General features: G+C 70.6%; 53 protein-coding genes (2 of these 53 running past the window's edge). 26 read left to right on the top strand and 27 right to left on the bottom strand.

Annotation, left to right across the window (positions count from 1 at the left end; all coding sequences use genetic code 11):
• Both BLR91_RS11325 and BLR91_RS11320 read left to right on the top strand, forming a co-directional pair.
• On the top strand, positions 1-64 hold the final stretch of the coding sequence (locus BLR91_RS11325) for an SDR family NAD(P)-dependent oxidoreductase (RefSeq protein ID WP_018190407.1). 1,439 nt of this gene lie to the left of the window's left edge; 64 of the gene's 1,503 nt are visible here — the last part of the coding sequence; its start codon lies beyond the left edge, outside the window; its stop codon occupies positions 62-64.
• Between the two features lie 40 nt (positions 65-104).
• Positions 105-2,096, top strand: coding sequence for an amino acid transporter (locus BLR91_RS11320; protein WP_089875273.1), 1,992 nt, complete (start codon positions 105-107; stop codon positions 2,094-2,096).
• A gap of 54 nt (positions 2,097-2,150) precedes the next feature.
• On the opposite strand, the gene BLR91_RS11315 is transcribed toward BLR91_RS11320, so the two are convergent.
• The 3 genes from BLR91_RS11315 to BLR91_RS11305 are packed head-to-tail and all read right to left on the bottom strand — an operon-like array spanning position 2,151 to position 3,771.
• A complete protein-coding gene (locus tag BLR91_RS11315) occupies positions 2,151-2,417 on the bottom strand; it encodes a DUF6510 family protein (RefSeq protein ID WP_018190409.1) in 267 nt (88 codons plus the stop codon).
• A complete protein-coding gene (locus BLR91_RS11310; RefSeq protein WP_089875274.1) occupies positions 2,414-3,163 on the bottom strand; it encodes an FAD-binding oxidoreductase in 750 nt (249 codons plus the stop codon). Before BLR91_RS11310 ends, BLR91_RS11315 begins: the two co-directional genes overlap by 4 nt.
• Before the next feature lie 14 nt (positions 3,164-3,177).
• A complete protein-coding gene (locus tag BLR91_RS11305) occupies positions 3,178-3,771 on the bottom strand; it encodes a sulfite oxidase-like oxidoreductase (protein ID WP_172823206.1) in 594 nt (197 codons plus the stop codon).
• A 79-nt stretch (positions 3,772-3,850) separates the two neighbouring features.
• Here BLR91_RS11305 and moaA point away from each other — a divergent pair, with 79 nt between their 5' ends.
• Positions 3,851-4,942 carry a GTP 3',8-cyclase MoaA gene (gene moaA / locus BLR91_RS11300; protein ID WP_089875275.1) on the top strand — a complete coding sequence of 364 codons (1,092 nt, stop codon included), beginning with the start codon at positions 3,851-3,853 and terminating at the stop codon, positions 4,940-4,942.
• Positions 4,935-5,180, top strand: coding sequence for a MoaD/ThiS family protein (locus BLR91_RS11295; RefSeq protein ID WP_089875276.1), 246 nt, complete (start codon positions 4,935-4,937; stop codon positions 5,178-5,180). Before moaA ends, BLR91_RS11295 begins: the two co-directional genes overlap by 8 nt.
• A 133-nt stretch (positions 5,181-5,313) precedes the next feature.
• On the opposite strand, the gene BLR91_RS11290 is transcribed toward BLR91_RS11295, so the two are convergent.
• From BLR91_RS11290 to BLR91_RS11250, 9 genes are all read right to left on the bottom strand, one after another.
• Entirely contained in the window at positions 5,314-6,354 is a 1,041-nt protein-coding gene (locus BLR91_RS11290) for a sulfate/molybdate ABC transporter ATP-binding protein (protein ID WP_089875277.1), read from the bottom strand.
• Positions 6,351-7,166 carry an ABC transporter permease gene (locus tag BLR91_RS11285; protein WP_089875278.1) on the bottom strand — a complete coding sequence of 272 codons (816 nt, stop codon included), beginning with the start codon at positions 7,164-7,166 and terminating at the stop codon, positions 6,351-6,353. The genes BLR91_RS11290 and BLR91_RS11285 overlap by 4 nt, the downstream gene beginning before the upstream one ends.
• A gap of 16 nt (positions 7,167-7,182) precedes the next feature.
• The gene (gene modA / locus BLR91_RS11280; RefSeq protein WP_089875279.1) at positions 7,183-7,995 is read right to left on the bottom strand and encodes a molybdate ABC transporter substrate-binding protein; all 813 of its coding nucleotides are present in this window, start codon (positions 7,993-7,995) and stop codon (positions 7,183-7,185) included.
• The gene (locus BLR91_RS11275) at positions 7,992-8,396 is read right to left on the bottom strand and encodes a TOBE domain-containing protein (RefSeq protein WP_089875280.1); all 405 of its coding nucleotides are present in this window, start codon (positions 8,394-8,396) and stop codon (positions 7,992-7,994) included. The genes modA and BLR91_RS11275 overlap by 4 nt, the downstream gene beginning before the upstream one ends.
• Positions 8,397-8,432: 36 nt before the next feature.
• Entirely contained in the window at positions 8,433-8,846 is a 414-nt protein-coding gene (locus BLR91_RS11270) for a molybdenum cofactor biosynthesis protein MoaE (RefSeq protein WP_018190418.1), read from the bottom strand.
• A complete protein-coding gene (moaCB, locus tag BLR91_RS11265) occupies positions 8,843-9,835 on the bottom strand; it encodes a bifunctional molybdenum cofactor biosynthesis protein MoaC/MoaB (protein WP_089875281.1) in 993 nt (330 codons plus the stop codon). Before moaCB ends, BLR91_RS11270 begins: the two co-directional genes overlap by 4 nt.
• Positions 9,832-11,061, bottom strand: a complete 1,230-nt coding sequence (locus BLR91_RS11260; protein WP_089875282.1) for a molybdopterin molybdotransferase MoeA — start codon at positions 11,059-11,061, stop codon at positions 9,832-9,834. Before BLR91_RS11260 ends, moaCB begins: the two co-directional genes overlap by 4 nt.
• 113 nt (positions 11,062-11,174) lie before the next feature.
• Positions 11,175-12,305: a ThiF family adenylyltransferase gene (locus tag BLR91_RS11255; protein ID WP_089875283.1), complete on the bottom strand. Its 1,131-nt coding sequence runs from the start codon at positions 12,303-12,305 to the stop codon at positions 11,175-11,177.
• Positions 12,306-12,317: 12 nt separating this feature from the next.
• Complete coding sequence (locus BLR91_RS11250) at positions 12,318-13,844, bottom strand: molybdopterin-dependent oxidoreductase (protein WP_089875284.1); 1,527 nt, start codon at positions 13,842-13,844, stop codon at positions 12,318-12,320.
• 94 nt (positions 13,845-13,938) lie between these two features.
• Here BLR91_RS11250 and BLR91_RS11245 point away from each other — a divergent pair, with 94 nt between their 5' ends.
• The 3 genes from BLR91_RS11245 (at position 13,939) to BLR91_RS11235 (ending at position 18,230) form a co-directional block, all read left to right on the top strand.
• Positions 13,939-16,542 carry a DEAD/DEAH box helicase gene (locus tag BLR91_RS11245; protein WP_089881421.1) on the top strand — a complete coding sequence of 868 codons (2,604 nt, stop codon included), beginning with the start codon at positions 13,939-13,941 and terminating at the stop codon, positions 16,540-16,542.
• Positions 16,543-16,686: 144 nt separating this feature from the next.
• Complete coding sequence (locus BLR91_RS11240) at positions 16,687-17,901, top strand: inorganic phosphate transporter (RefSeq protein ID WP_089875285.1); 1,215 nt, start codon at positions 16,687-16,689, stop codon at positions 17,899-17,901.
• Entirely contained in the window at positions 17,898-18,230 is a 333-nt protein-coding gene (locus BLR91_RS11235; RefSeq protein WP_020075169.1) for a hypothetical protein, read from the top strand. Before BLR91_RS11240 ends, BLR91_RS11235 begins: the two co-directional genes overlap by 4 nt.
• A gap of 26 nt (positions 18,231-18,256) precedes the next feature.
• On the opposite strand, the gene BLR91_RS11230 is transcribed toward BLR91_RS11235, so the two are convergent.
• From BLR91_RS11230 to BLR91_RS11220, 3 genes are all read right to left on the bottom strand, one after another.
• Positions 18,257-20,731, bottom strand: a complete 2,475-nt coding sequence (locus BLR91_RS11230; RefSeq protein ID WP_089875286.1) for a MucBP domain-containing protein — start codon at positions 20,729-20,731, stop codon at positions 18,257-18,259.
• Positions 20,732-20,889: 158 nt separating this feature from the next.
• Positions 20,890-23,373, bottom strand: a complete 2,484-nt coding sequence (locus BLR91_RS11225; protein ID WP_089875287.1) for a MucBP domain-containing protein — start codon at positions 23,371-23,373, stop codon at positions 20,890-20,892.
• Positions 23,374-23,497: 124 nt separating this feature from the next.
• A complete protein-coding gene (locus BLR91_RS11220) occupies positions 23,498-24,775 on the bottom strand; it encodes a uracil-xanthine permease family protein (protein ID WP_089875288.1) in 1,278 nt (425 codons plus the stop codon).
• Between the two features lie 204 nt (positions 24,776-24,979).
• Between BLR91_RS11220 and BLR91_RS11215 the strand changes: the two genes are divergently transcribed.
• The 6 genes from BLR91_RS11215 (at position 24,980) to BLR91_RS11190 (ending at position 31,435) form a co-directional block, all read left to right on the top strand.
• Positions 24,980-26,335, top strand: coding sequence for an NCS2 family permease (locus BLR91_RS11215; RefSeq protein WP_018190428.1), 1,356 nt, complete (start codon positions 24,980-24,982; stop codon positions 26,333-26,335).
• A gap of 75 nt (positions 26,336-26,410) precedes the next feature.
• Positions 26,411-26,701 carry a hypothetical protein gene (locus BLR91_RS11210; RefSeq protein ID WP_018190429.1) on the top strand — a complete coding sequence of 97 codons (291 nt, stop codon included), beginning with the start codon at positions 26,411-26,413 and terminating at the stop codon, positions 26,699-26,701.
• Between the two features lie 138 nt (positions 26,702-26,839).
• Positions 26,840-27,523: a tRNA (guanosine(46)-N7)-methyltransferase TrmB gene (gene trmB, locus BLR91_RS11205; protein ID WP_089875289.1), complete on the top strand. Its 684-nt coding sequence runs from the start codon at positions 26,840-26,842 to the stop codon at positions 27,521-27,523.
• Between the two features lie 289 nt (positions 27,524-27,812).
• On the top strand, positions 27,813-29,195 hold the full coding sequence (locus BLR91_RS11200) for an aldehyde dehydrogenase family protein (protein ID WP_089875290.1): 1,383 nt from the start codon (positions 27,813-27,815) through the stop codon (positions 29,193-29,195).
• 189 nt (positions 29,196-29,384) lie between these two features.
• Complete coding sequence (locus BLR91_RS11195; protein ID WP_089875291.1) at positions 29,385-30,950, top strand: aspartate ammonia-lyase; 1,566 nt, start codon at positions 29,385-29,387, stop codon at positions 30,948-30,950.
• 119 nt (positions 30,951-31,069) lie between these two features.
• Positions 31,070-31,435 (top strand): ABC transporter substrate-binding protein, encoded by a 366-nt coding sequence (locus tag BLR91_RS11190; protein ID WP_089875292.1) that lies wholly within the window; start codon positions 31,070-31,072, stop codon positions 31,433-31,435.
• 153 nt (positions 31,436-31,588) lie between these two features.
• Here BLR91_RS11190 and BLR91_RS11185 read toward each other — a convergent pair whose 3' ends face one another.
• From BLR91_RS11185 to BLR91_RS11160, 6 genes are all read right to left on the bottom strand, one after another.
• Positions 31,589-31,873, bottom strand: coding sequence for a hypothetical protein (locus BLR91_RS11185; protein ID WP_018190434.1), 285 nt, complete (start codon positions 31,871-31,873; stop codon positions 31,589-31,591).
• Positions 31,874-31,987: 114 nt separating this feature from the next.
• Positions 31,988-32,200, bottom strand: coding sequence for a hypothetical protein (locus BLR91_RS11180; protein WP_018190435.1), 213 nt, complete (start codon positions 32,198-32,200; stop codon positions 31,988-31,990).
• Between the two features lie 112 nt (positions 32,201-32,312).
• Complete coding sequence (locus tag BLR91_RS11175) at positions 32,313-33,230, bottom strand: alpha/beta fold hydrolase (RefSeq protein ID WP_089875293.1); 918 nt, start codon at positions 33,228-33,230, stop codon at positions 32,313-32,315.
• 31 nt (positions 33,231-33,261) lie between these two features.
• Positions 33,262-34,137 carry a fumarylacetoacetate hydrolase family protein gene (locus BLR91_RS11170; RefSeq protein ID WP_089875294.1) on the bottom strand — a complete coding sequence of 292 codons (876 nt, stop codon included), beginning with the start codon at positions 34,135-34,137 and terminating at the stop codon, positions 33,262-33,264.
• A 17-nt stretch (positions 34,138-34,154) separates the two neighbouring features.
• Positions 34,155-34,919 carry a glycosyltransferase gene (locus BLR91_RS11165; protein ID WP_018190438.1) on the bottom strand — a complete coding sequence of 255 codons (765 nt, stop codon included), beginning with the start codon at positions 34,917-34,919 and terminating at the stop codon, positions 34,155-34,157.
• 56 nt (positions 34,920-34,975) lie between these two features.
• Positions 34,976-36,580, bottom strand: a complete 1,605-nt coding sequence (locus BLR91_RS11160; RefSeq protein WP_089881424.1) for an AlkA N-terminal domain-containing protein — start codon at positions 36,578-36,580, stop codon at positions 34,976-34,978.
• Positions 36,581-36,645: 65 nt separating this feature from the next.
• Here BLR91_RS11160 and BLR91_RS11155 point away from each other — a divergent pair, with 65 nt between their 5' ends.
• Positions 36,646-38,043: an FAD-binding oxidoreductase gene (locus BLR91_RS11155; RefSeq protein WP_089875295.1), complete on the top strand. Its 1,398-nt coding sequence runs from the start codon at positions 36,646-36,648 to the stop codon at positions 38,041-38,043.
• A 191-nt stretch (positions 38,044-38,234) separates the two neighbouring features.
• Positions 38,235-38,609: an FKBP-type peptidyl-prolyl cis-trans isomerase gene (locus BLR91_RS11150; RefSeq protein WP_018190441.1), complete on the top strand. Its 375-nt coding sequence runs from the start codon at positions 38,235-38,237 to the stop codon at positions 38,607-38,609.
• Positions 38,610-38,961: 352 nt separating this feature from the next.
• Here the strand turns inward: BLR91_RS11150 and BLR91_RS11145 are convergent, their stop codons facing one another.
• Positions 38,962-39,402, bottom strand: a complete 441-nt coding sequence (locus BLR91_RS11145) for a carboxymuconolactone decarboxylase family protein (RefSeq protein WP_089881427.1) — start codon at positions 39,400-39,402, stop codon at positions 38,962-38,964.
• A gap of 41 nt (positions 39,403-39,443) precedes the next feature.
• Between BLR91_RS11145 and pdxR the strand changes: the two genes are divergently transcribed.
• From pdxR to BLR91_RS11120, 5 genes are all read left to right on the top strand, one after another.
• Complete coding sequence (pdxR, locus tag BLR91_RS11140) at positions 39,444-40,970, top strand: MocR-like pyridoxine biosynthesis transcription factor PdxR (RefSeq protein WP_442911336.1); 1,527 nt, start codon at positions 39,444-39,446, stop codon at positions 40,968-40,970.
• Between the two features lie 7 nt (positions 40,971-40,977).
• Positions 40,978-41,574 carry an acyl-CoA-like ligand-binding transcription factor gene (locus BLR91_RS11135; RefSeq protein WP_089875297.1) on the top strand — a complete coding sequence of 199 codons (597 nt, stop codon included), beginning with the start codon at positions 40,978-40,980 and terminating at the stop codon, positions 41,572-41,574.
• Between the two features lie 71 nt (positions 41,575-41,645).
• Positions 41,646-42,413: a VOC family protein gene (locus BLR91_RS11130; RefSeq protein ID WP_089875298.1), complete on the top strand. Its 768-nt coding sequence runs from the start codon at positions 41,646-41,648 to the stop codon at positions 42,411-42,413.
• Between the two features lie 133 nt (positions 42,414-42,546).
• Positions 42,547-42,816 carry a 30S ribosomal protein S15 gene (gene rpsO / locus BLR91_RS11125; protein ID WP_089875299.1) on the top strand — a complete coding sequence of 90 codons (270 nt, stop codon included), beginning with the start codon at positions 42,547-42,549 and terminating at the stop codon, positions 42,814-42,816.
• A 356-nt stretch (positions 42,817-43,172) separates the two neighbouring features.
• Positions 43,173-45,176 (top strand): family 43 glycosylhydrolase, encoded by a 2,004-nt coding sequence (locus tag BLR91_RS11120; RefSeq protein ID WP_089875300.1) that lies wholly within the window; start codon positions 43,173-43,175, stop codon positions 45,174-45,176.
• A 283-nt stretch (positions 45,177-45,459) separates the two neighbouring features.
• Here BLR91_RS11120 and BLR91_RS11115 read toward each other — a convergent pair whose 3' ends face one another.
• Entirely contained in the window at positions 45,460-46,680 is a 1,221-nt protein-coding gene (locus BLR91_RS11115) for a low temperature requirement protein A (protein WP_231918891.1), read from the bottom strand.
• An 18-nt stretch (positions 46,681-46,698) separates the two neighbouring features.
• On the opposite strand from BLR91_RS11115, the gene BLR91_RS11110 reads away from it, so the two are divergent.
• On the top strand, positions 46,699-47,133 hold the full coding sequence (locus tag BLR91_RS11110; protein WP_089875302.1) for a VanZ family protein: 435 nt from the start codon (positions 46,699-46,701) through the stop codon (positions 47,131-47,133).
• A complete protein-coding gene (locus tag BLR91_RS11105) occupies positions 47,130-47,888 on the top strand; it encodes a fructosamine kinase family protein (RefSeq protein WP_089875303.1) in 759 nt (252 codons plus the stop codon). The genes BLR91_RS11110 and BLR91_RS11105 overlap by 4 nt, the downstream gene beginning before the upstream one ends.
• Before the next feature lie 12 nt (positions 47,889-47,900).
• Here the strand turns inward: BLR91_RS11105 and BLR91_RS11100 are convergent, their stop codons facing one another.
• The gene (locus BLR91_RS11100) at positions 47,901-48,380 is read right to left on the bottom strand and encodes a hypothetical protein (RefSeq protein WP_089875304.1); all 480 of its coding nucleotides are present in this window, start codon (positions 48,378-48,380) and stop codon (positions 47,901-47,903) included.
• Positions 48,381-48,724: 344 nt separating this feature from the next.
• Between BLR91_RS11100 and BLR91_RS11095 the strand changes: the two genes are divergently transcribed.
• A complete protein-coding gene (locus BLR91_RS11095) occupies positions 48,725-51,013 on the top strand; it encodes a polyribonucleotide nucleotidyltransferase (RefSeq protein WP_089875305.1) in 2,289 nt (762 codons plus the stop codon).
• A gap of 144 nt (positions 51,014-51,157) precedes the next feature.
• On the opposite strand, the gene BLR91_RS11090 is transcribed toward BLR91_RS11095, so the two are convergent.
• Positions 51,158-51,622, bottom strand: a complete 465-nt coding sequence (locus BLR91_RS11090; protein ID WP_089875306.1) for an Lrp/AsnC family transcriptional regulator — start codon at positions 51,620-51,622, stop codon at positions 51,158-51,160.
• A 244-nt stretch (positions 51,623-51,866) separates the two neighbouring features.
• Here BLR91_RS11090 and pdhA point away from each other — a divergent pair, with 244 nt between their 5' ends.
• Genes pdhA through BLR91_RS11075 form a run of 3 tightly spaced genes read left to right on the top strand, consistent with a single transcriptional unit; the run spans position 51,867 to position 55,416 of the window.
• Positions 51,867-52,997, top strand: coding sequence for a pyruvate dehydrogenase (acetyl-transferring) E1 component subunit alpha (gene pdhA / locus BLR91_RS11085; RefSeq protein ID WP_442911256.1), 1,131 nt, complete (start codon positions 51,867-51,869; stop codon positions 52,995-52,997).
• A complete protein-coding gene (locus tag BLR91_RS11080; protein ID WP_026307126.1) occupies positions 52,994-54,004 on the top strand; it encodes an alpha-ketoacid dehydrogenase subunit beta in 1,011 nt (336 codons plus the stop codon). The genes pdhA and BLR91_RS11080 overlap by 4 nt, the downstream gene beginning before the upstream one ends.
• Complete coding sequence (locus BLR91_RS11075) at positions 54,004-55,416, top strand: dihydrolipoamide acetyltransferase family protein (protein ID WP_089875308.1); 1,413 nt, start codon at positions 54,004-54,006, stop codon at positions 55,414-55,416. The genes BLR91_RS11080 and BLR91_RS11075 overlap by 1 nt, the downstream gene beginning before the upstream one ends.
• Before the next feature lie 98 nt (positions 55,417-55,514).
• On the opposite strand, the gene BLR91_RS11070 is transcribed toward BLR91_RS11075, so the two are convergent.
• A complete protein-coding gene (locus BLR91_RS11070; protein WP_089875309.1) occupies positions 55,515-55,844 on the bottom strand; it encodes a hypothetical protein in 330 nt (109 codons plus the stop codon).
• On the bottom strand, positions 55,838-56,150 hold the 3' portion of the coding sequence (locus tag BLR91_RS11065) for a hypothetical protein (protein ID WP_089875310.1). Its footprint extends 47 nt past the window's final position; the window shows 313 of its 360 coding nt (coding positions 48-360); the start codon falls outside the window, past its right edge — the gene reads right to left on this strand; it ends in the stop codon at positions 55,838-55,840. The genes BLR91_RS11070 and BLR91_RS11065 overlap by 7 nt, the downstream gene beginning before the upstream one ends.

Raw genomic sequence — 56,150 nt, 5'->3', positions numbered from 1 at the left:
CGGAGAGGCCGGAGAGGACCTGCACGGCGTCTTCCTCAAGGACTACCGTGCCTCGGCCTGGTGAGCGCTACGCTGACGACGAAGGCATGAGCGGAAGGATGCCGATGTCGAGCACTCCCGACCAGCAGCTTTCCCCCGTGCCCGGTCAGGCGCGGCCCACCCCGAAACGGGCGAAGGGCGGCGCGCTCCGGCACTGGCTGCTCACCGGACTGGTGGATGAGCGCGGCACCCAGCAGGGACCGCACGGCCGCAACCCGGAACGCACCCACCCGTGGTGGCAGGTCATGTGCCTCACCGGTGTCGACTACTTCTCCACCCTCGGCTACCAGCCCGCCATCGCGGCGCTCGCCGCCGGGCTCATCTCGCCGTTCGCGACGCTGGTGCTCGTCGCCCTCACCCTGCTCGGCGCGCTGCCGGTCTACCGTCGGGTGGCGCGGGAGAGCTTCAAGGGCTCCGGCTCCATCGCCATGCTGGAGCGTCTGCTGCCGTGGTGGGCGGGCAAGCTGCTGGTGCTGGTGCTGCTGGGCTTCGCGGCGACTGACTTCATGATCACGATCACGCTGTCGGCGGCGGACGCCTCGGCACACGCGATCGAGAACCCGTACGCGCCGGACTGGTTCCACGGCAACAACGTGCTGATCACGCTGTTCCTGCTCGCGCTGCTGGGCGCCGTGTTCCTCAGGGGATTCAAGGAGGCGATCGGCATCGCGGTGGTGCTGGTCGCCGTGTACCTCGCGCTCAACGTCGTCGTGGTCGGTGTCTCCATCGTCCAGGTGTTCGCTCATCCGACCGCCGTCACCGACTGGTCGGAGGCGCTGTTCCAACAGAACGGCAACCCGCTCGTCATCGTCGGGGTCGCGCTGCTCGTGTTCCCGAAGCTCGCGCTCGGCCTCTCCGGCTTCGAGACCGGCGTCGCCGTGATGCCGCAGATCAAGGGACGGCCGGACGACGATCCCGCCTACCCGAAGGGCCGCATCCGTGGCGCGGGGCGGCTGCTCACCACGGCGGCGATCATCATGAGCGTCTTCCTGATCACGTCGAGCTTCACCACGACGCTGCTCATCCCGCAGCGCGAGTTCCAGCCCGGCGGGCAGGCCAACGGCCGTGCGCTGGCGTACCTCGCGCACGAGTACCTGGGCAACGGCTTCGGCACGGTCTACGACATCTCGACCATCCTCATCCTCTGGTTCGCGGGTGCCTCCGCGATGGCCGGCCTGCTCAACCTGGTGCCGCGCTACCTGCCCCGATACGGGATGGCGCCGCAGTGGGCGCGCGCGGTGCGCCCGCTGGTGCTCGTGTTCACCGCCATCGCGTTCCTCATCACGCTGATCTTCGAGGCGAGCGTGGATGCGCAGGGCGGCGCCTACGCGACCGGCGTGCTGGTGCTCATCACGTCCGCCTCCCTCGCGGTGACCCTGTCGGCGCGGCGCAAGCGGCAGCGGAAGCGCATGGCCGCGTTCGGCATCATCACGGCGATCTTCGTCTACACGACGGTGGACAACATCATCGAGCGACCGGACGGCCTCCGGATCGCGACCCTGTTCATCCTCGCCATCCTGATCGTGTCGATCGTGTCGCGCATCGGCCGGTCGTTCCAGCTGCGCGCCACCTCCGTCACGTTCGATGTGACGGCCCTCGACTTCATCCTCGAAGACGCGGAGGAGGGCGAGATCCGGATCATCTCGCACGAGCCCGACGTCGACACGGACAAGGAGTACGCGCAGAAGAACAAGGACGAGCGGAAGTTCAGCCACATCCCGCAGCGGTCGCGCACGATCTTCCTCGAGGTGCTGCCGTCGGACTCCTCCGACTTCGAGGAGGACCTGGAGGTGCAGGGCGTCGTCAAGCACGGCTACCGGGTGCTGCAGGTGCGGAGCGGCAACGTGCCGAACACCATCGCGGCCGTGCTGCTGGAGATGCGCGACATCACGGGGGTGGTTCCGGCGATCTACTTCGAGTGGACGGAGGGCAACCCGATCTCCAACATGTTCCGCTACCTGATCACCGGCGTCGGAGAGGTCGCCCCCGTCACGCGCGAGGTGCTGCGGGAGGCCGAGAAAGACGTCAAGCGGCGCCCGGCCGTGCACGTGTCCTGAGCGCCATGTGTCCTGGGCGCCACGTGTCCTGAGCGCAACGTGTCCTGAGCGCGGCTACTCGACCGCGAACTCCAGCCAGGCGAGGCCGCGCAGGTCGAGACAGAGGCGGCCGGCCCGCTCCGATGCGACCGCCAGCACATCGCCGCAGACCGAGCAGCGCACGACGAGGCCGTGCTCGTCCAGGTAGACGCGACCGCGCGCGACGACCGATTCGTCGCCGCAGTTGCCGCAACAGCCGACCGCGGTGGTGACGTCGGCCGCGAAGACCTCAGACAGCATCCCGGCCGCGGCGTTCCCGTCGAGGAAGTCCTGATCCGTCATGGCGTGCCTCCGATGCCGCCGTAGCGTTCGGTGCGGATGCGCGCCGCCTCGTGACCCGCGTCGACGAGCCAGCCGGAGACCGCCTCGACGAACGGCGTGGAGCCGCAGATGAAGAAGGTGGGGGAGTCGGAGGCCGGGATGGTGCGACGCATGAGGCCTTCGGCGGTGAGGCGGGCGGGCGCCGGTGCGCCCTCCGGAGCCTGCCGCGTGTAGACGTAGTCGAGCTGGAGCGGCGATGCCGTGTCGGCGGCCAGCGCCGAGAGTTCGTCCGAGTAGTACCCGGAGGCGGGGGAGCGCAGCGAGTACAGCATCCGGAACGGTGCAGGACTCGCGGCGGCGGCGTGCGCCCGCGCCATCGACATGAGCGGGACGACGCCCGAACCGCCGGCGATCAGCTGCACCGGCGTCGTGTCGCCGTCGCGCCAGACGAACCAGCCGCCAACCGGCCCGCGCACCTCCAGCTGGTCGCCGTCGGCGAGGTCGCGGACGAGGTAGGGGGAGACTTCGCCGTCGGCGAGCTCCTCCACCGTCAGTTCCAGCTCGTCGACGGGGAGGTCATGCGGTTCGATGGCTCCCCGTCCGCCGCCGGAGGCGATCGAGTACGACCGGACCGCCTGGTAGCCGTCGGGCGCCGTCAATCGGATGTCGACGTGCTGCCCCGCGAGGTGGCCGTGCAATCCGGGGATGCGCAGCCGGATGGTGCGGGCCGTCGGGGTCTCCATCCGCGTGGCGACGACGTCGGCCACCCGCCATACGCTGCTCACCAGTAGCGCTGTTCCTTCCAGGGGTCGCCATACATGTTGTAGCCGTTCTGCTCCCAGAAGCCCGGCTGGTCCTGCGGGAGCATCTGCAGCCCGTTGACCCACTTGGCGCTCTTCCAGAAGTACAGGTGAGGCACGAGGAGCCGGGCGGGACCGCCGTGCTCGGGCTCGAGGTCCTTGCCGTCGAAGCTGTGCGCGACCCACGCCTTGCCGCCGAGCAGGTCGGCGAGCGGGACGTTGGTCGTGTAGCCGCCGTAGCTGTGCGCCATCGTGTACTCGAAGCTGGTGTCGACATCCTGGAACAGAGTGTCCAGCGCCACACCGCGCCACGACGTCCCGAGCTTCGACCAGCTGGTGACGCAGTGGATGTCGGCGCTCACGTCCTCCTGCGGGAGCGCGAGGAACTCATCCCAGCTCCAGCGGTGGACGTCGCCCTTCTCGGTGGTGATGGTGAACGCCCAGTCGTCTTTGGCGATGCGGGGCGTCGGCCCGGCCGACAGCACCGGGAAGCCCTCGGTCAGATACTGACCCGGCGGCAGGCGGGGGTCGTCGGCCCTGCGACGGCCCGAAAAGCCGGAGGAGATGATTCCCATGGGGGAAGCTTATTGCCGCGCATGCCACCGGGTCTACGACGGACTCGGTGTTGTCGGGAGAGCGGTCTAGGGTGATGACATGACCGCCGTCAACCTGGGGCTCCCGCTGAGTGCGCAGCGCCAGGCCGCGCCGCCGTCGGCCCCCAGCACAGTGGGTCGGCCCGAGCATCCCGGTCTCGTCGACCGGTTCGGGCGCGTCGCCCGTGACCTGCGCGTGTCGGTGACCGAGAAGTGCTCGTTGCGCTGCACGTACTGCATGCCCGCGGAGGGTCTGCCGGCGATCCCGCGCGACGACCTCCTGAGTGCGACGGAGATCGCGCGGCTCGTCGGCATCGGCGTCCGCGACCTGGGCGTGCGCGAGGTGCGGTTCACCGGCGGCGAGCCCTTGATGCGCGCCGATCTCGCCGAGATCATCGGCCGTTCGGCGGCGGTGGCTCCCGGGGTGGACCTGTCGATCACGACCAACGGCATCGGACTCGACCACCGCATCCGCTCGCTCGTAGACGCCGGCCTCACCCGCGTCAACGTCTCGCTCGACACGGTCGACCGGGAGCACTTCGCCCGGCTCACCCGGCGCGACCGCCTGCCCGCCGTGCTCGCCGGAATCCACGCGGCGCACGCCGCCGGCCTCACCCCGCTGAAGCTCAACGCGGTCATGATGCGCGACACCCTCGACGACGCCCCCGACCTCCTCGCGTGGGCGCTGGAGAACGGCTGCCGGCTGCGGTTCATCGAGCAGATGCCGCTCGACGCCGACCGGTCGTGGCTGCGCGAGAACATGGTGTCGGCCGAGGAGTTGCTCTCGGTGCTGGGCGAGCGCTTCACCCTCATCGAGGCGGGTCGCGACGACCCGCACGCCCCGGCGGAGGAGTGGCTGGTCGACGGCTGGACGGTGGATGGGCTCCCCGCCACGGTCGGGATCATCGCGTCGGTCACCCGCTCGTTCTGCTCGGCCTGCGACCGCACCCGCATCACCGCCGAGGGCACTGTGCGCTCGTGCCTCTTCGGAGACGACGAGACCGACCTCCGCGGGCTGCTCCGCGGCGGCGCGGACGACGCCGAGATCGCCCGGTGGTGGCGCGCGGCCATGTGGGGAAAGCAGGCCGGTCACGGGATGGACGCGGCCGGGTTCGCCCCGCCGGTGCGGAGCATGGGGGCGATCGGTGGCTGAGGTGCTGGTGCGGTACTTCGCCGCGGCGGAGGAGGCTGCGGGGTTGCCCGAGGAGCGCGTGGAGGTCGCGGACGCGACCGTCGGAGGTCTGCAGGCCGAGCTCGTCGCGCGTTACGGTGAGCCGATGGAGCGCGTGGTGCGCTCCGGTTCGTTCCTCGTCGGCGGCGTCGTCTCGCGCGACCCCTCCCGCGAGCTGACGGCCACTGTCGACGTGCTGCCGCCCTTCGCCGGCGGCTGACCCCGTCCCGTCCCTTCCCGTCCGTGTCGCGTGAGCCTGTCCGCGCACCGTCGAGTCCGCAAACTCTGCACAGAATCCGCCCTCTCAGCGTGCAAAGTTTGCGGACTCGACGGTGGGCGGAGGCCCGAGGGGGTCAGGCGGGGTAGACGGTTGCGGCGGCGGGCGGAACGTCGAGGGTGACGCGGTCGCCGACACGGAGGCGGAGGTCGGCCACGTCGGCGGGCGGCACCAGTGCGTCGAGGCGGTCGGTGCGCACGCGGACGAGGTCGGCCTGCGGCTCCAGACCGGTCACCGTCGCGTGGATGCGCTCGGGCCGGTCGCTCCCATCACCGTCGGGCAGCACGCGCACCGCGGACGGACGTACCGCCGCCAGCGCCCGAGCGCCCACCTCCACGCGCTCGACCGCGGTGCCGCGCAGCCTCATCCCGTCGCCGGTGACGAGCCCGTCGGCCGTCCGCGCCCCGGCGACCAGCGTCAGCCCCGACAGCTCCGCGGTGAAGGGATTCCGTGGCCGTTCGAGTACCTGCCGCATCGGCCCCTGCTCGACCACGCGACCCTCGTGCATGACCGCTACTCGGTCGGCGAGGAGGTACGCGTCCAGCGCGTCGTGCGTGACGAGGACCGTCGTGCGCCCCGCCAGCACCCCGGCGAGCGTGCCTCGCAGCTCTGCAGCGACAGCGACATCCAGCGCAGACAGCGGCTCGTCGAGGAGCAGCAGTCGCGGCTCGGCGGCCAGCGCCCGCGCGACCGCGACCCGCTGCGCCTGCCCACCGGACAGCTCGGCGGGGCGCCGGTCGGCGAACTCCGCCGTCGCGGTCCGGCGCATCCATTCGTCGGCCCGCTCGCGGGCGTCGGCACGGCCGGCACCCGACGACCGGGGCCCGAAGGCCACGTTGTCGCGGACGCTGAGATGCGGGAACAGCAGCGCGTCCTGCGCCAGCAGCGCGACGCCCCGCTGATGCGGCGGCCGCCACGCGCCGGGGAGGTCGAACAGGGTATGGTCGCCGAGCGTCGCGCGGCCCTCGTCGGGTCGGACGAGCCCGGCCAGCATCCCGAGCACCGTCGACTTGCCCGCGCCGTTCGGCCCGAGCAGAGCGAGCGTCTCGCCGTCGGCGACGGTGAGCTCGACCGCGACGTCCCGCGCGGCGAGCGACGCCGCCAGGTGGAGGCTCACGCCGCCCTCGCGCGAACGTCGGCATCGGCGCTCGCCCGGCGCGGACGGAGACCCTCGCCCGCGCCGTGGGCCACCGCGACCACGGCGATGGCGACGGCCACCAGCACCAGCGACAGCGCGACAGCGGCATCGGGATCGGTCTCCCGCTGCAGGTAGATCTCCAGCGGCAGCGTCCGGGTGACGCCCTGCAGACTGCCCGCGAACGTCAGGGTCGCGCCGAATTCGCCGAGCGCCCGGGCGAACGACAGGATCGACCCGGAGACGATCGCCGGAAGCACCAGCGGCAGCGTCACGCGGAACAGCACGGTGGATGGCCGGGCGCCGAGCGTCGCCGCCACCGCCTCGTAGCGCTCCCCGGCAGAGCGCAGTGCGCCCTCCAGGCTGAGCACCAGGAAGGGGAGGGCGACGAACGTCTGCGCGATCACCACGGCGGGCGTCGAGAAGGCCACTTCGAGCGCACCGCCGAGCAGCCCACGGCGGCCGTAGAGGGCGAGCAGCGCGAGGCCGCCCACGACCGGCGGCAGCACGAGCGGCAGCAGCACGACCGCCCGCACGACCCGGCTCCCTGTGAAGGGCACGCGGGCGAGCACGATCGCCATCGGCACGCCGAGCACCAAGCAGGCGGCGGTGGCCAGCAGCGACGTGCGCAGGCTGAGGAGGAGCGCATCCACCGACGACGGCGAGGTGATGAGGGGGATGAAGTCCGGCCAGTCGACGCGGGCCGCCATCGCGATCAGCGGGAGCACGATGAACAGGCCGCCGACGGCGGCGACCACCACGATCCAGCGCGGAACCCCCAGCCGGATGCTCATCGCCGACCCGTGCCGGTCACGGTGCCCCGAACCCGGCGGCGGCGAGCACAGCGCGCCCCGCGGCCCCGGTCACGTACGCGACGAACGCCCTCGCGCCCGCGGCGTTCGGCGCCTGGGCCACGACGGAGATCGGGTAGACGTTGACGGTCTTCGCCGCCTCCGGGAACGGAACGGATTCGACCGCCGAGCCGGCACCCTTCACGTCGGTGGCGTAGACGATCCCCGCGTCCGCCTCGCCAGACGTCACTTTGCCGAGGACGTCGGTCACCGACGACTCCTGGCTCACCGGCGTCAGGGTGACGCCGGCCGACTTCTCCACTTTCGCGGTGGCGGCACCGCACGGCACCTGCGGCGCACACACGACCGTCTTGACGGAGGGGGAGGCCAGGTCGGCGAAGCCCGTCACGTGCGCCGGGTTGCCGGGCGGCACCGCGATGGCGAGCACGTTCGTCGCGAAGTCCACGGGCGAGCCGCTGGTGACCTTCGCATCCACCGCCTTCGTCATGTTCGCCTCATCGGCCGACGCGAACACGTCCGCCGGGGCGCCGGCGGTCAGCTGCAAGACCAGATCGGAGGAGCCGGCGAACGAGAACGTGACCTTCGCGCCGGGGTGCGCGGCTTCGAACCGCGTGCCGAGCTCGGTGAACGTCTTCGTGAGCGACGCAGCGGCGAACACCGTGATCGTGCCGGTCACGCCGTCCGAGGAGCGCGGAGCCGACGGCGTGGATGCGGCCGGGCTGCTGCATCCGGACAGAGCCAGAGCGACGACTGCGATGGCTGAGACGCCTGCGCTCGCCAGCCGGGCGAACCGACGAGGGCGCGCCTTCATCGGGCCACCGCCGGAGCCTCGACGATGACGTTGGTCGCCTTGATGACGGCGACCGCGACCGATCCGAGTTCGAGGCCGAGCTCGCGCACGGCCTCGCTGCTGATGAGCGACACCACGCGATGCGGGCCGCACTGCAGTTCGACCTGGGCCATCACCCGATCCATGACGATGTCGGTCACGAGCCCGACGAATCGGTTGCGCGCCGAGCCCGCGACGCCGGACGGGTCGCCGGGCAGCACCGCGTTCTGCTTGGCCAGCTGAGCGAGCTCCAGTCCGTCGACGACGGTGCGGCCGGCCTCGTCGCGAGCGCTCCCGAGCACACCGCCGTCGATCCAGCGGCGCACGGTGTCGTCGCTCACACCGAGGTAGAGGGCGGCGTCCTTGATCCGAATCTGCGGCATGGATGCCATCCTACGGCCGCAGATGCGGAAATCGAGCTACAACCCGACCCACTCCGAGTCGCCGTCGGTGAAGTGCTGCCGCTTCCAGATCGGCACCCGCGCCTTGATGATCTCGACCAGCTCGGCGCAGGCGGCGAAGGCCTCGGCACGGTGCGGCGCGGCGACCGCGGCGATCAGGGCGAGATCGCCGATGGTGAGCGAGCCGACGCGGTGCTGCGCGGCCACCCGCAGCCCGGTCGTCCGTGCGACCTCCTCGCAGCACTCCCGGAGGAACGTCTCCGCCTCGGGATGCGCGCGGTAGTCGAGCGACACGACGCCCTTGCCGCCGTCGTGGTCGCGCACGATCCCCTGGAAGGACACGACGGCCCCGGCATCGGTGCGCCACACGAACTCGTCGACGGTAGACGGCTCCAGCGGGTCGTCCGTGACGGTGGCCAGGATGTCGCTCATGCGTGGCCTCCTCCCCGCAGCTGGTCGAGCAGGTGCGGGAGCAGGTCGTCCAGCACCGCGAGTCCGTCGGCGACGGCGCCGCGCGAGCCGGGCAGGTTGACCACGAGCGTCGACCCCGCCACACCGACCACCCCGCGGCTGAGGGCGGCGAGCGGGGTCGCCGCTGCGCCGCGCGTACGCAGGGCCTCGGCGACGCCTGGAAGCTGCCGGTCGAGCAGAGCCGCAGTGGCTTCCGGTGTCCGGTCGGTGGGCGAGACGCCAGTTCCGCCCGTCGTGATGAGCACGCGGGGACGCTCGGCGACCGCCTGGCGCAGGGCCGCATCCACCTCGGCGTCGGCGACGACTCGCACGTCGGCCGGGAGCCGTCGCTCTGCCAGCCAGTCGGCGATCACCGGACCGGTGGTGTCCTCGTAGACGCCGGCCGCGGCCCGGGTGGAGGCCACGAGGACGATCGCGGGCACGGCGACGGCCGGCTCCGTGGATGCGGACTCAGCCGGCGCCTCCACCTCCTCGCCATCGCGGTGCCACTCGCCGCGCTTTCCGCCGCTCTTGGCGACCAGGCGGATGTCGGTGAGGCTGGCGGCCGGATCCACCGCCTTGACCATGTCGTGCAGGGTGAGGCCGGCCACCGCGACAGCTGTGAGCGCCTCCATCTCGACACCCGTGCGACCGTGCGTCCGCGCGACCACCTCGATGTCGATCGCGCCCGCCTCGGGGTCGAGCTCGAAGTCGACGCGCACGCTGTTCAGCGGCAGCGGATGGCACAGCGGGATGAGCTCGCTCGTGCGCTTCGCCCCGCCGATGCCCGCGATGCGCGCGGTGGCCAGCACATCCGCTTTGGGCAGGTCGTCGGCGGCGACGAGGCGGATCACCTCGGGGGTGGTCACGAACCGGCCGCGCGCGACAGCCTCGCGGTCCGTCTCGGGCTTGCCGCCGACGTCGACCATGCGGGCGCGGCCGTCGGAATCGAGGTGGGTGAGCTGCGTCATAGTGTCCAGACTGTCACGGCCGCGCCGGCGTCGAGCGCCTCCGCCTCGGCGGGCACGTCGATCAGGACGTCGGCGCGGGCCATCCCGGCGACGAGGTGCGACGACGGGCCGGAGACGGGAGACACGGCACCCGAGTCGTCGAGGCTGCCGCGGAGGAACTGGCGCTTCCCGGGGACGGACCGCAGGCCTTCGCTCAGCGCGGCCTCGACCGGGGGCACGGCCGGAAGACCGGCCGCCGCGCGCAACGGGTCGCGGAGGAACACGACGAACGACACCTGCGTGCTGACCGGGTTGCCCGGGAAGGCGAACACCGGGACGCCTCCCACCACGGCGGTCGCCTGCGGGCCGCCGGGCTGCATCGCCACGGTCGTCACGTCGGCGCCGTGGGGGAGCAGCACCTCGCGGACGACCTCGTAGGCCCCGCGGGAGATACCGCCGGAGGTGATGACGAGGTCGCTGCGGTGCAACGCGTCGTCCAGGATGCGTTCGAACGCCGCCGGGTCGTCGTCGCTGCTCGCGCGCACCGACACGGTCGCGCCCGCCTCCTCGACGAGCGCCGCGAGGGCGATGCCGTTGGCGTCGTAGACCTGTCCGAAGACCGGAGTGCCGGAGCCGACGAGCTCCGTCCCGGTCGTGAGCACGGCCACGCGGAGGCGCGCCCGCACACGGACGCTCGCGATGCCCGCGGCCGCGAGGGCGGCGAGGTGCCGGGGGCCGAGCCGGGTGCCTGCCGGGAGGAGCGCATCCCCCCGGTGCACGTCGCTCCCGCGCTCGCGCACGTACTCGCCGGCGCGGCGCGACCGGCGGATCTCGACGATCGCGCCGGCCAGGTCGTCGTCGCGGCCGAGCACGAGTTCGGTGTCCTCCACGGGCACGATCGTGTCCGCGCCGGACGGCACGGGTGCGCCGGTCATGATGCGCAGCGCGGTGCCGGCGATCAACGTCATGGGGCTGGTGTGCCCGGCCGGGATGTCGCCCGACACCTCGAGCGCGACGGGCACCGACCGGATGTCGGCCGCGCGCACCGCGTAGCCGTCCATCTGCGAGTTGCGGAACAGCGGGAGGTCGACCTCCGACCGCACCTCGTCGGCGGTCACCCGGCCGAGCGCCGCCTCGAGCGGGACCGTCTCGGCATCGGGCTCCTCGGAGAGCGGTGCGAGCATCCGCGCGATGATGCCGGCGTGGTCTTCGACGCTGCGCGGGTTCGCGGAGGGATCGCGTGTCATGCGTTCAGTATCCCGCGTCCGTCCGTCCCGCGGCGTGCTGCTTCGCGCCGCACATTCGTGCCGAATGTGCGTTTACGAGCGCTCATTCCGCACATTCGGCACGAATCGCGGCGTCAGTAGCGCGGCATTCCGGGGTCGATGTCTCGGGCCCAGGCGTCGAGGCCGCCGGCGAGCACCAGGCCGGGCCTGCCCGCGTCGGCGAGCAAGCGGCGCGCGGTCTCTGCTCGGATGCCGTGGTGGCAGACGATCACGAGCGGCGCGTCGGACAGCCGCTCGGCCACTCCCGCCGCGTCCCGCTCCACGACGCCGAGCGGCACCAGCAGCGAGTCGGGCAGCTCGACGATGTCGGCCTCCCACGGCTCCCGCACATCCAGCAGCGTGTGCGGCTCACCCGCCACGAGCCGGGCGTGCAGCTCGGCGGGCGACATCGTGTCGGTCACACCGCAGAACAGGTCGTAGTCGATCAGCTCCGTGACAGGCGCCGCCTCCGGATCGCGCTCGTAGGCCAGCTCGCGGAACGTCCCGCGCAGGCCGTCGTGGATGACGACCCGGCCGAGCAGCGGATCGCCCGTCCCGGCCACCAGCTTGATCGCCTCGCTGACCATCAGCCCGCCGATCACGCCGCACACCGACGGCAGCGCGCCCGCCTCGGCGCAGCTCGCCACTGTGCCGGGCGCGGGCGGCACCGGGAACAGGTCGCGGTAGGTCGGCCCGTGCGCGGCCCAGCTGAGCCCCGCCTGGCCGCCCGTCTGGTGCACGGCTCCCCACACGACGGGGATGCCCGCGAGCGTCGCCGCGTCATCCACCAGATACCGGGTCGGGAAGTTGTCGCTGCCGTCGAGCACGAGGTCGAATCCGGCGAGGATGCCCGGCGCGTTCTGCGACGTCAGCCGCTCGGCGTACAGGCGCAGCTCCACCTCGTCGTCCAGCGCCCGCACGGCGTCCGCGGCGGACTCCACTTTGGCACGCCCGACAGCGGCGGGCGTGTGGATGGCCTGCCGCGGCAGGTTGCTCGGCTCCACCCGGTCGTCGTCGACGATCCCGATCGTTCCGACCCCGGCCGACGCGAGCAGCGGGAGCACCGCCGAGCCGAGGCCGCCGGCCCCGACGACGAGCACCCGGGCCGCCCGCAGCCGGCGCTGCGAGACGGGCCCGAAGCCGGGCAGCTGCGTGGTGCGGGCGTAGCGGGCCGTCCGCTCGACGGACAGTTCGGGACCGGGTTCGACCAGAGGCGGGAGGGCCATACGCTCAGCCAATCACACCACCGTGACCCGCACCGAGTGCAGGCCGGTCGCGCCGTCGGGCACGACGTCCTGCACCGCGGCCGTCTGCACCTTCCCCTTCGCGTCCGTCGCGCGGACCCGGAGGGTGTGGGCGCCCGGCGTCGCCTCCCAGGCGAACCGCCACTGCCGCCAGGTGTCGGCCGAGATGGCGTCCGCGAGGGTCGCCTGCTGCCAGGGCCCGTCATCCACCTTCACCTGCACCGCGCTGACGCCGACGTGCTGCGACCAGGCCACCCCGGCCACCGCGACGGTCCCGGCCTTCACCTGCCGGCCGGCGGCGGGGACGTCGATCCGGGACGACAGCTTCACCGGCCCGCGCTCCGACCAGCCGCGGTCGGTCCAATACGAGGTGTGCTGGTCGAAGCGCGTGACCTCCATCGACACCACCCACTTGGTGGCCGACACGTAGCCGTAGAGGCCCGGCACGACCATCCGCACGGGATAGCCGTGCTCGAGCGGCAGCGGCTGGCCGTTCATCCCGACGGCGAGGATGGCGTTGCGCTCATCGGTCAGCGTCTCGATCGGGGTGCTCGCCGTCCACCCGTCCTGGCTGGTCGACAGCACCATGTCGGCGTCGGCGGACGGCTTGGCGCGCGCGAGCAGGTGACGGATCGGGTAGCCGAGCCAGGTCGCGTTGCCGATCAGGTCTCCGCCGACCTCGTTGGAGACGCAGGTGAGCGTCGTGGTGGACTCCTCCAGCGGCAGCGCCAGCAGCTGGGCGAAGGTCAGCTCGACCTCGTTCTCGACCATGCCGGTGATGCGGAGTCTCCAGTCGTTCGGGTCGATCCCCGGGATCTGCAGCGCTGTGTCGATGCGGTAGAAGTCGGCGTTCGGCGTGACGATCGGCGACAGCCCCGGGATGTCGAACGAGGCTCCGGCCGGGATGGGCGGGGCCGTCTCCGCCGGTTTGGGCAGCCGGATCGCCGCGCGGGTGGCGGAGGCCGCCCGGAAGCCGCCGGCCACCACCTGGCCGACGATCAGGGCGAGCGCCCCTCCGGCTGCGGTCGCGGCGGTCGAGCCGACGAACCGGCGGCGGGAGACCCGGCCGCTCGGCGCGACCCGGGTCGGCTCGGTGTCGCGCAGCATCCGCATGAGCCAGCCGAGAAGCAGGATGGCGACCCCGGCCGCGAGCACCGACGGCAGCGCGTCCACGATGCTGTTCCCCGAGCGGGTGACCGCGGCCAGCACGCCGACCGCTCCGCCGAGTCCGATGAGGATGCGTCCGAGCGGCGGCCGGACCCGCTCCAGCCAGCCCGCGATCCCTGCGCCGACCACGACGACGACGGCCAGTGACACGATGAGGAACGCCTTGTCGCCGGTGCCGAACAGGCCGATGACGGCCTCCTTCAGCCACGGCGGCGCGAGGTCGATGAGCAGCGCGCCGACGGTGAGGATCGGGCTGCCGTTCTGCACGACGAACGCACTCACCAGCTCGGCGACGCCGACGCCCGCGACAACGCTCGCGACGCCGGCCCCGGCCGGCCGCCAGAAGTCGGACATGGGGCAAACCTATGACCACCGCCTGAGCGCGCGCCACGAGCACGTCGAGCGCGCGCCACGAGTGGCCGCCGCGACGTGGGAGGCTGGGGGCATCATGTCCGATGCCTCGCCGTCCTCCGCCGCACCCCAGAGCCCCCGGCGACTCCGCCTCGAGGACATCCCCGGCTGGGCCAGCCCCGGCTCCGTCACCGAGGACGCCGTGTACGACACCTTCGTCGCCTGGGTGGAGGAGGGCGGCATCCGGCTGTACCCGGCCCAGGACGAGTCGGTGATCGAGGTCGTCGGCGGCGCCAATCTCATCCTGAGCACACCCACAGGCACGGGCAAGTCGCTGGTGGCGGTCGGCGCCCACTTCGCGGCGCTCGCCCGCGGGGAGCGCACGTATTACACCGCGCCGATCAAGGCGCTGGTCTCGGAGAAGTTCTTCGCGCTCGCCGACATCTTCGGTGCCGAGAACGTCGGCATGACGACCGGCGACTCGGCGGTGAACCCGGATGCGCCGATCATGTGCGCGACGGCGGAGATCCTGGCGAACCTGGCCCTCCGCCACGGCGACGAGACGCCCGTGGGCCAAGTCGTCATGGACGAGTTCCACTTCTACTCCGACCCCGACCGCGGCTGGGCGTGGCAGGTTCCGCTGCTGACCCTCCCGCACACCCAGTTCGTGCTGATGTCGGCGACCCTCGGTGATGTGACCGCGCTCGCGGAGGACCTGGAGCGCCGCACCGGGCGGACCACCGCGACCGTGACGGGTGTCGAGCGGCCCGTTCCTCTGCACTACTACTACGAGGTCACGCCCGTCCACGAGACGATCGAAGACCTGCTGAGCACCGGTCAGGCTCCGGTCTACGTCGTGCACTTCTCGCAGCTGGCCGCGCTCGAGCGGGCGCAGTCGCTCTCCAGCGCGAAGATCGCCACCCGGGAGCAGCGGGATGCGATCGCCGAGCTGATCGGGGGGTTCCGCTTCACGACGAGTTTCGGCAAGACGCTGTCCCGTCTGCTGCGGCAGGGCATCGGCGTGCACCACGCGGGGATGCTGCCCAAGTACCGTCGGCTCGTCGAGCAGCTCGCCCAGCGCGGGATGCTGCGCGTGATCTGCGGCACGGACACCCTCGGTGTCGGCATCAACGTGCCCATCCGCACCGTGCTCCTCACGGCGCTCACGAAGTTCGACGGCACGCGGATGCGGCAGCTGAACGCCCGAGAGTTCCACCAGATCGCCGGGCGCGCGGGCCGCGCGGGATACGACACCGCCGGCACCGTCGTCGCCCAGGCGCCCGAGCACGAGTCCGAGAACCTGAAGGCGCTGGAGAAGGCCGGGGACGACCCGAAGAAGCGCCGCAAGATCGTCCGCAAGAAGGCACCGGAGGGCTTCGTCTCCTGGGGCGAGCCGTCGTTCCGGCGTCTGATCGAGGCGGAGCCGGAGACGCTCACCTCCTCCATGCAGATCACCAGCGCCATGCTCATCAACGTGATCGGCCGCGGCGGCGACGTGTACGGGCACGTGCACGCGCTCGTGTTCGACAACCACGAGCCGTGGAAGCGCCAGCTCGCCCTCGCCCGGCGTGCGATCGAGCTGTACCGCTCGCTGCTCACCGCCGGCGTCGTCGAGGCGGTCAGGACCGGCGACGGCGTCGAGATCCGGCTGACCGTGGACCTGCAGCCCAACTTCGCCCTCAACCAGCCGCTGTCGCCGTTCGCGCTCGCCGCCTTCGAACTGTTCGACCGGGAGTCGCCGTCGTACGCGCTCGACATCGTCTCGGTCGTGGAGGCGACGCTCGACGATCCGCGTCCGGTGCTCTCCGCCCAGCAGTTCCAGGCGCGCGGCGAGGCCGTCGCGGCGATGAAGGCCGACGGCGTGGAGTACGAGGAGCGCATGGAGGCGCTCGAGGAGGTGACGCATCCCAAGCCCCACGACGTGCTGCTTCACGAGGCGTTCGCCACCTACGCGTCCAGCCAGCCGTGGGTCGCCGACTTCGCGCTCAGCCCGAAGTCGGTCGTCCGCGACCTCTACGAGCGGGCGATGACGTTCGGCGAGTTCATCGCGTTCTACAAGCTGGCGAGGTCGGAGGGCGTGGTGCTCCGCTACCTCTCCGACGCCTACCGCGCGCTCAACCAGACGGTCCCGCTGGAGGCGCGCACGGAGGACCTGCGCGACATCATCGAGTGGCTGGGCGAGCTCGTGCGCCAGGTCGACTCCAGCCTCCTCGACGAGTGGGAGGAACTGGTGCACCCGGATGCGGCCAAGCACGCCGCCGAGTCCACCGAGCTCGCCCCTCCCGCGCCACGGAATGTCACCACCAACCGGCGCGCCTTCTTCGTGCTGGTACGCAACGAGCTGTTCCGCCGCATCCAGCTCGCCGCCCTCGACCGCGTCCAGGACCTCGGCGCGCTGGAGGCCGAAGCGGCCGCGCTCGCCGGGGGTGCCGCGCCCTTCACGGAGGCGCAATGGGATGCGGCTCTGGAGGGCTACTACGCCGAGCACGACGAGATCCTCACCGACGCCTCCGCGCGCTCGGCGCAGATGATCCTGGTGGACGAGAAGCCCGACGGAGCCGAGGGGATCTGGCGGGTGCGCCAGATCATCGCCGACCCCGAGGGCGACCACGACTGGGGCATCACCGCGGACGTCCTCCTCGAGGACTCCGCACGCGAGGGCGTCGCGGTCATCCGGGTCACGGGGGTCGGCCGGTTCTAGCCCCGCGAACGGGGTCGCAGCGGGTTTGACCTGACTGAGGCGTCGTGTGAGTATCGTCACGGTGTCGTAACGCGCCAGGTCCCTTGCATGAACCTCCGATGAACGTTTGCGTCGGGGGAGGCATCCCACACGAGAAAGAGAACGGTGGACCTCACCCTCATCGTCGTGCTGGTCATCGCGCTGGCGCTCTTCTTCGACTTCACGAACGGCTTCCACGACACGGCCAACGCGATGGCGACCCCCATCGCGACGGGCGCCATGCGGCCGAAGGTCGCCGTGGCCCTCGCCGCCGTGCTCAACCTCATCGGAGCGTTCCTCTCCACGGAAGTCGCCAAGACCATCTCCGGCGGCATCATCAAGGAGGGTGAGGGCGGCGTGCAGATCACGCCGGTGCTCATCTTCGCCGGACTCGTCGGGGCGATCGTCTGGAACATGATCACCTGGCTGTACGGCCTGCCGTCGTCGTCCAGTCATGCGCTGTTCGGTGGCCTCATCGGGGCCGCGATCGTCGGCGCCGGACTCCAATCGGTCGACTTCGTCGTCGTGCTGGACAAGGTCATCCTTCCGGCGATCATCGCGCCGTTCACCGCCGGTGTCGTCGCGTGGAGTGCGACCAAGCTCGCGTACTGGATCACGCGGCGCTACGACGGGCGCCCGGACGGCCGCGGCGGCTTCCGATACGGGCAGATCTTCTCGTCCTCGCTCGTCGCGCTGTCCCACGGCACCAACGACGCCCAGAAGACCATGGGCGTCATCACCCTGACGCTCATCTCCGCGGGCTTCCAGGAGGCCGGTTCCGGGCCGGAGGTCTGGGTCGTCATCGCGTGTGCGCTCGCCATCGCGATCGGCACGTACTCGGGCGGCTGGCGCATCATCCGCACCCTCGGCCGCGGCCTCACCGAGGTGAAGCCGGCGCAGGGATTCGCTGCGGAGACGAGCACGGCGGCCACCATCCTCGCGTCCAGCCACCTCGGCTTCGCCCTCTCGACCACGCAGGTCGCCTCGGGATCGGTGATCGGCTCCGGTCTCGGCCGGCGCGGGTCGTCCGTGCGGTGGGGCACGGCGGGCCGGATCGCCATCGGCTGGCTGCTGACGCTTCCATCCGCCGCCATCGTCGGTGCCGTCGCCGGCCTGCTCGCCAACCTCGGACCGATCGGCGTCGTCATCGACACCGTGGTCGGCACCGCCGTCGTCGTCTACATCTTCTGGCGTGCGCGTCGCAACCGCGTCAGCAGTGAGAACGCCGTCAAGCCGCTGCCCGTGCAGGGCAAGAGCGAGGTCGCGGCGTCCGGCAAGGTCGTCAAGATCGACAAGGTCAAGCCGCTCAAGAAGGAGCGGCGCAGGAGGGAGTCCGCATGATCGACTGGGCGTCCTTCCTCGTCGTCTTCGGTGCAGCGCTGGTCGGCTCGTGCGTCGTCGTGGCCCTCTACGCGCTCGGGACGCGCCTTCTGGCCGCGGCCGGCCGTGCGCTGTTCGTCGAGCCGGTGGAGTTCACCGACGCCATCACCGTGCTGACTCCCGAGCGTGCGGCGAAGCTGCAGCGCAAGGCCGAGAAGGCGCAGCGCAAGAACCCGCTGAGCACAGGGCAGAAGAGGCTGGCGCTGACCGGCGCCTATGCGTGCTTCACCGGTTGCGCGCTGGCCGTCGTGTACGGGCTGTACCTGATCATCCCGTTCTTCCACCAGTAACGGCGGCCCATCCTTCTGGCCGAGCGTCAGCCCGTCCAGGTGAGGGTCACGTGCCCATGCGGCTCAGAGGTCATGGCCTCCTTCACTCCGGTCAGCTCTGGCGTGACGTCGAGCAGGTCGTACGTCTGCTCCACGTGGCCGACGGGCGCGACGTTGCCGTATCCGACGTCCTGGAGGGTGAACGTGGTGCTCGGGGTTCCCAGTCGGACCGAGATCTCGACGAGCGTGTCGGACTTCCGCACAGCGGTATAGGTGTTGCCGTCCTTCGTGACCGTGGCGATGCCGGCGGCATCCCAGTTCAGTGCGACGCCGCGAAGGCTGTCGCAGCGTCGCGCTCCGCTGATCGAGACGATGCGGTCCGTGTACGTGAAGGCGATGACCGGGACCGCCGCGCGATAGGTATAGCCGTTCCAGTAGATCTTGCCGGGGGCGACGGTCGTGTTCTGGAACAGGTCGACGGTCTGGCCTCCGGAGAAGGCGACCGTCGTCCTGTGGTCGCCCCAGGTCACGGTGTTGTTGCCCTTCGGCGCCCGGGGCTGCGCATCCTTCCGGCCCGTCAGCTCGGACGTCACGTCGACGAACTCGACGCTGCGCTTGGCCCGACCCGTCGCCGCGCTGTTGGTGTAGCCCATCCCAGGCACGACGAGGGTGGTGGATGGTGCTTTGAGCGTCATCTGGACCTCGACCAGGGTGTCGCTCTTCCTCGTCAGCGTGACGGCGTTCCCCAGCCAGTTCACGGTCGCCGTGCCGCTCGCGGTCCAGGTGACCGGCTGGCCGTCGAACAGGTCGATGCGACGGACGCCGTCCACCTCGGCGAGCCGGTCCAGGTAGGTGAAGGCGGTGACCGGGAAGGCGGTGCGGTATCCGTAGCGGGCGAAGAACTGCTCGCCGGGCGCTCGCCGGTCGACGCGGTTGATGTCCGTCGTCTCGCCCCCGGAGAAGGTCGCCGCGAGGGTGTAGTCGCCCCAGGTGAGCTGCACGTGCCCGTGCGGTTCGGTCGTCACCTCCTCCTTGACACCGGTGAGCTGGGGGGTGATGTCGAGCAGATCGAATCTCTGGTGCACACGACCCGCTGAGGCGGAGCTGGCATAGCCGAGGTTCCGGACCACGAATGTCGTGTTGGGGGTCCCCAGCTGGACGGCCACCTCGACCAGCGTGCTGGACTTCTTCGTCGCCGTGTAGGTGTTTCCGCCATCGGTGACCACCGCGGTTCCCGAGGTGTCCCAGCGCAGTGGCGCACCGGGGAGGCTGTCGACGCGGCGCGCGCCGTCGATGCCGACGATCTGGTCGGTGTAGGTGAAGCCCGTGACGGGGGCGGCAGCGCGGTAGGTGAACGGGCTCCAGATGGTGGTCCCGGGATTCAGGGTCCTGCTCTGGGTCAGGTCGAAGGTCTCGCCGCCCACGAAGGCGACCTTCGTGGGGCCGGGGGAGTAGACCAGCGTGATGTCTGTGGTCGTCCCGGTGGTGAAGGTCGCCTCCGGCGCGGCCTTCGTCGCCTTCGGGGTGACGCTCCGATAGCCGTCGATCACCGGGGCCGTGACGGCCAGCGGGTCGCCTCCCGCGCCGAAGGTGTCGACTTCGGGAGCGATCGGCCGGCCTCCCTCGTCCTGGAAATGGACGGTGGCCATCGCGGGCCGGTGCAGGAACCGCGGGCTCACCGACCACATCTTCGGAAAGGCTCCCATCGGGATGCCGTTCGCGTTCACGTTGCCGCTGAGGTAGTCGAGGTAGAAAGCGGCCCACTCGTTCCTCGGGTCGACGGTGTATCCATACGCCGACGCGTTGTGCAGGTCGGGATAGGGGAAACCCTTCCGGCTGTAGCTCATCTGATGCCCGAGTTCGTGCAGGGCGTAGTTCGTGCTCTGCTCGATGTCGTTCGTCGGAGCGACGACCGTGGGGGCCCCGGTTCGCGGGCGGATCGTGAAGTACTCGAATCCGGCTCCCCTGGTCGTGGTGTCGTTGTAGTACGCGGGCATGGTCACCCCGCCGTTTCCGCCTTTCGACATCAGCATGATCGAGTCGTACTCGGCCGGAGCGGACCATTCCGCGAAGCGGTCCGCGAACTCCCACTCATGCAGCCTCCGGTCCGTTTCGGTCGCCGTATGGGGTTCGTCGATCCACTTCACGGTCGCGGTCGCCCGCACCCCGGCCCGGCTCGTGAGGAGGTACACGAACTGATCGACCACATACTGCGTGTACTTCTTCTCGTCGGCCGTGAGGATGTGACGAGTGGGGTCGCCCGGGAAGGTGACGTCCGAGACCCCGACGAACAGGAACTTCCAGGTCGGCTTGGAGAGCGGGGCCGTGTAGTCCCGGGCGGCCCCCTGCCTCTTCGCCTGATCGACCGCGCGGCTGACGATCTCCGACGCCGCCATCGGGGTGGAGGCGGCACTCGCAGGAGCGACGGTGCCCAACGGGACCGCGGCGGCCCCGAGGAGGATGCCGGCCGTGACGGCGGTCGCGATGGCGGCCTGCCTGAGGGATCGAGGAGATCGGGCCATGGTGCTCTCTGTTCGAAGGTGTGGCCGCGTCAGCGGCTTCCGGGCCGCCGGGTGTGGAGGCCTTCACCCTGCAAGACGTGCGTTATCCGCATTCGTGACGCGGGCGCGCCGAAGGGCTGGAGGATCCGTCCGGCTCCTCCAGCCCGTGTGGCCGATGGTCAGCCGACCTGGCCGGCGCCCCAGGTGAAGTTCAGGTGACCCTTCGCCTCGGTCGTCTGAGCCTCCTTCGCACCCGTCTGCTGCGGCGTGACGTCGAGCAGGTCCGTGGTCTGCTTGAGCGTGCCGAACGCCGCCGTGTTGACGTATCCGGCGTCCCAGGCGATGAACGTCGTGCTCGGGGTTCCGAGCTTCACCGACACCTCGACCCGCGTGTCGGACTTCCGGACGACGGTGTAGGTGTTGCCGTCCTTCGTCACGGTCGCGACGCCGGCGGCGTTCCAGGTCAGCGGGATGCCGGCGAAGCTGTCCGCCCGGCGCGCGTTCTGAGCGCTGTCGATCTGGTCGGAGTACGTGAACCCGGTGACCGGCGCCGTCGCGCGGTACGTCCAGTTGCCGGAGTGCGCCGTGTTCACCGGCAGCACCTTGGTCTGCGTCAGATCGGTCGTCTCACCGCCGAGGAACGTCACCTTGGTGGCCCACGTCACGGTGGAGATCGCCTTGGGCGCGGTCTGAGCATCCTTCGTGTTGTCGAAGCCGGAGATCACGTTCACGAGCTCGAGCGTGCGGGTGCCGCGGCCCGTCGGCGCGCTGTTGACGGAGTCCATTCCGGTGACGACGAAGGTGCTGGACGGTGTTGCGAGCGTGACCGAGATCTCAGCGAGAGTGTCGGATTTCTTCACCACCGTGACGGCACGGCCGGACCAGACGAAGGATGCGGTGCCCGCGGCGGTGAACGTGATGGGCTGGCCGCCGAAGGAGTCGAGGCGCTTGACCCCGTCGGACGCGGTGAGCCGGTCGGTGTACGTGTAGCCGCTGACCGGGATCCCCGTGCGGTAGACGAAGGACTCGTTGAACGTCTCTCCCTGGCCACGCGTGCTGGCACGCGTGATGTCGTTGGTCTCGCCGCCGACGAAGATGGCCTTGACCCTGTAGGCGCCCCACGTGATGTTCGTGTGTCCGTGCGGCTCGGTGGTCAGCGGCTCCTTCACGCCGGTCAGCTTCGGAGTGATGTCGAGCAGGTCGAACATCTGCTGAACCCGAGCCGTCGGTGCGACGTTTCCGTAACCCGTGTTGTAGATGGTGAACGTCGTGCTGGGTGTCTTCAGCTCGACGGAGATCTCGACGAGGGTGTCGGACTTCTTCCGCAGGACGTATTGATTGCCGTCCTTCGTGACGCCGGCGACCCCGTTGGCTCCGAAGGTGACGGAGACGCCGGGAAGGCTGTCGACGCGTCGGGCGCCGTCGTTGCCGACGATCTGGTCAGTGTAGGTGTAGCCGGTCACGGGGGCTGCCGAGCGATAGGTGTAACTGTGGAAGTACACCCCGCCCGGCGTGGCCGCCTGGTTGTAGTTGAGGTCGACCTCCTGGCCGCCCACGAAGGCGACCTTCGTCGGGGTGGCCGAGTAGACCAGGGTGATCTCGGTGTTGGTGCCGGTGGTGAACTGTCCGTCGGCCGGGGCACTGCCGGACTTGACCGAGACGGTCCGGTAACCGTTGACCATCGGTGCCTTGATCGAGTAGGCGTCCCCGCCGACACCGAAGGTGTTGATGTCCGGCGCGAGGGTGCGGCCCGCCTCGTCCTGCAGGTGCACGGTCGCCATGGCGGGGTTATGCATGAAGCGCGGGCTGACCTGCCACATCTTCGGATAGGTGCCCTGAGGGACGCCGTTCACGTTCACCTTGCCGGTGAGGTAGTCGACGTAGAACTTGTACCACTCGTTCCACGGGTCCGAGGCGTACCCGTAACCGGAAGCGTTGTGAAGTTCGGGATACGGGAAGCCCACCGTGTTCATGGAGACAGCGTGAGCGAACTCGTGAATCATGATGTTGGTGTCACGAGAGATGCTCCCGGCCGGGAGGGAGGGGTACCCGGGGGTGCTGGTCTGCGGCGTGATGGAGACCCAGGAGTATGCGGCTTCGCGCGCGTTGGCCCAGTTCCATGCCCAGGTCAAACCGCCGTATGCGCTGCCCGGATTGAACCTCGACGCCACCATGATGCAGTCGTACTCTGCGACCCCGGAGACGCCCTTGAGGATGTCCGCCGTCTCCGACGGCGAGAGACCGCCGTCGGTGCTGGCGGTCGTGAAGGGAGCGTCGACCCACGTGACGGTCGGCGTGATGGTCACGCCGGTGTCCCGGCTCGTCGTGTCCACGAACTGGTTGATCACGTTCTGGGTGTACGTGCGGGCTGCCGTGTCCAAGGTCTGGCGCGATCCGCTCGGATACTTCACGTCGGCGACACCGACGAACAGCACCTTCCAGTTCGGTTTGCTGATCGGCGCTGCGTAGTCGCGGGCGGCGCCCTGCTTCTTCGCCTGGTCGATTGCCCGGCTGATGATGTCGGCAGCCGCGACCGGGCTGGAGGTTGCGGCGCTCGCCGGCGCGGCGGCGCCGAGCGGGACCGCCGCCGCACCGGCGAGGACGCCGGTGGTGATGACGGTCGCGAGCGCGGCGCGTCGGAGGGAACGATGGATTCGGGTCATGGTGCTCTCTGTTGGGGGAGGCGTCGCCCATCGGCGACGCAGGCGCACCCGAAGAGCGCGCCCACCCCTAGAGACGCGCGAATACCCGCATTGTGACGGAGCCGGACTCAGTCCGCCCGCAGCGTCAGTCCGTCCCGCGCAGCCGCGCGATCGACGCCATCACGTGATAGACGACGATCGCCGCGATGGCGCCCAGTGCGATCCCGTTGAAGGTCAGCTGACCGAGGTTCAGCGTGAAGTCGCCGACACCGATGATGAGCGCCGTCGCCGCCGTGAACTGGTTGACCGGCTTGGAGAAGTCGACCTTGTTGTCGAGCCAGATCTTCACGCCGATGATGCCGATCAGGCCGTACAGCGCGGTGGTCACACCGCCGAGCACGCCCGCGGGAATGGTGTTGATGACGGCGCCGACCTTGGGGGAGAGCCCCAGCAGCACGGCGACGATTCCGGCGACCCAGTAGGCGGCGGTGGAGTAGACGCGCGTCGCCGCCATGACGCCGATGTTCTCGCCGTAGGTCGTCGTCCCCGAGCCGCCGAAGAAGCCGGCGATGGTGGTGGCGACGCCGTCCGCGAAGAGCGCCCGGCCGGTCAGCCGGTTGACCGAGGGGTCGGTGAGCTGCGCGACACCGCGGATGTGCCCGACGTTCTCGGCGATCAGCACGAGGACGACCGGGAGGAACGCGGGCAGGATGCCCCAGGTCGTCGCGGGGGAGACGAACGGGTTGGCGGGCAGGGTGAACTGCGGGAAGCCGATCCACGGAGCCTTGGCGACGGCGTCGAAGTTCACCTGGCCGACGATCACCGCGAACACGTACCCTACGGCGACGCCGAGGAAGATCGAGAGCCGGCCGAGCATCCCGCGGAAGAGGACGGTGCAGAGGATGACCGCGGCCAGCGTCACCAGGGCCGTGACGGGCGCCTGGACGAAGTTGTTCTTCGCGGCGGGAGCCAGGTTGAAGCCGATCAGGGCGACGATCGCGCCGGCCACCACCGGCGGCATGAGCCCGTCGATCCACCCGGTCCCGGTCGCGATGACGATCAGGCCGACGACGGCCAGGAGGACACCGGTGACGACGATCCCGAACAGGGCGGACGGCATCCCGTCGGCCTTCGTCGCCGCGACGATCGGGACGATGAACGCGAACGACGAGCCGAGGTAGCTGGGCAGCCGGTTGCCGGTGATGACGAGGAAGAGCAGCGTGCCGACGCCCGAGAACAGCAGGGTCGTCGCGGGCGGGAAGCCGGTGAGCAGCGGCACCAGGAACGTCGCACCGAACATGGCGACGACGTGCTGCGCGCCGAGCCCGATCGTACGGGGCCAGGTCAGCCGTTCGCCGGGCAGCACGATCTCGTGCGCGCCCACCTTCTTGCCATCACCATGCAGCGTCCAGGGCAGTGCCATGCGTGTCCTTCGGAGGTCGTGAGTCGGAATAGGCTTGGTGCTGCGCATTCGCGCATTACTCGACGAACCTGAGTCTTCGCCGTCCACCGCCCACCGATCCTACGGGAGTCCACCATTTCCGCATCGACCAGCGCGCCCACCTCCACGGGGCGCTTCGACCGCTTCTTCGAGATCAGCGCCCGCGGCACGACGTGGGGAACGGAGGTGCGCGGCGGCGTCCTCACCTTCGTCACCATGGCGTACATCGTCATCCTGAACCCGCTGATCCTGGGCGGGACGAAGGATGTGGTGGGCCACACCCTGGGCACGACCCAGGTCGCCGCCGTCACGGCACTGAGCGCCGGTGTGATGACCGTGCTGTTCGGCCTGATCGCTCGGCTGCCGTTCGCGTTCGCGGCCGGGCTCGGCATCAACTCGTTCCTCGCCGTCAACGTGGTCAAGATCCTCACCTGGCAGGAGGCGATGGGCCTCGTCGTCATCAACGGCGTGATCATCGTGCTGCTCTCGGCGACCGGGTTGCGGAAGCTCATCTTCAACGCCGTCCCGGCGCCGCTGAAGACGGCGATCACGGTCGGCATCGGCCTCTTCATCGCGTTCATCGGCTTCGTAGACAGCGGCTTCGTCCGCACCACGACGCTCTCGTCGCCGCCCGTCCAGCTCGGTGAGGCCGGATCCATCGCGACTCTGCCGACCATCACCTTCCTCATCGCCCTCGTCATCATGGGCGTGCTGATGGCGCGCAAGGTGAAGGGCGCGCTGCTGATCGGCATCGTCGCCGCGACGGTCGTCGCGATCATCGCGGAGGCCATCTGGCACGTCGGCCCGTCGATGGGGAAGAACCCGGCCGGCTGGAACCTGACCGTCCCGCAGCTGCCGACCTCGCTCGTCTCGCTGCCGGACCTCAGCCTCGTCGGCCAGGTGGACCTGTTCGGGGCCTTCGGCCGGATCGGCGCCCTCGCCGCGATCATGCTCATCTTCACGCTCGTCTTCACGAACTTCTTCGACGCCATGGGCTCGATGACCGGCCTGGCACGGAGCGCCGGCCTGGCGAACGAGGACGGCACCTTCCCGCGCCTGCAGCCCGCGCTCATCGTGGAGGGTGTCGGCGCGATCGTCGGCGGTGGCACCTCGTCGTCGTCGAACACGGTGTTCGTGGAGTCGGCCTCCGGCATCGGCGAGGGAGCGAAGACCGGCTTCGCCAGTGTCATCACCGGCGCGCTGTTCCTGCTCGCGATGTTCTTCACGCCGCTGACCCAGGTGGTCCCGCTGGAGGTGGCCGCCGCCGCGCTCGTCGTGGTCGGCGCCCTGATGGTGGTGCAGATCAAGCACATCGACTTCACCGAGTTCTCGGTGGTGCTCCCGGTGTTCCTGACGATCATCGTCATGCCGCTCACGTACTCGATCGCCAACGGGATCGGGGTCGGCTTCATCAGCTGGGTTCTCATCCGCTCGCTCGCCGGCAAGGCCCGCGAGATCAGCCCGCTGCTCTGGATCGTCGCCGCCGGCTTCCTCATCTACTTCGCGCGCGGTCCCATCGAGGGGCTGCTCGGGCAGGTGTAGGGCCGGGGTTTCCTCAGGGTTCACTCGGGGGTTATCCGGATACCGGGCGCGACCGGGCGCCGGTTGGATGGAGACATGACCACCACCAGCACCCCGTACCAGACAGCCACTCCCGACCGCACCCTCAGCATCACGAGCTTCGCGCTCGGACTCGCCTCCATCGTCTTCGGCTGGACGCTCATCGCTCCGGTCGCCGGCCTCGTCGTCGGCATCATGGCGCTGAAGCGCGAGCCGCTGGGGAAGACCTTCGCGGTGTGGGGAATCGTCCTCAACGCCGTGATGCTCGCCGGCGCAGCGTTCTTCGCCCTGCTCGCCCTCGTGGGCATCGGGTTCGGCGTCCTGGCGCTGCCGTTCGCGTGGCTCTGAGTCGCCACGCGGTTCGTAGATCGATCCCAGTGTCAGACCTCGGTCGCAGGCTCCCTCGGCGCTGGGGTCGCGGCATCGCTCCGCGCTGCTTTGAGCTCCACCGCGCCTGGCTCTGAGCCGACAGGGGACAATGGGGGGATGGAACCATCCCCCCTCGTCCGGCCGCGCAGCTTCGTGGTGCGCGGCCGCAAGACCGAAGCCCAGTCGCGCGCGATCGACGAACTGTGGCCGAGCTTCGGCGTCGACTTCGACGGCTCGTCTCTTGACCTGGACGCGATCTTCGGGCGCACGGCCCCCCGCGTGGTCGAGATCGGCTTCGGCAACGGCGAGAACCTGCTGACCCTGGCGGAGCGCCATCCCGACCGCGACTTCCTCGGCATCGAGGTGCACGGCGCAGGCATCGGCCGGGTGCTCGGCGCGATGCGGGATCGCGGACTCACGAACATCCGCATCGTGCGGCACGACGCGGTCGAGGTGTTCGAGCGCGGGCTCCCCGCAGGCTCGGTGGATGAGATCCTCATCTTCTTCCCCGACCCCTGGCCCAAGGCGCGTCACCACCGGCGCAGGCTCATCCAGCCGGAGGTCGCCCGACTTTTCGTCGCCGCGCTGTCCCCGGAGGGCGTGCTCCGGCTCGCGACCGACTGGGAGCCGTACGCCGAGCACATGATCGAGGTGCTCGACGCCGAGCCCGGTCTTGTGAACCTCGCGGGCGATGCGCACTTCATCCCGCGCCCGGACGACCGCCCGGTCACCAAGTTCGAGCGCCGGGGCGAGCGCCTCGGCCACGCCATCTTCGACCTCGCGTACCGTCCCACTCGCTGACCCGCCCGCCCGCAGACCCCATCCGTCCGTCCACGACGGAAAGGGAGGTCATCCGGTCCCACATCCCGCCGGATCGCCTCCGTTTCTCGCGTCGAGCCTGCGTGTCGACGAGAGTCGCCTCCTTTTCCGTCCGGCCACCGCCGAGGACGGAAAAGGAGGCGATCCGCATCCCGAACCCGGCGCGTCGTGGAAAACGGACGGCCGCGGACGACCCCCGGCACCGGATCGCCTCCCTTTCGGGGCGCACGCCTCCGACCCTCGGAACCGCCCGGGTTCGTAGGATGGGCGCATGACGCATGCGCGCACGGTCGACGAGCTCCGGTCCGCTTTCGAGCGAGGGGTCACCAAGCCGCTCGCGTGGCGCCTCGACCAGCTGCGGGCGCTGCGGCGCATGCTCACCGACCGGTCCGCGGAGTTCGAGGATGCGCTGCTCGCCGACCTGGCGAAGAGCCCGACCGAGTCGCAGATCGCCGAGCTCGGGTTCGTCGTCGGCGAGATCGACCACACGCTCAAGCACCTGCGCCGCTGGCTGCGGCCGCGCCGCGTGTCCGTTCCCGGAGCGCTGCTCCCTGCGCGCGCATCCACGATGCTCGAGCCGGTCGGCGTCGTGCTCGTCATCGCGCCGTGGAACTACCCCGTGCAGCTGCTGCTCGCCCCGCTGGTGGGCGCGCTCGCGGCCGGCAACGCGGTCGTGCTCAAGCCGAGCGAGCTCGCCCCGGCGACGTCCGCGGCGATGGCGCGCCTCATCCCGCAGTACCTCGATCCCCGCGCCGTCGCGGTCGTCGAGGGCGGCGTGGAGGACACCACCGACCTGCTCGCCCAGCGGTGGGACCACATCTTCTACACCGGCAACGGCCGCGTCGGCCGCATCGTCGCCGCCGCAGCGGTCGAGAACCTCACCCCGGTCACGCTGGAGCTCGGCGGCAAGTCGCCCGTCTACGTCGATGCCACGGTCGACATCGCCGCCGCCGCCCGACGCATCGCCTGGGGCAAGTTCATGAACGCCGGGCAGACGTGCGTCGCGCCCGACTACGTGCTCGCCGAACGTTCCATCGTCCCGCGCCTCGCCGACGCGCTGCGCGACGCGGTCCGCGACCTCTACGGCGACGACCCGGCGGAGAGCCCGGACTACGGCCGCATCGTCAACGACCGCCAATTCGAACGGCTGGCCGGGATGCTCGGCTCGGGCACTGCGGCGGTCGGCGGCGACCACGACGCCGAGACCCGGTACCTCGCTCCGACCGTGCTCACCGATGTCGCGCCCGAGTCGCCCGCGATGGCGGAGGAGATCTTCGGCCCCATCCTCCCGATCCTTCCCGTCGACGGCCTCGACGACGCCATCCACTTCATCCGCGCGGGGGACAAGCCGCTCGCCCTGTACGTGTTCACCTCGAGCGCGACGACCCGCCGCCGCATCCTCACCGAGACCAGCTCCGGCGCGGTCGGCTTCGGTGTTCCGGCTGCGCACCTCGCGGTCGCCGGACTCCCGTTCGGCGGCGTCGGCGAGAGCGGCGCCGGCGCCTATCACGGCGAGCGATCTCTGCGGACCTTCAGCCACGAGAAGGCCGTGCTCAGCAAGTCGCTCAGCCCCGACACCATGCAGCTGATCTACCCGCCGTACACCGAGGCGAAGGACCGCTTCGCGCGCGGTCTGCTGCGCAAGCTGGGCTGATCCCGCAACCGTCCGCTGCGATGGACATCGTGTCGAAGGAGTGTGGAGATGGGCGACAGGTCGTCCAGTGGGCCTCACAGACCCGGGGGTAGGCTCGGCACTGCCGGAGGCCACGAACGTCCGGCGCCCGAAAGACATGCCAACGCACAACGAGAGGCAACGGTGCCAACCGTGAACCCGACAGCAACCATGGACGAGTCGAAGACAGCCCCCATCCCCGTCGTCACCCCGTCCGGACTCGTCGTCACCGATGCGTCCGAGAACGTCTCCGACGTCCCGACCCCCAGCGCGGAGGGGCGCCCGACCCGCATCGAGACCGATTCGCTCGGCAGCCGCGAGATCCCGGCCGACGCGTACTGGGGCATCCACACCTCGCGCGCGCTGGAGAACTTCCCGATCGCCAAGCGCCCGATCTCCGTCTACCCGGACCTCATCGTCGCCCTGGCCAGCGTCAAGCAGGCCGCAGCACGCGCCAACGCCGAGATCGGGGTGCTGGAGGCGCACAAGGCCGAGCTGATCGACCGCGCCTGCCAGCTCATCATCGACGGCCGGTACCACGACCAGTTCGTGGTCGGCGTCATGCAGGGCGGCGCCGGAACCTCGACCAACATGAACGCGAACGAGGTCATCGCCAACATCGCGCTCGAGCTCGACGGGCACGAGAAGGGCGACTACTCCCACCTGCACCCGATCGACGACGTCAACCGCAGTCAGAGCACGAACGACACGTACCCGACCGCCATCAAGATCGGCCTCACCTTCGCGCTCGGGCACCTGCTCGACGAGCTCGCGCTGCTGCGGGACTCGTTCGCGGCCAAGGCGGCCGAGTTCCGCAACATCCTGAAGGTCGGCCGGACGCAGCTGCAGGATGCCGTGCCCATGACCCTGGGCCAGGAGTTCCACGGCTTCGCCACCACGCTGACGGAGGACCACGCGCGCCTGACCGAGACGAAGTGGCTGCTCGCCGAGATCAACCTCGGTGCGACCGCGATCGGCACGGGGATCACCGCGGATCCGGGCTACGCCGCCGCCGCCGTCCGTCACCTGAACGTCATCACCGGCCTGAACCTCGAGACCGCTCCCGACCTCATCGAGTCCACAAGCGACGCCGGCGCGTTCATGTCGTTCTCCGGCTCGCTGAAGCGCAGCGCGATCAAGCTCTCGAAGATCTGCAACGACCTCCGCCTGCTCTCCTCCGGACCCCAGGCGGGTCTCGGCGAGATCAATCTCCCGGCCCGCCAGGCCGGCTCGAGCATCATGCCCGGCAAGGTCAACCCCGTCATCCCCGAGGTCGTCAACCAGGTGGCCTTCTCGGTCGCCGGCGCGGACGTGACGGTCACCATGGCGGCCGAGGGCGGCCAGCTGCAGCTCAACGCCTTCGAGCCGGTCATCGCGCACTCCCTGCTGCAGAGCATCACGTGGATGGCGCAGGCGTTCCGCACGCTCCGGATCAACTGCGTGGACGGCATCACGGCGAACGAGGAGCGCCTCGGCGCGATGGTCGGGTCGTCCGTCGGCGTGATCACCGCGCTCACCCCGCACATCGGCTACGCCGCCTCCGCCGCGCTCGCCAAGTCGGCCCTCCTGACCGGCCGCAACGTCGCCGACCTCGTCGTCGAGGCGAAGCTGATGAGCCGCGAGGAGGTCACCCGGCTGCTGTCGCCCGCCCGTCTGAGCGGCCTGGAAGTCGTCACGACGGCCATCCCGGTGATCCAGGCGGACGCCATCCGCGAGGCACGCTCCGATACCGAGTGAGAGCCGGGGCTCCTCAGCTCCGTCATCGAACGCAGACTCGCTCGTCTACTCCAGTGGACGGATGCTCGCCTTCCCGCTGGCCCAGCGGGTCGACGCGGCTCCGCCGGAAGGAGCGACGGATGCCGCGAGGCGAGAGACGGATCGTGGACCGCTTCCTGCGGTCGCTGGAACGGGTGCCGGGCGTCCACGTCGTGGATGCCGGCGCACTGCTGCTGCAGGTGCTGACCCCGGACCACCGGATCGTGGAGGTGCGGGTGGAGGAGGATGCGCTGCTCGCCAACGCCCGCCTGGTCGCCGACGACGCGGCTCTGCACGGGCTGTCCGGCACCGACAGCGTCGACCGGTCCTTTACCCTGTTCTTCCTGCACATGCAGGCGGCCGTAGGGTCCGGTCCGCTGCGGGGGGTGCGCAGGCTCCGCTACACCGCTCGGGGCGTGGTCCCGGACGGGCGCGCTGGAACGGAGACACAGCCGCGCATTCAATAGCGGACATTGCTGTCTAGGCTTTTCGCCCCATACCCGGGCAGGGTGAGCACAAGCCTGTATAGAGGTCGTTATGCCCGACATGACGACAAGGGTGCCGGCACCGGGGAATCTCGCTGCGCCGAGTGCCGGCACCCGACCTTTCTCCGACTCCCGTCAGTCGGACGGCGCGGGACCGGCGGCCGGAGAATCGTCCGCCGGGAGCTCGTCCGTGCTCAGCGGCACGGTGCATTCGAAGCCGTACACCGCGCAGGGTGGAGTGCCCCGAAGCGCGGAGAACGCGTAGACATCGACGACGGCGGCGCCTCCGAGATGGGAGGGGCGGCGGATGCGGCTGGGCGGCGTTCGGGAGAGGGAGGGCACCGAGAGGGTGGTCTCGCTGCCGTCACGGGCGACCAGGACGCAGGTGAGCATCCATCCGTCCGCTTCGTCGGGGATCATGCTGCGACCCTAGGCTGTGCGGCCGCTCAGGTCGATTCCCCCGTCGGAGGGGAGAAGAAATCGGTGCCGTCCGCGGGGCCGATGCGCGGCCCGGCGGACGGCACCGGAAGAGAGTCAGTTGAAGGGCGCCCACTCGTCGAGGTCGTACTCGAGCTCGATGCCGTCGTAGAGGCGGACCCGCCAGACCTTGCTGTTGCCGCCGACGTACTGGCCGCGGGCGGTCTCCATCGACCACTCACCGTCGCCGACGCGCTGCCAACGGATCATGCCGACGTGTTCGCGGAGCCGCGGCGCGTGCGGCGGGTGAAGGAAGTCGTCTTCAGACATTTATCCATACCGTCCCCCTCGCTGCCCTCTCATCGTCGCCCAGCGCAGAGAGAAGTCACTACCCCCAAATGTGGGGTCTAGGCTTTTCGGCCACGCGGCGCGGCGGGATCGCTCAGCGCTCGCGCGCCTCGGCCTCGCGGAAGAGGGCGATCATGTCGCGACCCAGCTGGTGCGGGGCGGTCTCGCAGGGGCTGTGCCCGGTGCGGTAGACGGCGAGGTGGGCGCCGAGGGCCTTCGCGTTCGCGGCGTGCAGGTGGGTCGGCCAGAGGTCGTGATCACCCGTGACGACGAGGAGCGGGATGCCGCTGGCGGCGACGCGCGCACGCACATCCGGTACCCGCTTCATCAGCCCGACGATGTCGTCGACGCTGGAGCGGCGGGTGAACGCGAACCGCGACCGCACGAACGCCAGCCGGCTGTCGGACACCTTGTTCTTGTTCGTCGTGATGCCCCAGATCATGAGGCTCGCGCCGATGTGGGGCGTCGCGAACCAGCTGAGCGCCCCGATGATCCGAACGCCGCGGAACGACTGCCCGGGCTCGGGCGGTGCGGTCAGGAGGGTGAGCGACCGGAAGAGCTCGGGATGCTCCACCAGCGCCAGTTGCGACAGGATCCCCGCGAACGAGTAGCCGAGAACGTGCGCCGGACCGCCGTCGCGCAGGAACGCGACGACGTCGGCCACGAGCAGGCCGTAGGTGTAGCGGCCGCCGGGCACAGGGCCGGCATCCGCCGATTCGTACTGCCCGGCCAGGTCGAAACTCTGCACGTAGTAGCCGGCCGCGACGAGGATCGGCGCCAGGAGGTAGAAGTCCTCCTTGGAGCCGGTCACCCCGGGGATCAGGACGACGCGGGGATCGGCGGGATCGCCCAGCGCGGCGACCGCCAGCTCGCCGCTGGGGGCGCGGAAGCGCGAGAACACCGTGCCGACGGGCGCGACCGACCAGTCGATATCGGGCAGCGCGGCATCGAGGCGCGCAGCCTCGTCGTCCCCGCCCGTGACCGGACGCCTCTCTCCGATGGACACAGCCAATACGCTAACGCACCACGGCGCGCCCGGTGGGTCAGGTGACGCGGCAGTACGTGGTGAGGTAGCCGATCCCGCCGATGGAGACCGTGACGGTGGACCGGTCGCGGAGGAAGACGGGAGGGGTGCGCGAGTACCCCGCGCCGCCCGGGCTCCCGGTGGAGATCAGGGTTCCCGGTGGGATGGTGGCGGAGCGGGAGAGGAACTCGATCAGCTCCGGGACACTGCGGACCATGTCGGCCGTCGACGCATCCTGCAGGATCGCACCGTCGACGTTGGTGGTCAGCCAGAGGTCCTGCGGGTCGGGGATCTCGTCCGCCGTGACGACCACGGGACCGGTGGGGGTGAAGCCGTCGAACGACTTGCACCGCGACCACTGCGCCTCCGAGAACTGCAGGTCGCGGGCGGTGATGTCGTTGACCACGGTGTAGCCCCAGACGTAGTCGAGGGCGTCCTGCACGGAGACGTTCCGCGCCGGACGGCCGATCACCACCCCCAGTTCGGCTTCATAGTCGACCTGGGTGGAGAGGTCGGCCGGCCAGGTCGTCGTACCGCCGTGCCCGGCCAGGGAGTTCGGCCAGAGGTTGAAGACGGTCGCCGCCTTCTCGCTCCGCAGCTTCAGCTCGGAGGCGTGCGCGGCGTAGTTCGCCCCGATCGCGATGACGTGCGGCGGGCGGAGCACAGCGGAGGCGTGGCGCAGCTCGTGCACCGCTGGCAGCTCGCGACCGGCGGCTTCGGCCTCGGCGACCACCGCGCGCACCTCGGCGAGTCCGTCCTCGCCCCGTTCGATGAGCTCCTGCAGGTCCCGCGGCGGCCGGGCCATCACTTCGTCGAGGAAGAGGGCTCCGTCTCCGATGACGGCTGCCAGGCGGGGCCCGGGATCTGCGGCGTTGCTGAGGTGCGAGAATCTCACCGATCCAGGCTATCGGTTCATGCGACCGCGCCCGGCGCGTCGCGCTCCCTGTCGTGCGCCAGTCGGCGGCGGGCGATGCGACGCCGCCAGGGCGACTGGTCCGGAAGGTGCATGCTGAGCGTCGTGTACGCCCAGCGCAGCCGCCGCCCGAAGCCGCGCCAGGTGGAGAACGGGCGCGCCGAGATCCCGACGGTGAGCCGCTCGTCGTACCGGACGACGGTGTCGAGGCTCAGGTGGAAGGCGAGGTCCAGGTCGTCGTGGATGTCGCCACGGTCGCGGTGGACGCGGTCGCGCACATCCAGCCACACCTCGCGGCGCATGGCGAAGTTGGAGCCGAAGATGGGCGGGTTCCCCAGCCAGATCCCCATCGACCAGAAGTAGCCGCCGATGTAGAGCACCTGCCCGAGACCGGCGACGACCGTGTTGCCGTCGTAGAACACGCCGCGGCCGGTGAGCACGCCGACCTCCGGGGCGTCGACGAGTTCAGCCTCGATGTGGAGCAGCCAATCGGCCGGCGGGCGCGAGTCGGCATCCAGCCGCGCGATGATGTCGCCGGTCGCGGCGTCGTAGCCGGTGGATGCGGCGGGCCAGATCCCGCGCTGCGGCTGCTCGACGACGCGGGCGCCCGCGGCGCGCGCGACATCGGCGGTGCCGTCGCTGCTGCCGTTGTCCACCACGATGATCTCGTCCGCGGGTCGGAGCTGCGCGGCGAGGTCGTCCAGGCAGCGGGCGAGCATCTCGGCGTCATCGAGGGCCGGGATGACGACGGACAGGGAGGGCACGTTCCGATCCTAGGCCTGCATCGCGGAGCCAGGCCTGCACGGCGGGGCTTCGCGCGCTATGCCCGCCACAGGTGGAGCCCGGCGTAGCTGCGCCACGGCGCCCAGCGCGCGCCGTACTCCGCTAGCCCGCGCGCATCCCCGGGGAGGCCGAGCCGCGCGGCACCCTGCCGGAGCGCCAGATCGCCGGTGAGCAGGATGTCCGGGCTGCCCAGCACCCGCAGGGCGACGTAGCCGGCTGTCCACGGCCCGATGCCCGGCAGTTCCATCAGTCGGCGTTCGAGGTCGTCGCGCGACTCGCCGACGTCGATGCTGAGGCGACCGTCGGCCAGCGCCGCGGCGGCACCGACGATCGCGTCGATCCGGCGGGACGGCCCGCGGAGCACCTCCCGCCCGCGCTCGGCGATCGCGGCGGCGGTGGGGAAGAGTCGGGTGAGGGTGCCGCCTCCGGGCACCGGGAGGTCGATGGGCTCGCCGAGCGCGTCGGTGAGGCGGGTCAGCGCGGTGCGGGCTGCGGCGACCGACACCTGCTGTCCGATGAGGGCGCGGAAGACGATCTCCTCCGCATCCACCGCCCCGGGCACGCGGAGCCCGGGGGCGGCCGCGACGCTGGGCGCGAGTGCGGGGTCGGCGGCCAGCGCGGCGCCGATGGCCTCGGCGTCCGCGTCGAGGTCGAGCAGCCGGCGCACGCGCGCGACGAGAGGAGCCAGGTCGGCGACGTCGGCGAGGGACGCGTCGCACTGGACCGCGGGGGATTCGGACGTGCCGGTGAGGGTCAGTCGCACCATCGCCGGGCCGTGGGGGAGCCGGAGAGCCCGGGCGTACCCGACGCCGCCCTGGCTCGCGTCCGCGCCGGCGACCTCCATCCCGTCGATCGCGCGGGCCGCGAGGAAGCCGAGCACCGACGCGCCATCGAACGGTGCGCGGGCGGGAAGCCGCAGGCTCAGTGTCACCGTGCCGGGCTCGCGGTGCGCGGCGGCGGGGGAGCGGCGAGCCGCGGTCCGGATGGCGCCGGGCGTCAGCCGGTAGACCTCGGCCATGGTCTCGTTGAACTGACGGACGCTGCTGAAGCCGGCGGCGAAGGCCACATCGGTGATCGGCAGGTCGCTGCCGGTCAGGAGCAGGCGCGCAGTCTGCGCACGGTGGGCGCGGGCGAGCGCGAGCGGGCCGGCACCGAGCTCGGCGGTGAGCACGCGGTTCAGGTGCCGCGGGGTGTAGCCGAGCCGGCGCGCGAGGCCAGGGACACCCTCCCGTTCCACCGTGCCGTCGGCGATGAGGCGCATGGCGCGGGCGGCGAGGTCGTCGCGGACGTTCCATTCCGGTGAACCGGGCACGGCGTCCGGGAGGCAGCGCTTGCAGGCGCGGAGACCCGCCTCGTGCGCGGCCGCCGCCGTCAGATAGAAGGTGACGTTGCCGGGCTTCGGCGTCACCGCCGGGCAGCTCGGGCGGCAGTAGATGCCGGTGGTGTGCACGCCGGTGATGAATTGCCCGTCGAAACGCGCATCCTTGGCGCTCATCGCCCGGTAGCGCTCGGCGAACACCGGGTCGGCGAGCGGGCCGTCGGAGCCGGTGACGGCAGCGCCCGTCGCCGGGCCGGTCGTCGCGACGGACGGGGGATGCTGCAGCGTGCTCATGTCCACCAGCGTGACACCCGCCGCCGACATCCGATAGCGGAAATCGGACATGACCGCGCGGCCGACCGGCCGCCCCGATCGCTAGCCTGGGAGGCATGGACGTACTCGACTGGCTCGCGGCCGCGCTCGGCGAGGAGGCCGCCGACGCCGGCGTGCTGACGACCGACCCCGCACTCCTGGACGCCGCCCGCACCGACCGCTCGGGATGGGTGGCCGAGGGCCGCCCGCTCGCGATCGTGACCGCGCGATCGGTGGCGCACGTGCAGGCGACGCTGCGGGCGGCGAGCGAGTTCCGCGTCCCGGTCGTGCCGCGGGGTGCGGGCACCGGCCTGGCGGGCGGCGCGAACGGCACCGACGGATCCATCGTTCTCGACGTCTCCGCGATGAACCGCATCGTCGAGATCTCGGCCGACGACCAGCTCGCCGTCATCGAGCCCGGCGTCGTCAACAGCGACCTCAACGCGGCGCTGGAGCCGTACGGCCTGTTCTTCGCGCCCGACCCGGCGAGCAAGGCGATCTCCACCGTCGGAGGGAACATCGCGACCAACGCCGGCGGGCTGCTGTGCGCGAAGTACGGCGTTACGCGCGAGGCCGTCCTGGGGCTGGAGGTGGTGCTCGCGGATGGACGCCTCCTGCGCACCGGGCACCGCACCGTGAAGGGCGTCACCGGCTACGACCTGACCGCCCTGTTCGTGGGCTCGGAAGGGACGCTGGGCGTCATCGTGGGCGCCACCGTCCGTGTTCAGCCGATCCCGCCCGGGGAACCGGTCACCCTCGGCGCGCTCTTCCCGGATGTGACCGCGGCGGCGCAGGCCTCCGCCCGCATCACGGCGGCTCGACTGCGCCCGGCCGTGATGGAGCTGCTCGACGCGCCGGCGCTCGAACGCATCTCCGCCTACCTCGGCCCGGAGACCATCGAGGACGCATTCGGTGCGACCGGCGGAGCGGCCTACCTGCTCGTCCAGTTCGACGGCGCGACGGGGGCGGAGGACGCGGCCGCCGCCGGTGGGCTGCTGACCGAGACCGGCGGGACCGTCCGGGTCGCCGCGGATGCGGACGAGGGGGAGCGCCTGCTCGCGCTGCGCCGCGCGTTCCACCCGGCGCTGGCCTCCTCCGGTGAGGTGCTCATCGAGGACGTCGCGGTCCCGCGCTCGCGCATGCCGGAGATGTTCGCCGCGATCGAGCGGATCTCCGAGCGGTACGGCATCCCCATCCCGACCGTCGCCCACGCCGGCGACGGCAACCTGCACCCCAACTTCGTCTACACCGGCGACACGGTGCCCGACGCCGTGTGGGATGCGGCGAACGACCTGTTCCGGACCGCCATCGCCCTCGGCGGCACCCTCACCGGCGAGCACGGCGTCGGCGTGCTCAAGCGGCGCTGGCTCGCGGACGAGGTCGGACCGGACTCCTACGAGTTGCAGGTGAAGCTGAAGTCCGTGTTCGACCCCCTCGGCATCCTGAACCCGGGCAAGGTCTTCGGCGGCGCCTGACACATGGAGACCCGCACGAGGCCTTAACAGACTCGACCCCCGGTGGTGCGGCGATGCCTGCAGCGCTCCCGGGGGATCGAGTTATGCGTCAAGGATGCCCCCGGCGCGCGGCGAGCGCAACCCCCGATCGCGGCTGCGCGGTGAGCGAACGCGCTTTGACGCCGCACCCCGGCACCGGTTGGATGGGAGGCATGGCAGAGAACACCAACCAGAAGCCGGAAGTCGACGCCCCCGAGGGACCGGCTCCCGAGACCCTCGAGATCGTCGACATCGTCGAGGGCACCGGCCCCGAGGCCACCCCCGGCGCGAAGGTCGACGTGCACTACCTCGGCGTCGAGTACGAGACCGGCGAGGAGTTCGACTCCTCCTGGAGCCGCGGTCAGTCGATCAACTTCCCGCTGAACAACCTCATCAAGGGCTGGCAGGAGGGCATCCCCGGCATGAAGGTCGGCGGTCGCCGCAAGCTCACCGTCCCGCCGGCGCTCGCCTACGGCCCGGCCGGCGGCGGTCACCCGCTGTCGGGCAAGACCCTGATCTTCGTGATCGACCTGCTCGGCGTCAGCTGAACGGATCACCCGACGAACGAAGCGCTCCCTCGGCACGGCCGGGGGAGCGCTTCGTCGTTCGGGGCGTCCCGCGCCGTGCGCGTCGGAAACGGAGGCGATCCCGGCCGAAGCCGACACCATCCCCTCCGTTCCCGGCGTTCGGGGGCGATCACCCGCCGGATCTCCTCCGAAAGCTGCAGTCGCCGCTCGACCGCGGGTCGGATCGGAAACGGAGGAGATCCGCCGCCGACACGCCGCAGGATGCCGCGAACGGAGGCGGGTCGCCGGGCTGAGGGGCGGAATGTCCTCCATTTCCGGCGAGCGGACGCGGGTGGGACGGCACCGGGTAGGACCGCACCCGGAGGACGGCGGCCTACAGCGCGGGCGGCTGCATCCGGGTCGGGATGGCGATGCGGTTCCAGATGTTGATGGTCGCGATGGCCAGCAGCACGTTCGCCAGGCCTTCCTCGCCGAACTCGTTGAGCGCCCGCTGGTACAGCTCGTCCGGCACGCCGTCCTCGTGGATGAGCGTCACGGCCTCGGTCAGCTCCAGCGCGACGCGCTCGCGGTTCGTGAACCACGGCGACTCGCGCCAGGCGGAGACGGCGAAGACCTTGCGGAGCGGCACGCCGCGTCCCTGCAGGTCGACCGAGTGCATGTCGACGCAGTAGGTGCAGCCGTTGATCTGCGAGGCGCGCAGTTTGATGAGGTCGCCGAGCGGCTCCTCGACCTTGCCGCCGACATAGCCGTCGAGGTTGATGACCTTCCGGTAGCCCTCGGGCACGATGGTGGGGAGTTGGATGCGTTCTGTCATGTCCTCCACGCTAAGAATGCGATTGGCTGCGGGTAAGATCCATTTCGATCGATTCCGATCAGGCCATTCGTCGAGGCTCGGAGGGCATCCTGGACCTGCATGTCGCCATCGGCGATCGAGGCGACCGCGCCGACCGCATCTACCGCCAGCTGCGCGACGCCGTGGTGGATGGGCGGCTGCGCCGGGGTGAGCGGCTGCCGGCGACGCGCGAGCTCGCCGAGCGGCTGCAGGTCTCGCGCTCGACCGTCTCGACGGCGTACGAGCGGCTGACGGCGGAGGGCTATCTCGCCGCGCGGGTCGGCGCGGGCACATTCGTCGCCTACACCGGCGCGCCACCGAGGGGACGGGGAGGCACAGAACGGCGTCCCGCCGCCGTGGACACCCGACGCGGCGCCGCGCATCCGAACGCGACCTGGGCAGATCTCGACGACCCGCTGTGGACCGAGCCGCGCCCGATCGCCTACGACTTCAGCGTCGGCGCGCCCGATCCCGTTCTCTTCCCTCTGGAGACCTGGCGACACTACGTCACGGCAGAGCTCCGCGGCGGCTTCGCCCGCTCGACCCTGTACGCCGACCCGGCCGGAGTCGACCGGCTGCGCGAGGGGATCGCGCGACACCTCGGCCTCGCGCGCTCGGTGGACGCCGCCCCCGACGACGTGCTGGTGACCAACGGCGCCCAGCAGGCGTTCGACCTGCTCGCCCGCGTGCTGCTGACCCCGGGCGACACCGTCCTCGTCGAGGACCCCGGCTACCCGCCCGTCCGGCAGCTGTTCGAGACGACCGGCGCCCGGGTGCTTCCGGTCCCGGTGGACGAGTTCGGCCTCCGCGTCGACCTTCTGCCCCCGGCGCGGCTGCTGTACGTGACGCCGTCGCATCAATTCCCGCTCGGCGGGGTGCTTCCGCTCGAACGGCGGGTCGCCCTGCTGGAGTGGGCCGCGCGCAACGACGCGGTCGTCATCGAGGACGACTACGACAGCGAGTACCGGTTCGGCGCGCGGCCGCTCGACCCGCTCCAGCGACTGGATGCCGACGGCCGGGTCGTCTACGTCGGCACGTTCTCGAAGACGATGGCCCCGTCACTCCGGCTGGGGTTCGTGGTCGCGCCGCCGAGCCTCCTGCCCGCTCTGCGGCACGCCAAGCGGCTGAGCGACTGGCACAACGACGTCGTCACGCAGCGGGCCATGGCGCGCTTCATCGACTCCGGCGGTTTCGCGCGGCACGTGCGGTCGGCGACCCGCGTCTACGAGCAGCGGCACGACGCGCTCGTCCGCGCGGCGGGGGAGCTGCTGCCGGACTTCCGGTTGGTGCCGTCGGTCGCCGGGCTGCACCTCGCGCTGCTCGCCGACGGGGCCGACGGCGACATCGATGGACGCCGGGTCGCCGAGCGGGCCGCGGTGGCCGGCGTGGCCGTGCAGCCGGTCTCCCGGTTCCGGCTCGGCGATGGACCGGACGGCCTCCTGCTCGGCTTCGGCGGCATCCCGGTGGAGCAGATCCCGGACGGCCTACGTACGCTCGCGCAGGCCGTCGAGCGCGTGCGGGCGTCGGCGCCGAGCGAAGCAATGCCATGATCGGAGGATGACCTCGCCGGATGCGCCAGCGCCCCGCCGTCGCGGACGGCCGGCCGACGTCGACCCTGAGCGGGTGGCGCTGCTCGCCCTGCGGCACTTCGACGAGCACGGGTACGAGCAGACGACGATGGACGACATCGCCCGGTTGGCCGGGATCGGGCGGCGGACGCTGTTCCGCTACTTCCCGAGCAAGCCGGCGCTGGTGTGGGGCGGCATCGAGCCCGTGGTCGGGCGCATGCACGACGTGCTCGACGCCGCCGGGGACGACGAGCCCCTGCGGGATGTGCTGGCTCGCGCGGTGACCGAGTCCCTGACACTGAGCCCCGAAGCGGAGGAGGCCACCCGCCGGCGGATGGCGCTCATGGGGACGCATCCCGCCCTGGTCGGGTTCGGCCTGACGGCGATGGCGGCGAACCGTGGCATCCTCGTCGACTTCCTGGCCCGCCGGCTCGGGGCTGATCCGGAGGGACTGCGCGTCCAGGTGCTCGCCGACGCCATCGGGTCGGCCGACTTCTCGGCGCTCGTCTGGTGGGCGCGCCACGACGACGGACCGCCCGGCCCGGTCGTGGTAGCGGCCATGGACCAGGTGCTGCGGGGCGTCTGACCGCATCCGGCTGTTCGCGTCGGTCCGGTCTGACTCTCGCCGTGCTGCTCGGCGGCGAGTAGCGTGAGCGCATGCCGATCGAAGACGCATTCCCGCAGGGCACGCCGGTCTGGGTCGACCTCCAGAGCCCGGACCAGCCCGCCGCCGCCACGTACTACCGGTCGCTGTTCGGATGGGAGGTATCGGCGCCGTCGGCCGACTCCAACGGTTTCGCGCTGGCCAGCGCACGCGGCGTCCCCGTCGCCGCGCTCGGACCGCTGCCGTCGGACGACGTCCCGACGAGCTGGACGGTCTACTTCTCCGTCGACGACCTGACCGCTGCGGCGCAGGCCGTGACAGGCGCGGGAGGAACGGTGCTGCTGGAGCCTGGGGAACCGGTCGCCGGCATCCGGCTCGCCATCGTCGCCGATCCGGCCGGCGCCGTCTTCGGACTGTGGCAGCGGAAGGACCAGGGCGATCCGTGGCTGCGCGACGAGCCCGGCGCGGTGGACTGGCTGGAGCTGGTGGCCGCCGACCCCGCATCGACCTTCCCGTTCTACGAGTCGGTCCTCGGCGTCGGCATCAGCGAGATGCGCGTGGGGGAGGAACCCTACGGGCTGTTCGACGTCGGCGAGACGAGCGTGGCGGGCGCGTACCGGGCCGACGGCGCCGAGCCCGCCCACTGGCTGGTGTACTTCAATGTGGCCGACCTGGATGCGGCGATCGTGCGCGCGACGGAGCTCGGCGGGACGCTGCGCACCGAGCCGCTCTCCGCTCCCGGTGTCGGCCGGTGGGCCGAGATCGTCGACCCCCAGGGCGCCGGATTCGCGCTCCTCGAGCCGGAGCCGGAGCCGTCCTGAGCGGTGGCCGCGGGGCGGGAGCGCCCCGGATGCTCTGGTAGACTCTTCCAGTTGCCGTCTAACGGCCGCGGATCAAGAGAGCCCAGGCATCAGGCCCCGGGCACCGCGCAACGAGCAGAAAGGGGATCCCTCTATGGCGCTGGATGCAGACACCAAGAAGGCGATCATCGAAGAGTACGCAACCCACCCCGGTGACACCGGATCCCCTGAGGTCCAGGTCGCGATCCTGACCAAGCGGATCAAGGATCTCACCGAGCACCTCAAGGAGCACAAGCACGACCACCACTCGCGTCGTGGCCTGCTTCTGCTGGTCGGTCAGCGTCGCCGCCTCCTCGGCTACCTCTCGGAGATCGACATCAACCGTTACCGCTCGCTGATCGAGCGCCTCGGTCTGCGTCGATAACCGCAGCCGGAAGCCGGCGTCTTCGATAGACACCGCGAACTTCTTACGGACGGGCCGTCACCTTCGGGTGGCGGCCCGTTCTGTGTTGCCCGCACGCATCACGATTTGCGCCAAATCTCGGTTATGGCGCGTCCGTAACCACGATTTGCGCCAAATCTCGGTTATGGCGCGTCCGTAACCACGATTTGCGCCAAATCTCCCCATGCCTGCTGTGGTGCTTTCATGCTCTTGGCGGATCGTTTACAGCGCTGTAGCGTTGGGCGCACGTTCCGTCTCAAAGGAGAGTTGTGATCCCGCGCCGACTGTCTCTGTCCATCCTCTCCACGCTTACAGCGCTGGCCTTTTCAGTGGGAGCGATGGCGGCAGCTCCCACGCATCCCGCCGCCGCTGCGACCGCGACGTACAGCAATCCGCTGCCCCTCGACCTGGGCGGCGGGAAGGTCGCCGAGCAGTGCGCCGACCCGGACGTCATCCGGTCGGAGGACCCGGCCGATCCGGCGTGGTACCTGTACTGCACGCGCGACGTCATCGACTCGTCGCTGCGCAATCCCGACGGCTCGCTCGTCTTCTCGAGCATCCCCACCTACCGCTCCGCCGACCTCGTGCACTGGTCGTTCGTCGGCGAGGCGCTGCCCACCAAGCCCGCCTGGATCGGCGACGGCGACATGTGGGCGCCCGACGTCGCGTACGTCGGCGGCCGGTACCTCCTGTATTACACGGCGACGAACACCGTGGCGCCCGGCGGCGGCTCGGCGATCGGTGTCGCCACCAGCGCCAGCCCCGCCGGACCCTGGGTCGACTCGGGCGGACCGGTGGTGGAGCCGATGCCGTCACCCGGGAGCGCCGACCCGGCCGACCGACGCTGGGTGTTCGACCCGGAGCTGGTGACCGCGGGCGGCGAGCACTACCTGTATTTCGGGAGCTACTACGGCGGCCTGTCCGTGCGGCGGCTCTCCGCCGACGGCCTGCATTCCGACCCGGCCAGCCAGGTGCAGGTCGCCATCCCGAACCGGTACGAGGGCACGCATGTGATCGAGCACGACGGCTGGTTCTACCTGCTCGGCTCGGCGACCAACTGCTGCTCGGGCCCCCTGACGGGATATGGCGTGTTCGCGGGACGCTCGACGTCGCCCACCGGTCCGTTCGAGGACCGGACCGGCGCACTGCTGCTCGACCCGCGCGTCGGCGGCACTCCGGTGCTGCACCAGAACGGCAACCGCTGGATCGGCACGGGCCACGTCACGAGCGCGGTCGATGCGACCGGCCAGCGCTGGATGCTGTACCACGCGGTCGACCGCACCGACCCGTACGTCGCGGGCGGTGGCACGTACACCAAGCGCCCGGTGCTGATGGATGCGCTCGACTGGCAGGACGGTTGGCCGGTGGTCCGGGGCGGGGCCGGCCCGTCGGACGCGCCGCAGCCCGCTCCTGTGGTGACGGCGGGTGATCCGGCGGCGTATGTGCCGACGTTCGTCGCGCCGCCCAGCCGCGGAACGCTGCTTCCCGCGTATTCGGACGAGTTCGACGGCGCGGAGATGGACCCCGCCTGGACGTGGGAGCGCGACCCGGGCGCGGCGACGCGATCCCTCTCTGGTGGCGCGTTGCACTGGGACACCCAGGCGGCCGATCTCGGCCCCGACCCGGGAGCCGCCGGCCTTCCCCTCCGGCCGCTGCCGAGCGGCGACTACGTCGTCGAGACGCGCGTGTCGAGCACCGTGCCGAGCGAGGGATGCTGCCAGAACTACGCGCAGGGCGGCCTGGTCATCCACCAGGACGACGCGAACTTCGTGAAGCTCTCGGTCACGTCGATCTGGGAGACCCGGCAGACCGAGTTCGGCAAGCGGGAGACGGCGGAAGGTCCGGGGAATCCCACGTACGGCAACGCCGTCGGCGGCCCGGTGGCGGAGGCGACCGTTCTGCGGCTGAGCAGGACGCACACCGCGACCGAGAACGTCTACACCGCATCCACCAGCGTGGACGACGGTGCGACGTGGGGCGAGGCGGGCGCCTGGACGACACCGCTGCAGGCGACGCCTCCCCGGCTCGGGCTGGTGTCGATGGCGGCGGGAGGGTTCACGACGACGTTCGACTATGTGCGGGTGTACGGGGTGGATCCGGCCGTGGCTGCGCCGGGTGGCGGCGCAGATGCGACGGTCGGGGCTGGCTCAGCGACGTCGGACCCGACGGCGGAGCTCGCCGCGAGCGGGTCGACGGGGGAGCCCTGGATCGCGGGACTCGCGGCGTTGCTCGTGGCCGCGGGCGTCACTGTGCGGTTCAGCGGTGCTCGGGGTCCGCTCCCGGCCGGACCTTCGCGTCGTCGCGCACGTCGATCCGGCGACGGCCCTCCGAGCCTTCGCTGACCTCGATCCGCGGGTCGGCGTCGCTCTCGTCGGCGGCGGGGGCGGTCGTCAGCTGGTCGGCGCGGTCGTCTCGGTGGCTCATGCACCGACTCTCCCGCGCCCACCTCGCTCCGGCAAGGGGTGCCCCTCTCGCAAGATTTGCGCCAAATCATCGTTATGGCGCTCCCATAACCGAGATTTGCGCCAAATCTCCGGCGGCGTCCCGCCCTCCTGCGACGGGATTCGTGCCGAATGTGCGTTATAGCGCCGCCATAACGCACATTCGGCACGAATCTTCGGGAGCTCAGTCGCGAGGTGACGGAGACGCGGGCGCAGAGGAAGGGACGGCACCGCGGCGCGCCGCGACGGCCCGGTCGAACAGGGTGACCGCGACGAGGGCGGCCGCGACCAGCGCGATCCCGATCGTCACGCCGACGAGCCCGATCACCGGCGACGCAAGCGGCAGAAGCAGCACGAGTGCGATCGCGACGATCGTCTTCAGTGGCCGGATGACCACCTCCGACACCAGCGGAGCGTGCAGCACGTAGAGCATCAGCAGGAACACCGCGACCGGAACGGCCATCGCGTACTCGACCGCCGTGTTGGATGCCTCCGAGTGCGCGGCGCCGGCCTGCACCGCGACCTCCAGCCCGGCCCCCAACGCCGCCAGCGACGCGAACACGAAGTAATGGCCGTACCCCCAATAGAACGACCGGTTCCGTCGCGACCGCAGTCCTTCGGCGGCCGGCTCCAGGAAGTACAGCCACCACAGGGCGAACAGGAGCACCAGCCCGGCCACCGCGATCCACACCAGGGCGGCGCTGAATCCGGATTGGGCGAGCGCGTTCTGCACGCCGATCGCCGAGGCCGACACTGACTCGCCGAGCACGATGATCGTGAACAGCCCGTACCGCTCAGCGATGTGATGCGGATGCCAGCTCGTCATCCCGGGCCGCTCGGCCCACAGCGGCACCGCCAGTTCGAGCAGTGCGCCGAGCACGAAGGTCGCGACGGCGATTTGCGTCGGCAGGAACCCCCACGCCACCCACAGCACCTGGACCGCCGAGACGCCGACCGCGTACCGGATCGCCGTCTTGCGCCCGTCCGGATACTCGATCGCCGCGCGCACCCACTGGCCCACGAGCGCGAACCGCATGATCAGGTAGCCGACGATGATCGCCGTGAAGTTCTCGTGGTCGAACGCCGCGGGGACGCCGGCCGCGAGCACCAGGACTCCGCCCATCTGCACGAGGGTCATGAGCCGGTAGGGCACGTCGTCGGTGTCGTAGGCCGAGGCGAACCAGGTGAAATTCATCCACGCCCACCAGATGGCAAAGAACACCATCAGGTAGAACGGCAGGTGCTCGAGGATTGTCCCGTTCTCACCAGCGTGCGCCAGCTGTCCGGCGACCTGCGCGATCGCGACGACGAAGGTCAGGTCGAAGAGCAGTTCGAGCGGGCTCGACACCCTGTGGCGCTCGTCGGTGGAGCGGCCGGTCATCCGGATGCGGAACGCACTGGTCATGTGCGCCAGCATAGGAGGATGCGCCGCCGTCCCGTGCTCTCCGCCGTCATCGTCGCCTACCTGGCGGTCGTCGCGTGGATCACGCTGAACCCGGCGCCCGGGAACCCCGCGGGCAACCCGCTCCTGCGGTCGCTGCTGCGGTTCGTGTCGGCGGTTCGCGGCCTCGGCTGGGTGGACTACGTGGTGGCCGAGTTCTCCGCCAACGTGCTCATGTTCGTGCCGATGGGGCTGCTGTTCACCCTGCTGCTCGGCCGCTGGCGCTGGTGGCTCGCGGGCGCCATCGGCATCGTCGCGACGCTGGTCATCGAGTTCGTGCAGCTGTTCCTGCCCGCGCGCTTCAGCGACCCGAGCGACCTGCTCGCGAACACGCTCGGGACGCTCGTGGGCGTCGGGATCGCGTTCCTCCTTCCCACAGTCCGTGACGGTCGTAGGTTGGCCGCGTGGAGACGATGACGAAGGAGCGGGCGGACGCCCCCGACGGGTTCTTCGAGGCGGAGGCCGCCGGGCTTCGCTGGCTCAGCGAACCGGAGGCGGACGGGGGAGCGCGCGTGGTCGGCGTCGCGTCCATGGGCCCGGGACGGATCGAGCTGGAGCGCATCCGCGAGACGCGCGCGACCGGGGAGGCCGCCCGGGCGTTCGGCGCCGCCCTCGCGCTGACGCACGCGGCCGGGGCCGCAGCGTTCGGCGCGCCGCCGGACGGCTGGGACGGCCCGCTGTTCATCGGCAAGCGCCCGCTCCCCATCGCGCACGAGACCAGCTGGGGCCGGTTCTACGCGCGCGACCGCGTGCGGCCGTACCTGGAGATCGCGGTGGATGCCGGGAGCGTCACCACGGATCAGCTGCCGGTGATTCGTGCGGCCGTCGAGCGCGTGGAGTCGGGGGAGTTCGACGACGACGAGCCGCCCGCGCGCATCCACGGCGACCTGTGGAACGGCAACCTGCTCTGGGACGCGCGCGGCGGCGTGCTGATCGACCCGGCCGCGCACGGCGGCCACCGCGAGACCGACCTCGCGATGCTTGCGCTCTTCGGCGCACCGCACCTCGACGATATCGCCGCCGGCTACGACGCCGCCCGGCCGCTGCGTGCCGGCTGGCGGGACCGCATCCCGCTGCACCAGCTGCACCCGCTCGCCGTGCACGCCGCCGGCTACGGGCCGTCCTACGGCCGGGCGCTCACCGACGCCGCGCGCGCGACGCTCGCGCTCTGAGCGGCACGCGGATCAGGAGGCGGGCGTCACCGTCAGGTCGACGGAGGCGAAGGGGAACGGGAAGAAATAGGTCGCGCTGCCGTTCCACGACTCCAGTGGGATCAGGCCGAACCACACGACGCCGATCAGCAGGCTGACCCCGGCGATCGCGGTGCCGACGAGCGCAGCGCGATCGAGGGTGCGGAGGGCGTCCGCCTCGGTGCGAGCACGCCGCAGCACGCGTCCGATCGCCACGAACACCACGAAGGCGAGTGCCGCGAACACGAACGGGCTCGGGTGGAGCTGGAGGCTGACGCAGCTCTCCGCCGCGGGTCCTGCGCCCGGGCAGAACGCGCGGGAGCCGTTCGACAGGAAGCCGTAGCCGACGGCGACGAGCGCGATCGCACTGATGAGCCGGCGCACCCGGATGAGGATCGCCGCGCCAGGAACGGCAGGCAGCAGCGCATCCCCCGAAAGAGTCGACGCGCCCGCCGACCGTGGTGTCTCGCCCATCGGAATCCCCCTCGTCCCGGCTCGCTGACGGCCTCCATCCATCCTGGCACGGGCTGCGACTGATAGGATGCTGGTGGTCGGCCGAGCGCCGTCCATCCAACTCAATACCGAGAAGGAACCCGGAGCAGGCTGGCAGGAGCTGGTCCTCGGTGGTGGTATCCGGATGCGGTGGCAGCGAGAGCGGCCCGCAACCGTGTATTTCTACTGATGGCCAGACGGGCTCAGCCCACGCGATCCGCATGGGATGCCGCGTACACACGACGTGTCGAACTGCCTGTTCCTGCTCCTTGAATGACAGTCGCGTCCACACGGGACAGCGACGTTAAACAAAGGAGACAGACCTCTTGGAAGGTCCTGAAATCAAATTCGCCGAAGCCGTTCTCGACAACGGCCGCTTCGGCACCCGTACCGTCCGGTTCGAGACCGGACGCCTCGCCCAGCAGGCGCAGGGCGCCGTCGCCGCGTACCTCGACGAGGAGACCATGCTTCTGAGCGCGACCAGCGCCAGCAAGCACCCGAAGGACAACTTCGACTTCTTCCCGCTGACCGTCGACGTCGAGGAGCGCTCGTACGCCGCAGGCAAGATCCCCGGCTCGTTCTTCCGGCGCGAGGGCCGCCCCTCCACCGAGGCGATCCTGGTGTGCCGCCTGATCGACCGCCCGCTGCGCCCGTCGTTCGTCGACGGCCTCCGCAACGAGGTGCAGATCGTCATCACCGTCCTGAGCATCGCTCCGGACGAGTTCTACGACGCGCTCGCCATCAACGCGGCCAGCGCCTCCACGCAGATCTCCGGTCTGCCGTTCTCCGGCCCGATCGCCGGTGTGCGCCTCGCGCTCATCCCCGGCAACGGCACCCACGAGGACCAGTGGATCGCCTTCCCGAAGGCCGAGCAGCTCAAGGAGGCCGTGTTCGACCTCATCGTCGCCGGCCGCGTCCTCACCAACGAGGACGGCTCCGAGGGCGACGTCGCGATCATGATGGTCGAGGCGGAGGCCACCGAGAACAGTTGGAACCTCATCCAGGGTGGAGCGGTCAAGCCGAACGAGGAGATCGTCGCGCAGGGCCTCGAGGCGGCCAAGCCGTTCATCCGCCAGCTCGTCGGCGCGCAGAACGTCATCGCCGAGCAGGCCGCGAAGGCCATCGCCGACTACCCGGTTTTCCTGCCCTACTCGCAGGAGACCTACGACAACGTCGCCGGCCTCGCCTACGACGAGCTGGTGAACGTGTACCAGATCGCCGACAAGATCGAGCGCCAGAACGCCGACGACGCCCTCAAGGAGCGCGTCAAGGTCGCCCTCACCGAGAAGGTGGAGGCGGGAGTCCTGCCCGCGGAGACGCTGTCGCAGTTCTCGGCCGCCTACAAGTCGGTGTCGAAGGTCGTCATGCGCGGCCGCGTGCTCCGCGAGGGCATCCGCATCGACGGTCGTGGCCTCACCGACATCCGTCCGCTCGACGCCGAGGTGCAGGTCATCCCGCGCGTCCACGGCTCGGCGATCTTCCAGCGCGGCGAGACCCAGATCCTGGGCGTCACCACGCTGAACATGCTCAAGATGGAGCAGCAGATCGACTCGCTCTCGCCGGTGACGCACAAGCGCTACCTGCACCACTACAACTTCCCGCCCTACTCGACCGGTGAGACCGGCCGCGTCGGGTCGCCGAAGCGTCGCGAGATCGGGCACGGCTTCCTCGCCGAGCGCGCCCTCGTGCCGGTGCTGCCGAGCCGCGAGGAGTTCCCGTACGCGATCCGTCAGGTGTCCGAGGCCCTCGGGTCCAACGGCTCCACCTCGATGGGCTCCGTCTGCGCCTCCACCCTGTCGCTCCTGAACGCCGGTGTGCCGCTGCGCGCCCCGGTCGCCGGCATCGCCATGGGCCTGATCTCCGACGTCGTCGACGGTGAGACCCGCTACGCGGCGCTCACCGACATCCTGGGCGCGGAGGACGCGCTCGGCGACATGGACTTCAAGGTCGCAGGAACCAGCGAGTTCGTCACCGCGATCCAGCTCGACACGAAGCTCGACGGCATCCCGTCGTCGGTGCTCGCCGGCGCGCTGAAGCAGGCGAAGGACGCCCGCACCACCATCCTGAGCGTGCTCAACGCCGCGATCGACCGTCCGGATGAGATGGCCCCGACCGCGCCGCGCGTGATCTCGGTCCAGATCCCGGTCGACAAGATCGGTGAGCTGATCGGCCCGAAGGGCAAGACGATCAACGGCATCCAGGACGAGACCGGCGCCGAGATCTCCATCGAGGAGGACGGCACCGTCTACATCGGCGCCACCGACGGCCCCTCGGCCGAGGCGGCCCGCGCCCAGGTCAACGCGATCGCGAACCCCACCAACCCGGAGGTCGGCGAGCAGTTCCTCGGAACCGTCGTCAAGATCGCCGCGTTCGGCGCGTTCGTCTCGCTGCTCCCGGGCAAGGACGGCCTGCTGCACATCTCGGAGGTCCGCAAGCTCGCCGGTGGCAAGCGCGTGGAGAACGTCGAGGACGTGCTCGGAGTCGGACAGAAGGTCCTGGTCGAGATCACCAAGATCGACGACCGCGGAAAGCTGTCGCTCGCCCCGGTGATCACGGAGGAGGCCGCAGAGGCCCCCGCCGAGACCGCCCCCGTGGAGGCTCCCGCCGAGGCGTGAGCTCTCGCACCTCACCGAAGGCCGCGTCGACTCTGTCGGCGCGGCCTTCGTGCGTCCGGCTCGGCAATCACGCCATCAGCTCCTGAGTTTTTCGGGTCGGCTGGCGGGTTTCGGGCCGAAAAACTCAGGAGCTGATGGCGTGGGTCAGGCGTCGCGGGTGAGGAGGGGGCGCAGGCGGAAGGGGATGAGCTCGCCCATGTCGAGGGATGTCTCTGCGCGGTCGACGCCGTCCGTCGACTGGATGATGCCGGTGATGCGGAAGAGGTCCTCCGCGTCGACGCACACGACGCGCAGCAGTAGGTCGGACGGGCCGGACAGCCCGTGCGCCTGCACGATCTCGGGGATGGCGGCGAGGCTCTCCACGACCGCCGCCAGCCGCTGCTGCCGCACGTGCACGTTGACGAAGGCGGCCAGCGGATACCCGGCGACGCGGGCGGAGATGCGCCGCTCGAATGACAGGAACGCGCCGCTGCGCTCCAGCTCGGCGACCCGCGCCTGGACCGTGTTGCGGCTGAGGCCGAGCCGATCGGCGAGGGACACGTTCGTCGATCGGGGGTCGTCTGCGAGGGCCAGAAGGATGCGACGGTCGGTGCTGTCGAAGCTGCGCATAGTGTGAAACCTAGCAGCAGCGCGTCCGGCCGGATAGTGCATCCTGCACGGTCGACACGCCGATGGTTGTGCGCGCTGATCGCACAGCGTAGCCTTCCACCTAATTCCGGCGAAGGGGCCGGAAGCCGGTCGTGCGCGCCACAAGCAGCGTCGGCCGGGCGCGAGAGTGAAGGTTGCGTGAACCGTGACGATCGACAATCAGCCCGCCACCCGTCGGGGCGGCTCCCACACGGACCTCGGTGCCATGGACGAGCTCCGGCTCGGCGAGGACGGCCTCCGCGAGACCAGCATGAGCGACCTCGGGCTCGTCCGCCTCCTCGACTCCGACGGCGTCCGGCACGAGGACGACCGCTACGACGCCTGGGTCTCCGACATCGGAACCGACCAGCTGCTCGCGCTCTACGAGGACATGCAGGTCATCCGCCGCATCGACGCCGAGGCGACCGCACTGCAGCGTCAGGGCGAGCTCGGTCTCTGGCCGCCGCTGCTGGGCCAGGAGGCCGCTCAGATCGGCTCCGGGCGCGCGCTCCGCACCGACGACTTCGTCTTCTCCAGCTACCGCGAGCACGGCGTCGCGTACTGCCGCGGCGCCGGCCTGGTCGACCTGCTGCGTGTCTGGCGCGGCACGACCCAGAGCGGCTGGAACCCGTACGACATCAACATGGCCACCCCGCAGGTGATCATCGGCGCTCAGACGCTTCACGCGACCGGCTACGCCCTCGGCATCCAGGCCGACGGCACCGATGCGGTGGCGGTCGCCTACTTCGGCGACGGCGCCACCAGCGAAGGGGATGTGAACGAAGCACTGATCTTCGCGGCGACGTACGCGGCCCCCGTGATCTTCTTCTGCCAGAACAACCAGTACGCGATCTCGGAGCCGGTGTCCCTTCAGGCGCAGCGTCCCATCGCCGACCGCGCGCCCGGCTTCGGCGTGCCGAGCGTCCGTGTCGACGGCAACGACGTGCTGGCCGTGCTCGCGGTGACGCGCGCATCGCTCGACCGCGCCCGCTCCGGTGGCGGCCCCACCTTCATCGAGGCGGTGACGTACCGGATGGGACCGCACACGACCGCCGACGACCCGACCCGCTACCGCGACGCGTCCGAACTCGACGCCTGGCGCGGCAAGGACCCGCTCGCCCGGGTGGAGGCGTACCTCGTCGCGCAGGGAGCCCTCACGGACGAACGCCGCGCGGCGATCACCGCGAAGGCCGACGCCGTCGCGGCAGAGATGCGCGCGGGCATCACCACGCTCGCCGACCCCGACCCGCTCACCGTCTTCGACAACGTGTACGCCGAACCGCACACCGGCCTCACGCGCCAGCGGGACCACTACTCGCGCTACCTGCGCACCTTCGTGGGGAGCGACGGACGATGACCTCACTGAGCATGGCCAAGGCCATCAATGCCGGGCTCCGGCGAGCGCTGGCCGCCGACGACCACGTCGTCCTGATGGGGGAGGACATCGGCACGCTCGGCGGCGTCTTCCGCGTCACGGACGGCCTGCAGACCGAGTTCGGGCCGCGCCGGGTGATGGACTCGCCGCTCGCGGAGTCCGGGATCCTGGGCACGGCGGTCGGGATGGCGTACCGCGGGTACCGGCCGGTGGTGGAGATCCAGTTCGACGGCTTCATCTATCCGGCTTTCGACCAGATCGTGAACCAGGTCGCGCGGATGCACTACCGGACGCAGGGCGCTGTGCGCATGCCGATCGTGATCCGGGTGCCGTTCGCGGGCGGCATCGGCTCGGCCGAGCACCACTCGGACTCGCCGGAGGCGTACTTCGCGCACACCGCCGGGCTGCGAGTGGTCAGCCCGTCCGATCCGCAGGACGCGTTCACGCTCATCCAGCAGGCCATCGCGTCGGACGACCCGGTGCTGTTCTTCGAGCCGAAGCGCCGCTACCACGCCAAGGGCGAGGTGGATGAGGACGCCCCGCTCGCCGACGCGCGCCCGATGGGCACAGCGCGGGTGCTGACGCAGGGCACCGACGTGACCCTGGTCACGTACGGCGGACTGGTGCAACTCGCGCGCGACGCGGCCGTGGCCGCGGGCGACGAGGGCGTGTCGGTGGAGGTCATCGACCTGCGCTCGCTGTCGCCGCTCGACCTCGACACGGTCGTCGCGTCGGTGAAGCGCACCGGCCGTCTCGTGGTGACGCATGAGGCTGCGTTGTCGGGAGGGCTGGCCGCCGAGATCTCGGCGTCGATCACCGAGCGGTGCTTCTACCACCTGGAGCACGCGCCGGTGCGTGTGACCGGGCACGACATCCCGTACCCGCCGGCACGCCTGGAGTCGGCGCACCTGCCGGACCTGGACCGCATCCTGGACGGCATCGACCGCGCCATGGACCGCCCGAACTCGCTGAGCGGGGTGGAGGACTGATGGCCGTCCGCGAGTTCGCGCTGCCCGACCTCGGCGAGGGACTGACCGAGTCGGAATTGGTCGCCTGGAAGGTCGCCGTCGGCGACACCGTGCAGCTCAACCAGATCATCGCCGAGGTGGAGACGGCCAAGGCGCTCGTCGAGCTGCCGGCGCCGTACGACGGGCGCGTCTCCCGCCTGTTCGTGGAGCCGGGGGTCACGGTGGCCGTCGGCGAGCCGCTCGTGGCGTTCGAGGTGGATGCGGGCGAGCCGGAGGGGGACGCGCTGGCGGCTCCTGCTGCTCCCGCGTCGGAGACGGCTCCTGCGGCGTCGCCGGACGGGCGAGAGCCGACGCTGGTCGGATATGGCGCGCGGCCGGAGTCGGGTGCGCGCCCGGCGCGGAGGGCACGGCCGGGGTTGGCCGTGGCCGGAAGTGCGGCGGCGGGTGCGGGTTCGGTCGCGACGGCCCAGACGGCCGTGACGACTGTGGCTGCGACTGCCTCAGCTGCCTCGCCGGCCCCGAACACGGGCGCGACGGCGACCGCGTTGGCCGAGCGCCCGCGCGCGACCCCGCCGGTGCGCAAATTCGCGCGCGAGCTCGGTGTCGACCTGGCGTCGGTGGCCGGCTCGGGTGACCGCGGGCTGATCACGCGTGGGGATGTGCAGCAGTACGCCGAACAGCGGGGGAGCGGCTCCGCGACAGCGGCCGGCGCGGCCACGGTGGATGCGGGAGCGCGCGAGAAGCGCATCCCGATCCGGGGCGTCCGCAAGGCGACCGCCGACGCGATGGTCCGGAGCGCGTTCGGTGCGCCGCAGGCGACCGTGTTCCTGACGATCGACGTGACGCCGACGATGGAGCTGATCTCGCGACTGCGCGCGCTGCCCGAGCTGGCCGAGGCGCGGCCGGGGCTGCTGGCCGTCGTCGCCAAGGCGCTGCTGCTTGCGGTGCGCCGAACCCCGGAGGTCAACTCCCGGTGGGACGATGCCGCGAACGAGATCGTCCAGGCGGAGTACGTGCATCTCGGCATCGCGGCGGCGACGCCGCGTGGGCTGATGGTGCCGGTGATCCGAGACGCGGACGGCATGACGCTCGGCGGCCTCTCCGGCGCGATCCGCAGCCTCGCCGAGACCGCGCGGGCGGGTCGGACCGCCCCGGCGGACCTCAGCGGCGGCACGATCACGATCACCAACGTCGGCGTGTTCGGCGTGGATGCGGGGACGCCCATCCTGACGCCCGGTGAGGCGGCGATCCTCGCTGTGGGCGCGGTGCGTCGTCAGCCGTGGGAGCACGACGGCGGCATCGCGCTCCGCCAGGTGCTCACCCTCGCGCTGACGTTCGACCACCGGATCGTCGACGGCGAGCAGGCCTCCCGCTTCCTCGCCGACATCGGCCGCATCCTCGCCGACCCCGCCTCCGTCCTCACCCTCGTCTAGCGAGTATCTGGTTGACGAGACATGCCGTTCCCGCTCTCGGGCGGACGGCGTGTCGCGTCAACCGCACCGGCGTGGACCGTCTTGGCCGGCCCGGGGCTTCAGCGGTGATCTTGTACAAACCGTTCCCGTTCGCGGGACTGCTCTCGCTGCAGGTCTTCGTATTGCTCCTGGTACCTGGTCACGACGCGGTCCGCCTCGTGAGCCGCTTCCTCGTGCCGGTCGGCGAAACGCTGGAACTCGTGGCGGAAGTCGGGGTCATCGGCGGCACCATGCTGAGCGACGGCCTGGTAGACGCTCTCCTGGATCCGGTCGATCTGCGACCGGTAGTGCATGAGATGCTCTTCCGCGTCTTCCAGTCGGCGCCGGGCAGCTGCGCTCTCCTCGTCGTGGGCGCTCTCGAGTTCGCCGAGCGATCGATACGTCACCATGTGATGCTGTTCACCGCCTTGCCGTAGTCGCTGTCCGCTTTCAGCGTGTCGATCCCCTGGGCGACCTTCTTCGCGACCTCGCCTCCGAGCACGGTGTTGCTGAACGCGGCGCCACCGAGGGTGAGGCCGATACGGCCGCTCGAGGCGGAAACGACCGCCAGGGCGGCCGCCTGCACCGGTACCGAACCGGCCCGGACGATTGTCGGGAGGGCGAGGTTCAGCAGGTCGACCGCAGCCCGGTGCAGGATCTGATCGACGTGAGTCAGGGTTTCGACCGCGTCCGAGGCGGTTCTGAGGGCGTCATCC

This window comes from Leifsonia sp. 466MF (assembly GCF_900100265.1).
GTDB lineage: Bacteria > Actinomycetota > Actinomycetes > Actinomycetales > Microbacteriaceae > Leifsonia.
The sequence above is the reverse complement of the archived record's forward strand: the minus strand, read 5'-3'. Positions and strand labels throughout refer to the sequence as shown.

Bases quoted from the DNA above. Each gene is read 5' to 3' on its own strand.
- BLR91_RS11320 (WP_089875273.1), top strand. From the start codon at position 105: ATGTCGAGCACTCCCGACCAGCAGCTTTCCCCCGTGCCCGGTCAGGCG.
- BLR91_RS11315 (WP_018190409.1), bottom strand. From the start codon at position 2,417: ATGACGGATCAGGACTTCCTCGACGGGAACGCCGCGGCCGGGATGCTG.
- BLR91_RS11305 (WP_172823206.1), bottom strand. From the start codon at position 3,771: ATGGGAATCATCTCCTCCGGCTTTTCGGGCCGTCGCAGGGCCGACGAC.
- moaA (WP_089875275.1), top strand. From the start codon at position 3,851: ATGACCGCCGTCAACCTGGGGCTCCCGCTGAGTGCGCAGCGCCAGGCC.
- BLR91_RS11285 (WP_089875278.1), bottom strand. From the start codon at position 7,166: ATGAGCATCCGGCTGGGGGTTCCGCGCTGGATCGTGGTGGTCGCCGCC.
- modA (WP_089875279.1), bottom strand. From the start codon at position 7,995: ATGAAGGCGCGCCCTCGTCGGTTCGCCCGGCTGGCGAGCGCAGGCGTC.
- BLR91_RS11275 (WP_089875280.1), bottom strand. From the start codon at position 8,396: ATGCCGCAGATTCGGATCAAGGACGCCGCCCTCTACCTCGGTGTGAGC.
- BLR91_RS11270 (WP_018190418.1), bottom strand. From the start codon at position 8,846: ATGAGCGACATCCTGGCCACCGTCACGGACGACCCGCTGGAGCCGTCT.
- moaCB (WP_089875281.1), bottom strand. From the start codon at position 9,835: ATGACGCAGCTCACCCACCTCGATTCCGACGGCCGCGCCCGCATGGTC.
- BLR91_RS11260 (WP_089875282.1), bottom strand. From the start codon at position 11,061: ATGACACGCGATCCCTCCGCGAACCCGCGCAGCGTCGAAGACCACGCC.
- BLR91_RS11255 (WP_089875283.1), bottom strand. From the start codon at position 12,305: ATGGCCCTCCCGCCTCTGGTCGAACCCGGTCCCGAACTGTCCGTCGAG.
- BLR91_RS11250 (WP_089875284.1), bottom strand. From the start codon at position 13,844: ATGTCCGACTTCTGGCGGCCGGCCGGGGCCGGCGTCGCGAGCGTTGTC.
- BLR91_RS11245 (WP_089881421.1), top strand. From the start codon at position 13,939: ATGTCCGATGCCTCGCCGTCCTCCGCCGCACCCCAGAGCCCCCGGCGA.
- BLR91_RS11235 (WP_020075169.1), top strand. From the start codon at position 17,898: ATGATCGACTGGGCGTCCTTCCTCGTCGTCTTCGGTGCAGCGCTGGTC.
- BLR91_RS11230 (WP_089875286.1), bottom strand. From the start codon at position 20,731: ATGGCCCGATCTCCTCGATCCCTCAGGCAGGCCGCCATCGCGACCGCC.
- BLR91_RS11225 (WP_089875287.1), bottom strand. From the start codon at position 23,373: ATGACCCGAATCCATCGTTCCCTCCGACGCGCCGCGCTCGCGACCGTC.
- BLR91_RS11220 (WP_089875288.1), bottom strand. From the start codon at position 24,775: ATGGCACTGCCCTGGACGCTGCATGGTGATGGCAAGAAGGTGGGCGCG.
- BLR91_RS11210 (WP_018190429.1), top strand. From the start codon at position 26,411: ATGACCACCACCAGCACCCCGTACCAGACAGCCACTCCCGACCGCACC.
- trmB (WP_089875289.1), top strand. From the start codon at position 26,840: ATGGAACCATCCCCCCTCGTCCGGCCGCGCAGCTTCGTGGTGCGCGGC.
- BLR91_RS11200 (WP_089875290.1), top strand. From the start codon at position 27,813: ATGACGCATGCGCGCACGGTCGACGAGCTCCGGTCCGCTTTCGAGCGA.
- BLR91_RS11195 (WP_089875291.1), top strand. From the start codon at position 29,385: ATGGACGAGTCGAAGACAGCCCCCATCCCCGTCGTCACCCCGTCCGGA.
- BLR91_RS11190 (WP_089875292.1), top strand. From the start codon at position 31,070: ATGCCGCGAGGCGAGAGACGGATCGTGGACCGCTTCCTGCGGTCGCTG.
- BLR91_RS11185 (WP_018190434.1), bottom strand. From the start codon at position 31,873: ATGATCCCCGACGAAGCGGACGGATGGATGCTCACCTGCGTCCTGGTC.
- BLR91_RS11180 (WP_018190435.1), bottom strand. From the start codon at position 32,200: ATGTCTGAAGACGACTTCCTTCACCCGCCGCACGCGCCGCGGCTCCGC.
- BLR91_RS11160 (WP_089881424.1), bottom strand. From the start codon at position 36,580: ATGTCGGCGGCGGGTGTCACGCTGGTGGACATGAGCACGCTGCAGCAT.
- BLR91_RS11155 (WP_089875295.1), top strand. From the start codon at position 36,646: ATGGACGTACTCGACTGGCTCGCGGCCGCGCTCGGCGAGGAGGCCGCC.
- BLR91_RS11150 (WP_018190441.1), top strand. From the start codon at position 38,235: ATGGCAGAGAACACCAACCAGAAGCCGGAAGTCGACGCCCCCGAGGGA.
- BLR91_RS11145 (WP_089881427.1), bottom strand. From the start codon at position 39,402: ATGACAGAACGCATCCAACTCCCCACCATCGTGCCCGAGGGCTACCGG.
- BLR91_RS11135 (WP_089875297.1), top strand. From the start codon at position 40,978: ATGACCTCGCCGGATGCGCCAGCGCCCCGCCGTCGCGGACGGCCGGCC.
- BLR91_RS11130 (WP_089875298.1), top strand. From the start codon at position 41,646: ATGCCGATCGAAGACGCATTCCCGCAGGGCACGCCGGTCTGGGTCGAC.
- rpsO (WP_089875299.1), top strand. From the start codon at position 42,547: ATGGCGCTGGATGCAGACACCAAGAAGGCGATCATCGAAGAGTACGCA.
- BLR91_RS11120 (WP_089875300.1), top strand. From the start codon at position 43,173: ATGGCGGCAGCTCCCACGCATCCCGCCGCCGCTGCGACCGCGACGTAC.
- BLR91_RS11115 (WP_231918891.1), bottom strand. From the start codon at position 46,680: ATGACCAGTGCGTTCCGCATCCGGATGACCGGCCGCTCCACCGACGAG.
- BLR91_RS11110 (WP_089875302.1), top strand. From the start codon at position 46,699: ATGCGCCGCCGTCCCGTGCTCTCCGCCGTCATCGTCGCCTACCTGGCG.
- BLR91_RS11105 (WP_089875303.1), top strand. From the start codon at position 47,130: ATGACGAAGGAGCGGGCGGACGCCCCCGACGGGTTCTTCGAGGCGGAG.
- BLR91_RS11100 (WP_089875304.1), bottom strand. From the start codon at position 48,380: ATGGGCGAGACACCACGGTCGGCGGGCGCGTCGACTCTTTCGGGGGAT.
- BLR91_RS11090 (WP_089875306.1), bottom strand. From the start codon at position 51,622: ATGCGCAGCTTCGACAGCACCGACCGTCGCATCCTTCTGGCCCTCGCA.
- pdhA (WP_442911256.1), top strand. From the start codon at position 51,867: ATGGACGAGCTCCGGCTCGGCGAGGACGGCCTCCGCGAGACCAGCATG.
- BLR91_RS11080 (WP_026307126.1), top strand. From the start codon at position 52,994: ATGACCTCACTGAGCATGGCCAAGGCCATCAATGCCGGGCTCCGGCGA.
- BLR91_RS11075 (WP_089875308.1), top strand. From the start codon at position 54,004: ATGGCCGTCCGCGAGTTCGCGCTGCCCGACCTCGGCGAGGGACTGACC.
- BLR91_RS11070 (WP_089875309.1), bottom strand. From the start codon at position 55,844: ATGGTGACGTATCGATCGCTCGGCGAACTCGAGAGCGCCCACGACGAG.